Origin of the sequence: Nitrospira sp. CR1.1, from assembly GCA_014055465.1 — a bacterium.
Taxonomy (GTDB): Bacteria; Nitrospirota; Nitrospiria; order Nitrospirales; family Nitrospiraceae; genus Nitrospira_A.
This window is the reverse complement of sequence record WIAF01000001.1, coordinates 736,878-793,294: the sequence shown is the minus strand read 5'-3', so window position 1 is coordinate 793,294 and position 56,417 is coordinate 736,878. Positions and strand designations below refer to the sequence as shown.

General features: G+C 58.0%; 58 protein-coding genes, 1 tRNA gene, 1 other RNA gene and 3 pseudogenes (2 of these 63 cut by a window edge). 18 read left to right on the top strand and 45 right to left on the bottom strand.

All coding sequences use genetic code 11. The features are described 5' to 3' along the window. Together GDA65_03955 and GDA65_03950 are read right to left on the bottom strand one after the other, a co-directional pair. Positions 1-164: the 5' end (the start) of an SUMF1/EgtB/PvdO family nonheme iron enzyme gene (locus tag GDA65_03955; GenBank protein MBA5861852.1), read on the bottom strand. 799 nt of this gene lie to the left of the window's left edge; the window shows 164 of its 963 coding nt (coding positions 1-164); its start codon is at positions 162-164; its stop codon lies off the left edge, out of view. 50 nt (positions 165-214) lie between these two features. Next, complete coding sequence (locus tag GDA65_03950; GenBank protein ID MBA5861851.1) at positions 215-508, bottom strand: hypothetical protein; 294 nt, start codon at positions 506-508, stop codon at positions 215-217. A gap of 137 nt (positions 509-645) precedes the next feature. Between GDA65_03950 and GDA65_03945 the strand changes: the two genes are divergently transcribed. Continuing rightward, entirely contained in the window at positions 646-1,563 is a 918-nt protein-coding gene (locus tag GDA65_03945) for a MerR family transcriptional regulator (protein MBA5861850.1), read from the top strand. Positions 1,564-1,647: 84 nt separating this feature from the next. Beyond that, on the top strand, positions 1,648-1,890 hold the full coding sequence (locus tag GDA65_03940; GenBank protein MBA5861849.1) for a hypothetical protein: 243 nt from the start codon (positions 1,648-1,650) through the stop codon (positions 1,888-1,890). Positions 1,891-2,013: 123 nt separating this feature from the next. On the opposite strand, the gene GDA65_03935 is transcribed toward GDA65_03940, so the two are convergent. The 5 genes from GDA65_03935 to GDA65_03915 form a co-directional block, all read right to left on the bottom strand. After that, positions 2,014-3,312 carry a hypothetical protein gene (locus GDA65_03935; protein ID MBA5861848.1) on the bottom strand — a complete coding sequence of 433 codons (1,299 nt, stop codon included), beginning with the start codon at positions 3,310-3,312 and terminating at the stop codon, positions 2,014-2,016. A gap of 13 nt (positions 3,313-3,325) precedes the next feature. Next, positions 3,326-4,213 carry a glycosyltransferase gene (locus tag GDA65_03930; protein ID MBA5861847.1) on the bottom strand — a complete coding sequence of 296 codons (888 nt, stop codon included), beginning with the start codon at positions 4,211-4,213 and terminating at the stop codon, positions 3,326-3,328. A 3-nt stretch (positions 4,214-4,216) separates the two neighbouring features. Further along, positions 4,217-4,726, bottom strand: a complete 510-nt coding sequence (locus tag GDA65_03925) for a hypothetical protein (GenBank protein ID MBA5861846.1) — start codon at positions 4,724-4,726, stop codon at positions 4,217-4,219. A 120-nt stretch (positions 4,727-4,846) separates the two neighbouring features. Next, a tRNA-Leu gene (locus GDA65_03920) sits at positions 4,847-4,933 on the bottom strand. Between the two features lie 90 nt (positions 4,934-5,023). Continuing rightward, entirely contained in the window at positions 5,024-6,499 is a 1,476-nt protein-coding gene (locus GDA65_03915) for a hypothetical protein (protein MBA5861845.1), read from the bottom strand. A gap of 288 nt (positions 6,500-6,787) precedes the next feature. Here GDA65_03915 and GDA65_03910 point away from each other — a divergent pair, with 288 nt between their 5' ends. The 6 genes from GDA65_03910 (at position 6,788) to GDA65_03885 (ending at position 12,185) form a co-directional block, all read left to right on the top strand. Further along, positions 6,788-7,273, top strand: coding sequence for a 50S ribosomal protein L9 (locus GDA65_03910; protein ID MBA5861844.1), 486 nt, complete (start codon positions 6,788-6,790; stop codon positions 7,271-7,273). A gap of 73 nt (positions 7,274-7,346) precedes the next feature. Further along, positions 7,347-8,603 (top strand): aminotransferase class I/II-fold pyridoxal phosphate-dependent enzyme, encoded by a 1,257-nt coding sequence (locus GDA65_03905; protein MBA5861843.1) that lies wholly within the window; start codon positions 7,347-7,349, stop codon positions 8,601-8,603. Positions 8,604-8,618: 15 nt separating this feature from the next. Continuing rightward, the gene (nrdR, locus tag GDA65_03900; protein MBA5861842.1) at positions 8,619-9,083 is read left to right on the top strand and encodes a transcriptional repressor NrdR; all 465 of its coding nucleotides are present in this window, start codon (positions 8,619-8,621) and stop codon (positions 9,081-9,083) included. 108 nt (positions 9,084-9,191) lie between these two features. Next, entirely contained in the window at positions 9,192-10,313 is a 1,122-nt protein-coding gene (locus GDA65_03895; protein MBA5861841.1) for a hypothetical protein, read from the top strand. Further along, positions 10,300-10,971, top strand: coding sequence for a response regulator (locus GDA65_03890; protein MBA5861840.1), 672 nt, complete (start codon positions 10,300-10,302; stop codon positions 10,969-10,971). The genes GDA65_03895 and GDA65_03890 overlap by 14 nt, the downstream gene beginning before the upstream one ends. A 236-nt stretch (positions 10,972-11,207) precedes the next feature. After that, positions 11,208-12,185 (top strand): UDP-3-O-acyl-N-acetylglucosamine deacetylase, encoded by a 978-nt coding sequence (locus GDA65_03885; GenBank protein MBA5861839.1) that lies wholly within the window; start codon positions 11,208-11,210, stop codon positions 12,183-12,185. Between the two features lie 249 nt (positions 12,186-12,434). Here GDA65_03885 and GDA65_03880 read toward each other — a convergent pair whose 3' ends face one another. After that, positions 12,435-12,947, bottom strand: a complete 513-nt coding sequence (locus GDA65_03880; GenBank protein MBA5861838.1) for a hypothetical protein — start codon at positions 12,945-12,947, stop codon at positions 12,435-12,437. Positions 12,948-13,196: 249 nt separating this feature from the next. Here GDA65_03880 and GDA65_03875 point away from each other — a divergent pair, with 249 nt between their 5' ends. The 3 genes from GDA65_03875 to GDA65_03865 all read left to right on the top strand — a co-directional run bounded on the left by GDA65_03875 (position 13,197) and on the right by GDA65_03865 (position 14,844). Further along, positions 13,197-14,018 carry an inositol monophosphatase gene (locus GDA65_03875; GenBank protein MBA5861837.1) on the top strand — a complete coding sequence of 274 codons (822 nt, stop codon included), beginning with the start codon at positions 13,197-13,199 and terminating at the stop codon, positions 14,016-14,018. A 134-nt stretch (positions 14,019-14,152) separates the two neighbouring features. Next, a complete protein-coding gene (locus GDA65_03870) occupies positions 14,153-14,422 on the top strand; it encodes a hypothetical protein (GenBank protein ID MBA5861836.1) in 270 nt (89 codons plus the stop codon). 89 nt (positions 14,423-14,511) lie between these two features. Next, positions 14,512-14,844, top strand: coding sequence for a 4-carboxymuconolactone decarboxylase (locus GDA65_03865; GenBank protein ID MBA5861835.1), 333 nt, complete (start codon positions 14,512-14,514; stop codon positions 14,842-14,844). Positions 14,845-14,878: 34 nt separating this feature from the next. Here GDA65_03865 and GDA65_03860 read toward each other — a convergent pair whose 3' ends face one another. The 12 genes from GDA65_03860 to GDA65_03805 all read right to left on the bottom strand — a co-directional run bounded on the left by GDA65_03860 (position 14,879) and on the right by GDA65_03805 (position 27,342). After that, on the bottom strand, positions 14,879-16,744 hold the full coding sequence (locus GDA65_03860; GenBank protein ID MBA5861834.1) for a RiPP maturation radical SAM protein 1: 1,866 nt from the start codon (positions 16,742-16,744) through the stop codon (positions 14,879-14,881). Continuing rightward, positions 16,737-16,946 carry a hypothetical protein gene (locus tag GDA65_03855; GenBank protein MBA5861833.1) on the bottom strand — a complete coding sequence of 70 codons (210 nt, stop codon included), beginning with the start codon at positions 16,944-16,946 and terminating at the stop codon, positions 16,737-16,739. Before GDA65_03855 ends, GDA65_03860 begins: the two co-directional genes overlap by 8 nt. A 12-nt stretch (positions 16,947-16,958) precedes the next feature. Next, positions 16,959-17,306 carry a 4a-hydroxytetrahydrobiopterin dehydratase gene (locus GDA65_03850; protein MBA5861832.1) on the bottom strand — a complete coding sequence of 116 codons (348 nt, stop codon included), beginning with the start codon at positions 17,304-17,306 and terminating at the stop codon, positions 16,959-16,961. A gap of 85 nt (positions 17,307-17,391) precedes the next feature. Further along, positions 17,392-17,880, bottom strand: coding sequence for a CBS domain-containing protein (locus tag GDA65_03845; protein ID MBA5861831.1), 489 nt, complete (start codon positions 17,878-17,880; stop codon positions 17,392-17,394). A 234-nt stretch (positions 17,881-18,114) separates the two neighbouring features. After that, on the bottom strand, positions 18,115-19,794 hold the full coding sequence (locus GDA65_03840) for a hypothetical protein (GenBank protein ID MBA5861830.1): 1,680 nt from the start codon (positions 19,792-19,794) through the stop codon (positions 18,115-18,117). Positions 19,795-19,842: 48 nt separating this feature from the next. Beyond that, positions 19,843-21,180 carry an SUMF1/EgtB/PvdO family nonheme iron enzyme gene (locus tag GDA65_03835; GenBank protein ID MBA5861829.1) on the bottom strand — a complete coding sequence of 446 codons (1,338 nt, stop codon included), beginning with the start codon at positions 21,178-21,180 and terminating at the stop codon, positions 19,843-19,845. A gap of 282 nt (positions 21,181-21,462) precedes the next feature. Then, positions 21,463-21,834, bottom strand: a complete 372-nt coding sequence (locus GDA65_03830; GenBank protein MBA5861828.1) for an SUMF1/EgtB/PvdO family nonheme iron enzyme — start codon at positions 21,832-21,834, stop codon at positions 21,463-21,465. After that, entirely contained in the window at positions 21,806-22,945 is a 1,140-nt protein-coding gene (locus tag GDA65_03825) for an RNA-dependent DNA polymerase (protein ID MBA5861827.1), read from the bottom strand. Before GDA65_03825 ends, GDA65_03830 begins: the two co-directional genes overlap by 29 nt. A gap of 3 nt (positions 22,946-22,948) precedes the next feature. Continuing rightward, on the bottom strand, positions 22,949-23,302 hold the full coding sequence (gene avd / locus GDA65_03820; protein ID MBA5861826.1) for a diversity-generating retroelement protein Avd: 354 nt from the start codon (positions 23,300-23,302) through the stop codon (positions 22,949-22,951). Positions 23,303-23,392: 90 nt separating this feature from the next. Next, positions 23,393-25,123, bottom strand: a complete 1,731-nt coding sequence (locus GDA65_03815) for an SUMF1/EgtB/PvdO family nonheme iron enzyme (protein MBA5861825.1) — start codon at positions 25,121-25,123, stop codon at positions 23,393-23,395. Beyond that, positions 25,024-26,568: a TIR domain-containing protein gene (locus tag GDA65_03810; protein MBA5861824.1), complete on the bottom strand. Its 1,545-nt coding sequence runs from the start codon at positions 26,566-26,568 to the stop codon at positions 25,024-25,026. The genes GDA65_03815 and GDA65_03810 overlap by 100 nt, the downstream gene beginning before the upstream one ends. 27 nt (positions 26,569-26,595) lie before the next feature. Beyond that, on the bottom strand, positions 26,596-27,342 hold the full coding sequence (locus GDA65_03805; GenBank protein ID MBA5861823.1) for a hypothetical protein: 747 nt from the start codon (positions 27,340-27,342) through the stop codon (positions 26,596-26,598). A gap of 259 nt (positions 27,343-27,601) precedes the next feature. Here GDA65_03805 and GDA65_03800 point away from each other — a divergent pair, with 259 nt between their 5' ends. Next, positions 27,602-28,390 (top strand): glycerophosphoryl diester phosphodiesterase, encoded by a 789-nt coding sequence (locus tag GDA65_03800; protein ID MBA5861822.1) that lies wholly within the window; start codon positions 27,602-27,604, stop codon positions 28,388-28,390. A 1,250-nt stretch (positions 28,391-29,640) separates the two neighbouring features. On the opposite strand, the gene GDA65_03795 is transcribed toward GDA65_03800, so the two are convergent. The 3 genes from GDA65_03795 to GDA65_03785 form a co-directional block, all read right to left on the bottom strand. Continuing rightward, a complete protein-coding gene (locus tag GDA65_03795; GenBank protein MBA5861821.1) occupies positions 29,641-30,372 on the bottom strand; it encodes a DUF4412 domain-containing protein in 732 nt (243 codons plus the stop codon). Between the two features lie 4 nt (positions 30,373-30,376). Then, positions 30,377-31,255 (bottom strand): DUF4412 domain-containing protein, encoded by an 879-nt coding sequence (locus GDA65_03790; GenBank protein MBA5861820.1) that lies wholly within the window; start codon positions 31,253-31,255, stop codon positions 30,377-30,379. A 96-nt stretch (positions 31,256-31,351) separates the two neighbouring features. Beyond that, complete coding sequence (locus tag GDA65_03785) at positions 31,352-32,170, bottom strand: polyphosphate kinase 2 family protein (GenBank protein MBA5861819.1); 819 nt, start codon at positions 32,168-32,170, stop codon at positions 31,352-31,354. Positions 32,171-32,352: 182 nt separating this feature from the next. Between GDA65_03785 and GDA65_03780 the strand changes: the two genes are divergently transcribed. Then, entirely contained in the window at positions 32,353-32,838 is a 486-nt protein-coding gene (locus tag GDA65_03780; GenBank protein ID MBA5861818.1) for an Appr-1-p processing protein, read from the top strand. Positions 32,839-33,030: 192 nt separating this feature from the next. Here the strand turns inward: GDA65_03780 and otsB are convergent, their stop codons facing one another. Further along, positions 33,031-33,804, bottom strand: a complete 774-nt coding sequence (otsB, locus tag GDA65_03775; protein ID MBA5861817.1) for a trehalose-phosphatase — start codon at positions 33,802-33,804, stop codon at positions 33,031-33,033. A gap of 8 nt (positions 33,805-33,812) precedes the next feature. Next, the gene (locus GDA65_03770) at positions 33,813-36,044 is read right to left on the bottom strand and encodes a trehalose-6-phosphate synthase (GenBank protein MBA5861816.1); all 2,232 of its coding nucleotides are present in this window, start codon (positions 36,042-36,044) and stop codon (positions 33,813-33,815) included. A 38-nt stretch (positions 36,045-36,082) separates the two neighbouring features. Here GDA65_03770 and GDA65_03765 point away from each other — a divergent pair, with 38 nt between their 5' ends. Beyond that, positions 36,083-37,879, top strand: a complete 1,797-nt coding sequence (locus GDA65_03765; protein ID MBA5861815.1) for a glycoside hydrolase family 15 protein — start codon at positions 36,083-36,085, stop codon at positions 37,877-37,879. A gap of 141 nt (positions 37,880-38,020) precedes the next feature. Here GDA65_03765 and GDA65_03760 read toward each other — a convergent pair whose 3' ends face one another. From GDA65_03760 to tmpT, 4 genes and pseudogenes are all read right to left on the bottom strand, one after another. Continuing rightward, positions 38,021-38,431 (bottom strand): hypothetical protein, encoded by a 411-nt coding sequence (locus GDA65_03760; protein MBA5861814.1) that lies wholly within the window; start codon positions 38,429-38,431, stop codon positions 38,021-38,023. A gap of 155 nt (positions 38,432-38,586) precedes the next feature. After that, positions 38,587-39,150 (bottom strand): DUF1794 domain-containing protein, encoded by a 564-nt coding sequence (locus GDA65_03755; GenBank protein ID MBA5861813.1) that lies wholly within the window; start codon positions 39,148-39,150, stop codon positions 38,587-38,589. 138 nt (positions 39,151-39,288) lie between these two features. Beyond that, positions 39,289-39,489, bottom strand: a pseudogene (locus GDA65_03750) (MFS transporter). A 2-nt stretch (positions 39,490-39,491) separates the two neighbouring features. Then, complete coding sequence (gene tmpT, locus GDA65_03745) at positions 39,492-40,136, bottom strand: thiopurine S-methyltransferase (GenBank protein ID MBA5861812.1); 645 nt, start codon at positions 40,134-40,136, stop codon at positions 39,492-39,494. A 19-nt stretch (positions 40,137-40,155) separates the two neighbouring features. On the opposite strand from tmpT, the pseudogene GDA65_03740 reads away from it, so the two are divergent. Continuing rightward, positions 40,156-40,368: pseudogene (locus GDA65_03740) on the top strand (hypothetical protein). Between the two features lie 93 nt (positions 40,369-40,461). Here the strand turns inward: GDA65_03740 and ssrA are convergent. After that, positions 40,462-40,812: a transfer-messenger RNA gene (gene ssrA / locus GDA65_03735) on the bottom strand. Between the two features lie 341 nt (positions 40,813-41,153). Here ssrA and GDA65_03730 point away from each other — a divergent pair. Then, positions 41,154-42,188 (top strand): DUF4325 domain-containing protein, encoded by a 1,035-nt coding sequence (locus GDA65_03730; GenBank protein ID MBA5861811.1) that lies wholly within the window; start codon positions 41,154-41,156, stop codon positions 42,186-42,188. Positions 42,189-42,257: 69 nt separating this feature from the next. Here GDA65_03730 and GDA65_03725 read toward each other — a convergent pair whose 3' ends face one another. The 7 genes and pseudogenes from GDA65_03725 to GDA65_03695 all read right to left on the bottom strand — a co-directional run bounded on the left by GDA65_03725 (position 42,258) and on the right by GDA65_03695 (position 48,000). Continuing rightward, positions 42,258-42,794 (bottom strand): hypothetical protein, encoded by a 537-nt coding sequence (locus GDA65_03725; protein ID MBA5861810.1) that lies wholly within the window; start codon positions 42,792-42,794, stop codon positions 42,258-42,260. A 171-nt stretch (positions 42,795-42,965) separates the two neighbouring features. Further along, positions 42,966-43,192, bottom strand: a pseudogene (locus GDA65_03720) (sulfurtransferase). An 87-nt stretch (positions 43,193-43,279) separates the two neighbouring features. Then, positions 43,280-43,900 carry a hypothetical protein gene (locus GDA65_03715; protein MBA5861809.1) on the bottom strand — a complete coding sequence of 207 codons (621 nt, stop codon included), beginning with the start codon at positions 43,898-43,900 and terminating at the stop codon, positions 43,280-43,282. A gap of 43 nt (positions 43,901-43,943) precedes the next feature. Beyond that, positions 43,944-44,882 carry a sulfurtransferase gene (locus tag GDA65_03710; protein ID MBA5861808.1) on the bottom strand — a complete coding sequence of 313 codons (939 nt, stop codon included), beginning with the start codon at positions 44,880-44,882 and terminating at the stop codon, positions 43,944-43,946. Between the two features lie 20 nt (positions 44,883-44,902). Then, positions 44,903-46,528: a hypothetical protein gene (locus tag GDA65_03705; GenBank protein ID MBA5861807.1), complete on the bottom strand. Its 1,626-nt coding sequence runs from the start codon at positions 46,526-46,528 to the stop codon at positions 44,903-44,905. A 144-nt stretch (positions 46,529-46,672) separates the two neighbouring features. Continuing rightward, the gene (locus GDA65_03700; GenBank protein MBA5861806.1) at positions 46,673-47,749 is read right to left on the bottom strand and encodes a c-type cytochrome; all 1,077 of its coding nucleotides are present in this window, start codon (positions 47,747-47,749) and stop codon (positions 46,673-46,675) included. Positions 47,750-47,793: 44 nt separating this feature from the next. Continuing rightward, on the bottom strand, positions 47,794-48,000 hold the full coding sequence (locus GDA65_03695) for a hypothetical protein (GenBank protein ID MBA5861805.1): 207 nt from the start codon (positions 47,998-48,000) through the stop codon (positions 47,794-47,796). A gap of 126 nt (positions 48,001-48,126) precedes the next feature. Here GDA65_03695 and GDA65_03690 point away from each other — a divergent pair, with 126 nt between their 5' ends. Next, positions 48,127-49,041 carry a LysR family transcriptional regulator gene (locus GDA65_03690; GenBank protein ID MBA5861804.1) on the top strand — a complete coding sequence of 305 codons (915 nt, stop codon included), beginning with the start codon at positions 48,127-48,129 and terminating at the stop codon, positions 49,039-49,041. A gap of 9 nt (positions 49,042-49,050) precedes the next feature. On the opposite strand, the gene GDA65_03685 is transcribed toward GDA65_03690, so the two are convergent. From GDA65_03685 to GDA65_03665, 5 genes are all read right to left on the bottom strand, one after another. Continuing rightward, positions 49,051-49,920 (bottom strand): MBL fold metallo-hydrolase, encoded by an 870-nt coding sequence (locus tag GDA65_03685; GenBank protein MBA5861803.1) that lies wholly within the window; start codon positions 49,918-49,920, stop codon positions 49,051-49,053. Between the two features lie 11 nt (positions 49,921-49,931). Then, positions 49,932-50,507: a DJ-1/PfpI family protein gene (locus GDA65_03680; GenBank protein MBA5861802.1), complete on the bottom strand. Its 576-nt coding sequence runs from the start codon at positions 50,505-50,507 to the stop codon at positions 49,932-49,934. Next, entirely contained in the window at positions 50,504-51,160 is a 657-nt protein-coding gene (locus tag GDA65_03675) for a DNA-3-methyladenine glycosylase 2 family protein (GenBank protein ID MBA5861801.1), read from the bottom strand. Before GDA65_03675 ends, GDA65_03680 begins: the two co-directional genes overlap by 4 nt. Positions 51,161-51,400: 240 nt before the next feature. After that, a complete protein-coding gene (locus tag GDA65_03670) occupies positions 51,401-51,784 on the bottom strand; it encodes a RidA family protein (protein ID MBA5861800.1) in 384 nt (127 codons plus the stop codon). Between the two features lie 87 nt (positions 51,785-51,871). Further along, positions 51,872-52,603: an SDR family oxidoreductase gene (locus GDA65_03665; GenBank protein ID MBA5861799.1), complete on the bottom strand. Its 732-nt coding sequence runs from the start codon at positions 52,601-52,603 to the stop codon at positions 51,872-51,874. A 107-nt stretch (positions 52,604-52,710) separates the two neighbouring features. On the opposite strand from GDA65_03665, the gene GDA65_03660 reads away from it, so the two are divergent. Next, positions 52,711-53,394 (top strand): SAM-dependent methyltransferase, encoded by a 684-nt coding sequence (locus GDA65_03660; protein MBA5861798.1) that lies wholly within the window; start codon positions 52,711-52,713, stop codon positions 53,392-53,394. Positions 53,395-53,404: 10 nt separating this feature from the next. On the opposite strand, the gene GDA65_03655 is transcribed toward GDA65_03660, so the two are convergent. The 3 genes from GDA65_03655 to GDA65_03645 all read right to left on the bottom strand — a co-directional run. Further along, positions 53,405-54,010 (bottom strand): nitroreductase, encoded by a 606-nt coding sequence (locus GDA65_03655; protein MBA5861797.1) that lies wholly within the window; start codon positions 54,008-54,010, stop codon positions 53,405-53,407. 312 nt (positions 54,011-54,322) lie between these two features. Further along, positions 54,323-56,359: a cyclic nucleotide-binding domain-containing protein gene (locus GDA65_03650; GenBank protein MBA5861796.1), complete on the bottom strand. Its 2,037-nt coding sequence runs from the start codon at positions 56,357-56,359 to the stop codon at positions 54,323-54,325. Between the two features lie 42 nt (positions 56,360-56,401). Next, on the bottom strand, positions 56,402-56,417 hold the 3' end of the coding sequence (locus GDA65_03645) for an ROK family protein (protein ID MBA5861795.1). 740 nt of this gene lie beyond the right edge of the window; the window shows 16 of its 756 coding nt (coding positions 741-756); its start codon lies off the right edge, out of view; its stop codon occupies positions 56,402-56,404.

Below are 56,417 nucleotides of genomic sequence, written 5' to 3'. Positions count from 1 at the left end.
CGCACCTCATCGGAATGTTCATGGCTGCCCATGGTGAATTCACCCTTGGGAACCAGCACCATGTCCTTGTTCTCGGTGCTGGCATCTGCTGTAATGGCCAAAGATGTCGCTCCCGCCACGAGCAGTACTCCTATTCCCATCTGAACCCTACTATGACTCCGCATGTGAAACCTCCTTGGTTGTGAACAGTCGACTCGTATGATCATGACGGCCGCTACACACAGGGTTGTCTGTGCAATGCCTGGTTCAGCGTGTTCATCTCCCGGCCTGCGCCAGCTTGCTGCAGATGACGATTCCAGCGAATGACCGGGTCGACCACGTCACCGCATTGCACGCAGCGCCGTGTGGGACAATCGAGCCCGTCTTGGCCGCTAAGAAGATCCGTGCAGAAGTCACGAACCATCAGCCCGCCGCACCTGGTGCAATTCGACTCCTGCGAAACACTCGAACGATCGATCGGCCTCTCGTTTTGCTCTGCCTGTCGTTGCAATGCGTTCGTGCTTGCCATGGTCACTCCTGCTTATTTATGTCCAATGTTTGCATCTACTATGTCTAATGTTTAAACCTTTTTGTCCAATGTGTCAATAGTTATTATTGATAATATTTGACAAACATTAGACATTGAACATATACTTACCTTCAGCAATGAATACTCATAGAATTCATAGAGTTGCGAAGCTTACCGGCCTGAGCCGTGACGTGATTCGGGTGTGGGAACGACGATTTGATCTCTTAAAACCAACCCGAGGCGCGAACCGATATCGCAACTATTCCGACGACGATGTCGCGTTGTTGCGGTATGTGAAGCAGCAACTGGATGCCGGAGCCTCGATTGGCGATCTCGCGCGGTTGGGTCGGGAAGAATTGATCACCCGCCTGCGAGCCGCCGCGCCACGTACTGCCGTCGTGGACAACACCTTCGATCGGCTGTTGCGGGAATTATTGTTGGCGCTGGAACCACTCGATCGCGTGATGTTTGAGAAAAGACTGAACGGCGCCGTGGCCGTGGTGCCATTCGAGGAGGCGCTCCATGGAATTCTACTTCCGCTTCAGGAACGAGTGGGACACCTCTGGCATAGCGGGCGCATCAGCGTCGCCGTCGAGCATTACGTCACCGGCCAAATCAAACAAAAACTCTATGCAGCCATGAACCAGCTGCCGGTCGCTGAATACGGAACCACTGTGGTCATCGCGTGTCCTCCGGGAGAAGAACATGACCTCGCCGCGCTGGCGGTGGCGTATCGCTGCCGGGTTCGGGGCTGCCGGGTGTATTATCTTGGGGCGAATGTGCCGGTACTCTCGCTGAGTAGACTCTGTCGCGAAGTGGCGCCGGACCTGACCATCCTCTCCATCACCATCGCTCTTTCGGATTCTCTGGCGACCGATCTGGTTCAGGCGCTGATTCAAGACGTGGCGCCGGTCTCAAAAATTCTGGCCGGTGGCCGGGGAGCGCTGGCTATGCGTCAGCACTTCACAGACTCAGGCGTTGCTCTCCTGGAGACCTTCGGCGAGTTGGATGAGACGTTGGAGCGCGTCACCCGAGGATTTCCTATTCCCGGGTAATGAAGGCAATCCTGCTCTGTTCGGGACCTGCTCACCCCTTCATAGGACGGAGCCAGCCCTTTATGCTCCCGCGAGACGGCCTTCGTGAACCGACTCGACCGGAAACGGCGGCTCCGCATATGTGATTTTTCCTCCCTCGACTATCATGTGGCCGCCAGCGGCATTCCTGTGTCAGAGCTCAGCGCAGTCCTTCACGCGCAGTGGAAAGACGGGAGGATGATCAGTGGCGTCGAAGTATTCCGCGCCATCCGGCAGGTTGTCGATCCGGAATTTCTTGCTCGAATGAGCCGGCGGCCCGTGATCGATCCGTTCGCGGTAAAGGCGTAGCCCGGCTTGCGAGTAACCGTCAGTGGCTCAGATCGGTGCCTGAACACATCTGCCCGCACTCACTCTGATGGCCACCCCTTGGACCAGGGACGTTACGCGCGACCGTGCATGACTCCGATACACTCACCACAGGCCAGATCCGGCCTTCTTCCAGATTTCCTGCTCCACGAACGAGGCCACGGCTCGATGTCCCCGATCGTTGAGATGCGTGTCATCACGCCACCACAACAATTCGCGGGAGGTGGAAAACAGCCGCTTGGCTTCCTCGACTAAATAGGGCTTACTGTCCCAGCAGCGGAGGGAAATCTGCTGGCAGGCCGCGATCACGGCTTGCGCGAAACCGGAGGATCGCGAGCCGTCGTCGGGAGAGCGGGGAGCCAGCACCCACCGATAGACCTCACCCTTGGTCGGCAGAATCACGATCGTTGTGCGGAGCCCCATCCGGTCAGTCGCTTCCTTCATCGCTTGCAAGGTCCGACGGAGCTTGGGAAAGTTGGGGTGCTGCTCCACCTCAACCGGGGTCCGCTCGCCCCACACTTCGTGAGGATTATAAAAGAGCATGGGACGGCCATCGGGCAAGGATCCCACGGTCACCTGCCTCGCGCCTCCACTCCACCGGCTCTGCAAGGCCTCCCACAACTGTCTCAACGGAGAACGATTGCGAAAGGTCCGGTATTCCACCAATGCGGCCGACACACCGTTTCGCCATGGCAGCGCCGCAAGATCCCACGTCTCCCCTCCCGCATCATCCAAATCGTTTCCCGTGAACAACGTCCAAATAAGCTCCGCTCCCGGAGCCACGAGCAACTTGGGCGTTTCGATGGAAAAATTCACATATTGATCATAGGGCCCTCCGGGATAGGCCAAATTATAGACGGACAACCCATGGCGAACCGCCAAGGCATGGGCGAACGTGCCATGTTGCGTGATACCCGCGCCTGCCGCGAAAGAATCACCCAGGACAAGCGCCTCCACGGGAGTCGGTATCGCATCGTTGCGGAATCCCTGAGCATCGGTGCGAAATTCGATCGTGCGGGGCTCACGGAACGCCGGATCTCCGATCATCGCCGCCAAGTCGCCGTAGATCGAGCCTGAAAAATCGACCATTGCATCCCATCGACCCAGAATCGGTAAAACCGGCAAGCGGCACTGGTGGCGATTCATCGGCGAATAATGAAGGCGAGAACCGATCAGCGGCCGCAGGACCAGGTCGCAGACCGTCAGGGAAAGGGAGAGGCTGACCAGCAGGAGCAGTGCCCGGTCTGCATACGCGCGCGTGCGCGAGGCCCCAAGAAACCAGATGACCGGCATTAGTAGCGGAATGGCGAGCAATCCGTTCTTGAGCAGACCTTCCGCGAACGGCAACAACATCACCGCCGCCGCAAGAATTCCCAGTACGATTCGCGTTTGGGAAAAGATCATCGACCTCGCACGTTCAGATCGATCGCACCAACCGCATGAGACAACGCCACGCAGCCTTCGCACTCTTTCCTTCGCCAAGACTCAACAGGAATCCATGCAGCAGGAGGATCCGCCCTTCACGAGCCCGCCCGTCCTTGATGAGATGTTTTCCCTGGTCTGCCAGGTAGAAGGCGCGTTCACGTTGAAGGTAGCGGCGCTTCTCGGTATCTGCCCCAACTCGTCTCATCAATTTCTCAATCAGGAGGGGCCGGTGACCGAGGGCAATGCCGGGGGGCTTGATGTCGCGATTGCGGTGATAGGTCAGGGGCTCGGGAATCCCGGCGATGGTGGTCGCGGCGGCGATCCTGGTCCACAATTCATGATCGTCCATACCGGCGGAGTTGAACTGTTCGTCGAATCCGCCCACGCTCTCGAGCACGGCCTTGCGAATGAGCGTGGCCGACGGTGTCGGGACAAAGCCCTGCACGAAGAGTCGCGCGAATTCATGCTGCGGCTGAGAGGCCGGCCCGATTTCATGCATCGGGCGCCCAGCTCGATCCAGATGGGCCACGTCCGTCACCACCATGCCGATCGCCGGCTGGGCGTCCAATATCGTCACTTGCTTCGCGAGCTTCTCAGGATCCCACAAGTCATCATGGTCCAGCAACGCGATGTACCGCCCGCGCGCGGCGGCGATGCCGTGATTTCTCGCCTGGGCCACGCCACCGTTGGGCTGCGGGAGATAGCGAACGCGATCCCCGAATTGGACCACAAGATCTCCCGACCCGTCCGTCGAGCCGTCGTCGATGATGATGATCTCGTACTCCCGATAGGTCTGCGCCAAGGCGCTCCGGATCGTCTCCTGAATGACATCCCGCGCATTATAGAGCGGGATCACGATGCTCACGACGGGCTCAGCCATCTGCTACGGTTTGACCGCCTCCAGAATCACCGTCATCTCCTCGCACACATTCCAGAAGTACCGTCGACAGCGTTTTTGGACATAGGCCGGCAGATACTTGAACGGCTTTCGCATTCCAAACTCCATCGCAACTGTCCGAAAGTTGGTCGGCAACCCATAATAATTGGGCGACTTAAAATATTCGAAACTTTCTTCCGTCATAAACCGCACATGCGTCGGGTCGATGAACGCTTTGCGTGAAGTGTAGTAGGGGGTCTTGATATACACGCGCGCTCTGGGGGCGCATACGCGATAGAGTTCCACCATAAAGGTGATCAAATCGCGCATATGCTCCACGGAATGAATCGAATACGCCGCTCTCACACTATCCGTCTTGAACGGCAGCCCCCGCTCGAAATCACAGACGACATCAACGCCGGGCAAGGCTCGTTGATCGACGCCGACCGTCCCGAGTTGCTTGAGTGAGCCGCAACCAATGTCCAGGACAATGCCCGCCCCAAGCGCCTCAGTCACTTCGGGGGGAACCGGGCGATCGAGCCAGAATCGTTCAGAGGCGCTAGGAGTCACGCGGTGGAGAGAGGCAGTCGCAACCATTGAATAGGACAGCGCGGGTTCCTACTGTCATAGGGGGTATGGTGCCGAAGCCGGGAGTTGAACCCGGATACCCTTACGGGCGCTGGTACCTGAAACCAGTGCGTCTGCCAGTTCCGCCACTTCGGCATGGAGAATAGAGGGGGGGATTATCGCTGATCGTTTCCAACCCGTCAAGGTGAGCCCACGGAAAATCTCTACGGGACCGACTGTTATGAGTCATCCCCATCGCGAGCGGCCGCCTTCAAGATTCCAGGCGCCGTGCGGGGTCACGTCGCGCAGGTCGCCGCTGAGCACAATGCGTTCTCGTACCAGTCCCGCCGCCGCCAAGAGAAAGGGGCTTGGGATACGAGGAGCCTCCTCCGCAATCAACACATCGAACCGAACCTTGCGAAACAATGGATCCGCCGCCACTCGCGCCGCGGTCGTGATGATTACCCGCCGGTTCTGCACGAACGCCTGGCGGTTCGTATTTTCTTCCGCCGCCAGGAGCTCCCGGATTTTTTTCGTGCCGCCCAAATGAATGACGTCCTCTTTGAGCTCGGCAAATTCCGGCTTGAGCTCTTTGGGAACCGTCGCTTCGGGTATCAGCTCCTCGATCCGCTGCTTGGCGATATCGACCTCCTTGCGAAGGCCGGCGCTATACCGCTCGTAAATCACTTTGTATTCGCGCAACGAATCGACGTTTTTTCCCATCGCCTGCATGGACAGACGTGTCCAAATCGGCAGTTGCTCATATTGCGCCAGCGTGGCGTCAATGTCTTTGATCTTCGCCTGATAGTCGCTCAACTGGGTCACCAGGCGCCATTCCAGGAGGCGCACCTCGTCTAAATCTTTTTGTTTTTGGGCCTTGTAGGCGAGGATCGGCGTGAGCTCTCGAAACCGATCATATTTCTTGCGGAGCGCCGCCTTGTCGGACCGGGACTTGGCATAGAACTGATGCATCTGAGCCTCAAATCCCAAATCCGGAAGGGGAATGCCCGCGCTCTCCTTGCTCGTCGCCACTTCGTACCGGCTCAGCCAGCTCTTGAAGGTCAGCCCGGCTGCCTTCATGGCTCGCGCCACGACAAGGGTGATGATATCGGCGCTCTGGTGATCAGGAGTGACGAGGAGAAGACGCTTGTTGGCTCGAATCAACTCCACGACCAACGTCGCCACCTTCTGCCGGCGCGCTGTCGCCTCCTCCTGCCAAAGAGGCGTCAACACCGAAGTCGGGGTCACGGCCTCTAATGCGGCGCGGTCCCCGGATTGTCCTGCTTCGAGAATGGGAAGCAGGCGTTCCGCCGGACCCAGCGTATAAGAGGTACCCGCCTTGCTCATCTCGGCCAATCGACGACTGATCGTAAGGCTCAATCCGCTGGAATCCGGCACCAGCGTGGCGTGCGGGACCACCTCGCCGATCGCATCGAACAACTGGAGCACCAGACGCTCGCCCTCCTGGAACAACACCAGGCCCTCGGTTGGCTCCGCCTCCTCGCCCAGCAACAGGGTTGCCGCGAGATCGGCGCCCATGCGCACATCAGGCGGAAGGAAGAACTCATACAGATGCAGGTTCCCGATCGTCTGGAGCAACCGCCCGCGTACGAGCGCAATCGCCTGATCCCGCCCCTGGTCCGCACTCTGCGCGGCGTCACGTTCGAGCGTGGCAGCCAGTTGATCGAGCAGATCCGGCAGCGTACCAGGTATGGCGGTCATGATGGGTCTTGCTCCTGCATTTTGTCGGGGCACATCCGCGACAGGTCGGGCCGTGAAACAGGGAGCGTATCTTAAAGAGTCGGGAAAGACCCTGTCCAGCAGGGTGCCGAGAGTCCGAGTGCCGCGCACCACCGCACCAGCGGCCGCAGAGCGGAAATCCATCGGAAGCGGATGCTTGCTCCTCGCTTTCAAGGCCGTGAAGAAAACCCCGGCGGAGGCTCCGGATCAATTGACTTTTGCCCAGCCCGCCAGTATGCTTTTTCCCTTTCCAACAGAAGGAGTTGCAGTATGAAGGTGATTCTCCAAGAAACACTCGAAGGCGTGGGCGACCTCGGCGACCTGTTAGACGTCTCCAGTGGATTTGCCCGGAACTATCTCTTGCCCCGCAAGAAGGCCGTCGAAGCCAATAGCCGGAACATCAAAGAATTCGAACATGCCAAGCGCGCCGCAGCGGAAAAGGCCAAGAAAGAAAAGCAGGACATCGAAGCGCACGGCAAGAAGATCTCCGCGGTCTCGCTGACCCTTCCCGCGCAAGTCGGCAAGGATGACAAAATGTTCGGATCTGTGACCGCCAAGGATATCGCGGAAGGTCTGGCCGAACAGGGATTCACCGTAGATCGTCGCAAGATCCAGCTGGCCCAGCCGATCAAGGAACTGGGCACCTTCGCGATTGCCATCAAGCTGCCGCGCGAGGTGACCGCCACGATTGCGGTCCATGTGGTCAAGAAACAGGAAGAGACGGAAGCAGCCGAGGAAGCCGCTCCCACGGCCTAGCTCAAGCGATCTGCGTGGTCGCCACAGGCCAGAGACCACGCCCGGAGGAAGCATGCAGGACTTGATCGGTTCGTTGGATGCGTTGAAATCGACCGACCCCGAAACGTATGAGGCCATCGTCGCCGAAGAACAGCGGCAGCGCGACAAGCTGCTGCTGATCGCATCGGAGAATTTTGCCAGTCCCGCTGTCCTGGCCGCCCAGGGAAGCGTGATGACCAACAAATACGCCGAAGGATACCCCGGCAAACGCTATTATGGCGGGTGCCAGCATGTCGATACGGTCGAAAGCCTCGCCATCGAGCGCGCCAAACAGATCTTCGGGGCCGAACATGTCAACGTGCAGCCGCATTCGGGATCGCAGGCCAACATGGCGGCGTATCTCGCGGTGCTCAAGCCCGGTGACACGATCCTCGGATTGGATCTCGCTCAGGGGGGGCACCTCACGCACGGCAGCAAAGTGAACTTCTCCGGCATCATTTTCCGCGCCTTTTCATACGGCGTCGATCGTCAGACCGAAACGATCGACTACGCAGCGGTCCGCAAGCTCGCCGAAGAATGCCGCCCGCGCATGGTGGTCGTCGGCGCCAGCGCCTACGCCCGTACGCTCGACTTCGCCACGTTCCAAGACATCGCCAAGTCGGTCGGCGCCTATCTGTTGGTCGATATCGCGCACATCGCCGGATTGATCGCGGCCGGATTGCATCCCAATCCCGTCCCCTATGCCGACTTTGTGACGACAACGACCCATAAAACGCTGCGCGGCCCTCGCGGCGGCGTGACGATGTGTAGAGCCGAACATGCCAAAGCCGTCGATAAGATCATCTTCCCGGGCCTGCAAGGAGGCCCGCTCATGCATGTGATTGCCGCTAAAGCCGTCGCCTTCAAGGAGGCGATGTCTCCGGCCTTCAAGCGCTACCAACAACAAGTGCTGGCCAATGCCCGCACGTTGGCGCAAGGACTGGTCGACCGTGGCTACAAGATCGTGTCAGGAGGGACTGATACGCATTTGATGTTAGTGAACCTGACCAACAAAGGCATTACGGGCAAAGAAGCCGACGCCGCCCTGGACGCCGCCGGGATCATCGTCAACAAAAACGCCATCCCCTACGACGAGAAGCCGCCGGCCGTCGCCAGCGGCATCCGCATCGGCAGCCCCATTGTTTCCACGCGCGGTATGCGCGAGGCGGAGATGCGCGAAATTGTGGCGTTGATCGATCGCGTGTTGCAGCATCCCCAGGACAGCCAGGTGCAGGCCGAGGTACGGGCGCAGGCCAAAACATTGTGCAACCGTTTCCCTATCTTTCATGCCTACGATTCGTCTCCCGCTTAGGCAGGACGGCCGCCCGTGAAATGTCCTTTCTGCGACGATGTCGAAGACAAAGTCGTTGATTCGCGGATGGCCAAAGAAGGCGAGGTCATCCGCCGCCGGCGTGAATGCCTCTCGTGCAAACGCCGGTACACTACCTACGAACGTGTTGAAGAGACCATGCCCGCCGTCGTGAAAAAAGACGGACGCCGGGAACCGTTCGATCGGAGCAAAATCGTATCCGGCCTCAAAAAGGCCTGTGAAAAGCGGCCGATCAGCACCGCGACCATCGAAACCGTCACCGATCGCATCGAAAAACGCATCCAGGATATGGGCGAAACCGAAATCGTCAGCACCGCCGTCGGCGAAGAGGTCATGAAAGAACTTTCTCAACTCGATCAGGTGGCCTACGTTCGATTCGCCTCGGTGTACCGAGAGTTTAAAGACATCGATCAGTTCATGGATGAAATCAAATCCCTGGCCCAGCAGCGCCGGGAGCGTTAGGCCCTCCCCTTCTCCTCGCTGTTCCGGATCAGAGTCCGCTTGCTATAGGCCCGGACAGGATGGGCGCGAACAGAGGAGAAGCGCCGCCCTTCGGCATTGCTGACAGACATGGCAACCCGCACAACATCGCGAGAACGACGAACAACGCTACGCCCCGCCAAACGGCGAGCGCCGGGGGCGACGCACGTCGTCATCATCGGCGCAGGCCGCGGGGGCACGGCTTTGATGGAGATTTTCGCCAACGACCCGTTGGTGCGGATCGTCGGCGTCGCCGATACCAGCCCGGAAGCACCGGGCCTCGGGCTTGCCAAACGCCTGCATATCCGCGTGACGCGCAATTACCGGCAACTGCTGAAAATGGGGCCTGTCGACCTGGTGATCGATGTGTCGGGCAATCCCGAAGTCGGCGAATACCTCCAAGACATACGCCGCATGGGCGTCTCGGTGATCGGAGGCGCCAGCGCCAAATTCATGTGGCAGCTGATCGAAGCTCGCATCCGAGCCACGGCCGACATTGAAAAAGCGTTGAACAAATACCAGTCGTTGTACCGCTTGTACGTCAAGGAGACCGGCGCAGCCGTAACAGAAGAGCGAACACGCATCGCCTGCGAAATTCACGACGGCCTGGTGCAGAGCCTCGCCGGCGTCAATTTCAAACTGGAACTCTCGCAAGAGCTGCTGCGCAAGAATCCTCAAGCCAGCCTGGCCACCATCCGGGAGTCCAAAGCGCAACTGAAGCTGGCCATTCAAGAAGCCCGGCAGGTGATTTTCAATCTACGGCCACTCCAGTACGACAAAATGGAGCTCATTCCGGCACTGACTAACTATCTGAAGTCATACGAAACTCAGTACCATATCAAGACCGCGTTTTCCGTGACCGGAGACGAGACGATCCTCTTTCCGCGCACGAAGATTTTTTTATTCCGGATCGTCCAAGAAGCGTTGAGCAACGTGCAGAAGCACGCCAAAGCCCGTCGAGTGTCGGTTCAACTCGACATTCGGCTGGACTTGTTGCAAGTGACTATTTCTGATAACGGGATCGGGTTCGACATGGACGCCGTGCTCCGCGATCCTGAAAAGTGGGATCACTTCGGCATTCGTGGCATCCTGGAACGAGCACGACTGGTGGGCGGAGAGGCCACGATCGATTCAAAGAAGGGGCGCGGCACGCGAATCGTGCTGCGGATCCCGCTAGCCGACAAGGAGACGATTCGCCATGGAAAAGATTAAGGTCCTGATCGCTGATGACCACCGCGTAGTTCGTGAAGGCCTGGCAGCCATCTTGAAGACCAAGGACGACATCAATGTCGTTGGCGAAGCGCAGGACGGCGTGGAAGCGGTGGAAAAAACCAAGACCCTGATGCCGGACGTGATCCTCATGGATGTCAGCATGCCGCGCATGGGCGGCATTGAAGCGACCAGGCAAATCAAACGCGAATTCCCTCACATGGGGATCGTCGCGCTGACCATGTATGAGGAGCAGCAATATATCTTCGATCTCGTACGGGCCGGGGCAACGGGATACTTGCTCAAAGACTCCGAGTCTTCTCAGATTGTGGCGGCCATCCGGGCCATTTATCGAGGGGAATCGCTCATTCATCCTTCAGTCGCCAGCAAGATCCTGGCCGAGTTCTCCCTGATGTCTCAGAAAAAGGGAAAAAAGCCGGCTTGGGTTGAACACGACCTGACCGAACGGGAAATCACCGTCCTGCGTTTGGTCGCAGACGGAAAGACCAATAAGGAAATCGCGAACAGCCTGGACCTCAGCGAAAAGACCGTGAAGAACCACGTCCGGAATATTTTTCATAAACTTCAGGTGTATGACCGCACGCAAGCGGCGATTTTGGCGATTCGGAAAGGGCTCATTGAATTAGAGCCAAGACCGTAACCGGAGCGCTTATCCAGCAAAACAGGCCTGATCTCCCAGGAGGTATCCTGGCCTCCTTTGCTGGCTTTGTCGTGCATCGTTCCATAGACCGCGACTAGTAACTCATTGAAAATCCTTTACTTTCGTGGTTTCCCCCTTTCAGCAAAAGATACAATTGTGCTTTTTTAGCAACAGCTCTTACTGAGAAAAATACCTGCACATCATTTTAATTTCAACGACTTACATGCACTTAATGGATTGGCACAAGCATTGCTTTGTTTAGCCATGAATTTTACGAAGGAGGCACCGTGCGGTTTCAGCAAACGATCGGCTCACCAGTTTCATGCTCAGGCGTCGGGCTCCATTCCGGCCAGCCGGTCACACTGACTCTTCGCCCGGCTCCTCCGAACACCGGCATCGCCTTCATTTATCGGCGCGGATCGGAAGAAACACTCATCTCTGCCTCGATCACCAATAAGGTTCCGACGGAACTCTGCACAGCCATCAGCGTCAACGGCCATCAGGTCAAGACGATCGAACACCTTCTCGCCGCTCTGGTCGGCATGGAAGTCGACAACGTCTACGCAGAGGTGAATGCGGGGGAAGTGCCCGTGCTCGATGGAAGTTCAAGCCCGTTCGTCCGCTTAATCCGTGCGGCCGGCGTCATTCCCCAAACCCGGCGGCAATCCTATGTCAAGATTATGCAGCCCATCGAAGTGGTGGACGGATCGAAACGGGTGAGGATCGAGCCCTCGTCAACGCCGAAAATTACGTATTCTATCCATTACGATCACCCTCTGATCCAAACCCAGTCCTACACCTACACCTGCTCCGCGCAGGCGTTTGAGCAGGACATCGCGCAGGCGCGCACGTTTGGCTTTCTCCACGAAGTCGAAGCGCTGTGGTCCAGGGGACTTGGAAAAGGCGGCACTTTGGATAATACCATCGTGCTGTCCAAGGAGGGCGTCGTGAATGAATCCGGCCTGCGCTTCTCGAACGAATTTGTCCGGCATAAAGTGCTGGACTTGATCGGTGACATCGCCCTGCTCGGCTTCCCGTTCATCGGCCACATTGTGGCTGAACGTTCAGGCCATGCCATGCATACGAAGCTCGTCGAAAAAATCCTCCTTCAGCGCGACAAGTGGGCGCTGATCACCGGGGAACATGCGGTTGCTGTGCCAGAATCGCGCTCCTCCCTCGGACTGCTTCGCCCCGCGCCTTCTCTCGCGATTTAAACTGCTCCGCCCAGCTCATGCTCGCGCATCGCTTGCAACCCGCCAGGTACAGGCGGTGAATGCGGCGTTTTCATTTTCGGGCATAAAAAAACGCCGGGGGCAAGTGGCCTTACCCCCGGCGTGTAAATCCTGGTAGGGACTTACTTCTTCTTCGCTGCCTTCTTCGCTGGTTTCTTCGCTGCCTTCTTCGTTGCCAAGAGTCTCACCTCCCTTCACACATTAAAGTTGATATGAACTTCTTCGGCCCACTCACACTACCGCTGTTAATTCCTGCTGGGTCGTCACCGCAAACGTATTAGGTCCGACTTTTTGGAAACGCTTATCTCGCTTCAATGACGTCGCCACGGAGGTCAGCGGCGTCTTCCCCTTAATCTGCAATCCGCCCTCCAAGAGACGTTGCAAGAGCTCCTTCGCATGCATCGGACGGCTGGCTTCTTTGAGAATCTGATAGGCCGCTTCCGGCACACTCTTGCCGACATACTTGCTTTTGCCGAGCAAGATCTCACGCGACTGATCCGTGACATCCGTCACAGGAAGCGGCCGAATGCCTTTTTCGTCGGTAATAATTTGGCTGGAGAGGCTGGCCAACTTGGCCTTGTCTGCTTCCACACGATACAGCGTTTCGGCGAGTTCCAAGTATTTCTTGATCATCGCGATTTCATCGTCGAGCCGACGCCGCTTTTTCTCAAGTTCCTGATAGCGATTCCGGTAGGCGCTGATCCGTTGTTCCAGACCCACCAGGATGTCGGTCAATTCTTCCACAAGCAAGTCCTCAATAAAGCATACTTGCTTTATAGCAAGTGAATTAAAATCTGTCAAGTAACTGATAGCAACTATTTGTTCGCGCTTCTCGCCTATGCAAGCAGAATGCACTCAATGCCTAGCCAAGCCTTGTTCTGCAAGAACAAGCTTTTTCACTTTCGTTGTTTTTCAATATCTTACAGTGCTACTCAATAAACGACCCAGGCTTTTTAACTCGCTTCCCATGACTCATGCTAAGATACGGCGCAGATGCATACTCCGCTTGTCCTCTCATCTGAAGAGTGCGCCCGTTATCTCGCCACGGCCGTTCACGCTGCTGAAGCAGCCGGTGCCGTACTGCTTGACCACGCCCGATCGGGCTTCAGGATCGATCACAAGGCGGCGATCAATCTCGTCACCGATGCGGATCGGCAGGCCGAGGAGAGTATCGTCCGCACGATTCTTTCGGCCCATCCCACCCACCGGATTCTAGCCGAGGAACGCGGGCGGGACGGGGCCACCGAGTCGCCGTACCAATGGATCATTGATCCGCTCGACGGCACGACTAACTTCGCGCATGGCTTCCCGTTTTATTCGGTCTCGATCGGGCTGGAATATCATGGCGACTGTATCGTGGGGGTCGTCCTGGACCCGACGCGCAGGGAGCTGTTCACGGGGGTGGCCGGAGAAGGGGCCTACGTCAACGGTGCACGCCTTCGCGTGTCCAGCAGTGAGTCACTCGATCATTCCTTGCTTGTCACCGGATTTGCGTATGACATCCGCGAAACGACGAACAATAATCTGGACCATTTCTCCCGCATTTCACTGCGCGCCCAGGGCGTGCGCCGCACCGGCTCAGCCGCATTGGATCTCTGTTACGTCGCGTCGGGGCGCTTTGACGGATATTGGGAAGTGAAACTCAGCCCCTGGGATATGGCGGCAGGAATCGTCATCGTGCGTGAGGCGGGCGGACTGGTATCCGGCTTTGAGAAAGACACCTTCTCACTCTACGGGCAGGAACTCGTCGCCACCAACGGCCGCATTCACAATCAGCTGCTCGACGTGATTCATCAACGCTCCGACAAGCCGTAACCTCCTCACTCCACGCAGATTGGTCTCACCGCAGCCAGTGCGGATCAGCGTTCCCGTCGGCCGTGCCATGTACAGTGCGATATTTGATGCGGTATTATGCCCTTCATATGTACGGTCAAAGGAGTGCACGCAGCATGGCAAGCCAAATCCCTCCGCAGAAACCAACCGTCCCTTCCGCGAACACCCAAGATGTGTGGGATGTCGAGCTCCTGCACGTGCATGTCTCGCGCAAGGGACAACTCGTCAACGCCGAATGGGCGCTTCATCCTCAGATCAAAGCCGATCTCAGCGCGGATGAATGGAAGGAACTCGGCGAGCTCATGAACAAGGTCACCACCATCGTGGGGCATCGCTTCTCCCAGGCCCTCAATGAGGCCGAACCGACACCGCCAGGAAACGCGTAACCACCATTCGCCAGCACCTATCGTTCGGAAATCTGCCCCTCGGTTCACGCGCGAGCATTGATCAGACCACTCAACCAGCGAGGTGATCCATGGATTGCTATTACCATTCGAAGGATCTCGGGAAATTCGGAGAGATGGGCAAAGGGAACCCGGTCTTGTGGGAAAAGTTCATGAGTTATTACAGCGCCGTTTTTGCCGACGGGGCACTCACGGAACGCGAGAAGGCGCTGATTGCGCTTGGTGTGGCCCAAGCCGTGCAATGCCCTTACTGCATCGATGCCTATACTCAAGCCTGCCTGGAAAAGGGATCGAACATCGAAGAAATGACGGAAGCCGTCCACGTGGCCTGCGCCATCCGCGGCGGCGCCTCGCTGGTGCACGGCGTCCAGATGCGCAACGTCGCAGAGAAGTTATCGATGTAGGGGAGGGGAGAACGATGGAGGCGGATGCGCCCGCTCAGTAGTAGGGATGCTCGGGGATCGCCAGCGTGAAATACTTCCCGCGCTCTTCGTACAGAATGCGACGGCTCGTCAGGACGGTCAGCGCCTCAGTCAGCTCGTCCTCTGAATAAGCAATGTCCCGCTTCGCATCACTCAATGCCGCGCGAATCTGGTCGCGACCCTTCGCGGCCTCATTGCATGCCTCGATAATACCCGCCGCAGGCCAGTCGTATCGTCGTCTCGTCGGCATCTGCGGATCACGCCCGTCATAGATCGTGACGTAGTCCATGGCCTTGGAGAAATACAAGAACGGCCGGTCGTTGCTGCGCGCCCGCCGCTGCCACTCCTCCACCAAGCCAACCAATTCCTGATAGACTTGCGGATCCACCGGCCAGTTGTCGAGCTCATACTCGAAATCGTAGGCGATTTTCTCCAAATCAACGCGCGCCGCACCATACACATACTCATAGGCTGTCCCCGGACCGGTGATGCGCACTCCGTACTCATGCGGTCGCGTAAAGTAGGGACTGAACCGTTGCAGCCAGAATTTCCCGGTCGCCTCCGGCGCGTGCAAATGGAACAGGGACGGCAGGAGGTCGATCTGCCGGCGATAGTCTTCATTCGTTTCACCCGGAAAGCCGAGCAGAATATTCCAGGAGACCGCGACCCGGTAATAACAACTCCATTTGAGGCAGATAATGTTCTGCATGGGCGTCACGCCCTTATCCATCGCTTTGAGCTGCGAGAGGCTGAGGCTTTCCAGGCCGGGCTGCATGCACTTCACGCCCCCAACGGCCAGCGTCCGGATTTGGCTCTTCTGCAAATTGCTTTTGGTCTCGATAAACACATCCAGATCGCAATGCTCGGCAGCAAACCGGCCGAACAGATTATCGACATATTTCATGTCGATGATGTTATCCACTAGCCGGAAGCGGGTCGTATCGTAGCGGCTCGAGAGATACCCCATCTCCTGCGCGACCTGTTCCGGCGATTTCGCCCGGAACTTCATGCTCTGCGCATTCAGCCCGCAAAAGGTGCAATGGTGCTTCTCGCCCCACCAGCAGCCGCGGGATCCTTCGTACAACAGAATGCGGTCCAGCCCGCGCGACGCCTCGGTCCCGAGTTCGGCCAACAAATGGTAATAGTCGTCGTAGTCAGGCGGGCCGGTTTCCGAAAATCCGGTGAAGAGAGCCGTATTCGGCTCGAGCCGGACCTCACCGTTTGCCCGGTAGATGACGCCTTTCGGGCAGGACCCCATTGAGCCACGCAATACGTAGTCGACCAAGGCCGGAACAGTGACTTCTCCTTCGCCGACGACGACATAGTCGATGAACGGAAATGCCCGAAAATATTCCAACCCCATCTCACCGTCGAAATTGGCGCCGCCGAACACGATCTTCACGTCCGGGTACAGGTCCTTGATCAACTTGGCCATCGTGAGGCTGGCGACATTTTGATCGAAGGTGGACGTGAACCCGACGAGTTTGTATTGGCCCCAATCAATACCCGTCATCGCGGCGGTCAGGAATTGCGGCGCCGTGCGCGCGGCCATGTCCTCGAAAAACGACACCGGCTGACCGCTTTCCTGGGCAATCTGCTCGAACACCGGCTTAAACACGCGCGGATACTCCGCCCGCTTGGGATTGTCTCGAAAGAGCAGGTAGGAGAACAGCCATTCGCCGAACAACGCCCGTTTTTCACAAATCGATTCGTAGAGAGGGATTCCGATCTTGTGGGCAAACCGCACATTGAGGTGGTGGCAATCGACCGCGACGCCTTTGGCTTTCAATAACGCCGAGAGCGTGCCTAATTGAATGGACGGGTACTTCGAAAAACTGAAGGGCATGTTGACGAGCGCGACCTGCGCCTGTGAGTTACTCATACGATCCCCAATCCAGCCGGCACAAGGCGGGGGTCAAACCCGGATAAGTCATGGACATCGTCACGAGACAGTCGAGACCGAAGCTCGCCGCGGGCGCCCGCAGAGAGGACGACGCAGGCGTATTCACCGCAATCCGTCGAGGAGGCCGAGCGAGAACGCCCCCGCCGAGCGAGAGGATCGGCTGTCGCAGTAGATGCGCCATGACTTCTCCGGGTTAGGCCCCCGCCCGAAATGGTTCAAACTCACGATCGGCCTTGGCGGCGAGATAAAAATCGCTCTCGGTGAGGCCGTTAATCTTGTGCGTCCAGATCTCCACCTTGCACTTGCCCCAGGCCACATACAGATCCGGATGATGCCCTTCAGCTTCAGCCACCGCGCCAACTTTATTGGCAAAGGCCAGGGATTGCGCAAAATCTTTGAAGGTATAGAGCCGCTCAAGATGCCCTTCCTTACTCAAGGTCCACCCTCGGCCGAGCTCCGGCAACAGGGCTTGTATACGATCGGCCGGGAGGGGAGGAACCCCGCCCCGGCAGGGAATACATGTATTGTCGGCTAAACTCATAGCAGCTCCTTTGCAGACGAATCTCACCATCCGCCCTTGTAAGAAAAGCCATTCTACGGGCCGCCCGTTGTATCCCGCAACCGCCTTACCGTCCGGATGGTTGCGCAACCCGGTACTGGCTCATCACCGCATGTCCTCGCTCGAAAAACAGACCGCGATTGATATCACCCACGCTGACCATTCCCACCAATGCCCCTTTGTCGACGACCGGAATCCGGCGAAAATTCTTGACACCCATGTAAGACGCGGCCTCCAACACCGGAGTGCGCGGGGATACTGTCAGCGGATTCAAGCTCATCACCTCTTCGACGCGCTGCGAGAGGACATCGGCATAACCATCCTCCATCTCCACAAAATCACGGCTGTGCACGTTGTCATGAATATACTCTCCGTAGTTCGGATAGAGCGGAATCAACACATCGCGCAGCGTCACCATGCCGATCAACACGTCGCCATCCTCCACCACCGGGATGGCGCCGCAATGGCGGCTGAGCATCTTGGTCACCACGGAACGGACTGATTCATTGCGCCTAGCCGTCACCACACCGGTGGACATCACTTCTTGAACAAGCATGGCAGCCTCCTTTCGGTGAGCGGAATCTACATCCTCAAGGCAGATCGATATTATAGAGCTGAGGCATAGAACGAAACCAGCGTGGGTTGACGAACCTCCGAGACCAGACCAACTACCGGCCGGTGCCTCGGGGCACGCAATGCTTGTTAGATATGTGCATTATTCGCAAACCGCTAAACGAAAAAGTCCTTCCGGGGAGGATTCACCCATCAATGAGCCATAAACTGTCGTTGGTCACCAGTTCTGCCCCCGCTCCCGCAAGAATTGCTGCGCATGGGATTCGCCCTGACGAGCTGCCGCTTGCATCCACTTGAGAGACTCACCGGAATTCTGGGCCACCCCTTTGCCGGAAAAAAATATCATGCCGATAAGGTACTGTCCTACCTGGTTACCTTGCTCAGCTGCTTCCCTAGCCAGCTTGTAGGCCTTGGAGAAATCCTGCGGCACGCCCTTACCAATAAAATGCAGCATACCGAGGTAGGCCTTTGCTGCAGAATCACCCTGCGCGAGTCCCTTCCGAAACCATTTGGCAGCTTCCGCAGGATCTTGGACGACACCAAGACCTTCCATATACAAGTACCCAAGCATCCAAAAGCTTATGTCTACACCTTTTTCGGCCGCTTCTCGCAGACGCCGCGCCGCCTCATGGAAATCTTGCTTGACGCCTGTGCCCTCAAAATAAAATTGTCCAAGGATCGCTTGTGCGGCTGGCATTTTTGTGGAAGCGAGCTGAAACATTCTGGCGGCTTGTGAGAGATCCTTTTGGACGCCGACGCCGGTAAGCAGCATTGTGCCAAGTATCAACTGTGCCTTCTCGTCATTTCCCTGCTCAGCACCCCTGCGAAACCAGTTGACCGCATCCTTAAGGTCAGCCTGATTGCCAATCTGAATTTTTTCTGGATGGGAAATAAGGCTAGTAATCTCTTCAGATTTTGACTCATCGGACGCAAAGTGGACTGCACTTTCATCATCGCGAGCAAAACCGGCGGCTTTGATCAGCGAAATGGAGCCCATCCCAATATGTGCGTCGGGATATCCAGCATCCGCACTCCGCCGTAACCATTTTGCGGCCTCGCTGAAGTTTTCCGGCACCACTTTGCCATCGGCATACATCTCTGCGAGTTTGTACATCGCCCTGGAATCACCTCGTTCAGCCGCTTTTTTGGCTTGCTCGAAGTTTGAGTAATCGATCGATCCGGTTAGAGCGTCAGTTGCTCGCTGAAGATCCCCGCTAGCGGGCTTGGCAGGTTCTGACTCCAGCGCGATTCCCCATCCCTCCAGCATCCCGACAACCACGGAGGTAGGCATTGCCCGCGCAAATTTTCCCTGAACACCTTGCACCACTCCAATCACTTGACTGCCCTTAATCAACGGTCCCCCGGAGCTCCCCTCATCAATCGCTCCTCCTGAGAGAATGAGGTCTGCGCCCTCCCGTCCGGCGAGATCTGCGTGGCTTATCGACCAACCACCGCCTCCTTGTGGAAAGCCAATCGTTAGCACTTCATCACCTAATTTGGCGATGGCAGCCCTTTCTAGTTTCAGCACGAGAAGTTGCTGGGTCAGTTCGGCCTTGACCAGAGCGAGATCGTAGCGGAGGTCCTGTTTGAGAACCGCGGCGCCGACGATTGTGTTCTGCCTGGTGAAAAACTCAATCTTCGGCATGGGATCACCCTCGACAACGTGCGCGGCAGTGACGATAAAAACACTCGTCCCATCTGTTTTCACGATGAAGCCGGTGCCTGTTCGATGCTTGCCTTCAAACGTTGATACGATCTTCACGACACCAGCACGTAGGTCCGGCTCATTTTCGGCCGCAACCGGTCTTGCCGTCATTCCAAGGAGTAATGTCATTGTCACAATCAAATAGCGCCGCATAGCGAAGCCCCCGTTCGGCTGCCGATAGCAAAAGAGCATCCCAGTCTCTTTCGCATCATGAACTCATCCAATCTCCCATATTCAGACTCAGTGGACCGATGCCGTATCCCCGACGCAGCGGAAACCGGCACCAGCTTCAGCATTGTCCGCCATAGCATGCATCCGAATCTGGTAGTCAATATGGGATCCTTCTTTCACTTTGAGATTGAACGCACTCAGCCCCCCCCGGATGGTTCTCTGGCGCTGATTGTTCGGCTCGCTGGGAGAAAATCTCGATTCGTTGTAAGCGCTGGATGTCCATTCGGCCACCGTGGGATCAAGGATGCGTCCCTTTGTGTCATGCGCCGCCTTTTCCCATTCGTCTTCGGACGGCAATCGTTTGCGTGCCCACGTGCAGTAGGCAACGGCATCGTGCCAGGACACCATGTCAATTGCTTGGTTTTGATCGGCTGGCCAGTCACGCTGTTCCCAATATAGTCCTCTGAGACGATGACCGGTGGTTTCCAGAAATTGCCTGAAACGCGTTATTGTCACGAGCTGTCGATCAATATAGAACTCATCCGCTACATACAGACTGAAGAGCGGAGCATCAACCTCTTCGACGGTCCCATTGCCGTAGAAGGTCACGATTTTCGTGGGAAGACGCCCCGCGTGAATCAATACCATCGGCGCACCGTCCTGGCCGGTGATCTCCTTGGTTACCGTGCCTTCAGGCCTGATCTGCCATCCCCTCAATGCCACATCGAGGATCGATGATGGAACTGCATAGCCCATTCGCTCCCTGGCGTCGGTCACAACCCCGACGACCTTGCCGTTGAGCAGGAGAGGAGCACCAGAATGACCTTCCTCGACAAGCGCCTGAAATGTGAGGGCTAGTCCCTTGAGACCGCTGAGGCTTCCTGTCGAGACAGCCCAGGGGGCCAGCATCCGCGGGAAGCCAATCAACATCACCGGTTCTCCCCCGATGATCGGGTTCGTCTGATCAAGCGTCAGTGCCACCAGACCTTCTGGGATCGCTCCGGAAACTCGCAACGATGCAAGTCCGTTAGGGTTCTTACTTTCGATCCCAATAATTTGGGCAGTGAATGGCTGCTGAGGTTGCGGAAAGAAGGTGATTTGGGGTTTTGGATCACCTTGAATGACATGGGATGCCGTCACGATGTAGGCGGCGTCTTTTTCCAAACGTATGATGATGCCGGTGCCGACCTTGGGTTGCTGCCCCTCGGCCTGAGCCGTGATCTTCACGACACCCTTCTTGACCTGCGTGATGTCCTGGGCCGACAGCGAACCGGGAGACAGGATTGCCGACGGCAGCAACAACAGAAGGAAGAAGACGGCAATCCACAACCAAGGTGGATCGAGAAAGAGCAAGGACTGTTTCTTCCCAAGAGCCTTCATGGGGATAGTTCCCAGCTCATCAGCCATCGACCGTCATGGGTAGAGAGCTCCAATCAAAAGCCCGATCGATCTTTCTTCGCGTGCCCTCTTGATGTGACAGAAGCCGGTTTCATGCTACGCTTGGCTCCATAGGTGGAGCAAGTCATGGTGTCGCAGCAACAAAACGAACAAGCCGTCCGAAGCCGAACTCAGAAAATGGAGCCATTTGCCCGGCCATATGCTGTACTGGGCATTGAAAGAAGGCAAAGCGTTGCATGAATCAACCGCGTGACCTTGCCCTCCGTCTTCTTGCCCTCGCCGATGGCGACATCAAAACTTACCAATGGAAGCTCCACATGGCTTTTCCAGGTGAGCTATAACCGTTGCCGCTCCATGACAAGAAGCTATCCGCCCGACCTCGGACCGGCCCTGGACCAGTGATCGGATCACTTGGCCGGCCCGAGAGACAGGTGGTGCGTTCTTCGGCTGGCCAGCAGTTGATCTAACCAGCCCAGGATCGGTCTGGACGCCCAACGGCGCGCTCCGAACCTTCCCCATGAAGATTCGGACTCCGACCGTCGGGTGGGCGTCTTGGGCACACCGAAACCCGATATTGTCGTTTCGGTTCGTCGGTGTATTCCTGTTCCGGTTCGCGGATCGTACGTTGATTGGTTCATTGTTCCAAGACCCGCCACGGATCACCTTTGTTGACCAACCCCGTCGGCGGAGTCTTCACACTCCGCCAATTCGCGACGCTTCTGAGAAATGTCGCTCCTATGGACTCGTCCATCAGAATCTTCCGCCGCAGCATGGCCGTGTCTGCATGTTCGGCATGGGCGATCCAGCTCCGCACGCAGTCACAGGCTTTAGCGAACGCCATCTGACCAGTCTGAACGGCGATACGGTACCGACGCAACCGTCTTTTGAAACGTCGGACATTGGCCGCGTCCACTCGGCGATGAGTGGGGAAGAGCCGATACCCTAAGAAGGTGAAGCCGCACGAGACCGGCGTCACAAAGCACTTATGTGGATGAAGCCGCAGCCTCAGGTCCTCGCAATAAGTCCTGATGGCGGTCAGCATTTCATGGAGTACAGGCTTCTCGTTGTGAAAGACCAGCAAATCATCCACGTATCGCACATAGCCGGGCATACGCAGGGTCTCCTTCACATAATGATCGAGACCGTCGAGATACACGTTGGCAAAAAATTGACTCGTTTGATTCCCGATTGGGATTCCTCGCCGTCGCTCATAGGGTGTAAAGAGATCGTCGCCCGAAAAATAATGAGTCACCTGCGGCTGGGGATTGCTCCCGTCAAGAATCGCGCGAACCAGCCACAAGACGTCTTCGTCCCAGATCCGCTTCCGAACCAAATCCCGCAAAATGGCATGGTCAATGCTCGGGAAATACTTCTCCACATCGCATTTGAGCACATAGCGGAACCGTCGTGCATAACACGACGCCCTTTCAACGGCCGCGTGTGCGCCTTTTCCTTTGCGGCAGGCATAGGAATCGTAGAGGAAGCCGCGTTCAAAGAGCGGCTCGATCACGCTGCAGAGGGCATGATGCACGACACGGTCCCGGAAGGGCGCGGCGCTGATCAGGCGAGGTTTCTTCTCATACACGAAGAAGGTTCGATAGGCACCAGGCCGATAGGTCCGAGCGATCAGCTCTTGCTGCAAGGTATGAAGCTCTTCTTCCAAGTTCAACGCAAAGGCTGAGACGTTTGGACGAAAGCGCTTTCCCCGGCTCGCCAGCCGGGCTGCCTCCAGCAGATTCGAGAAGGTTGTGATCCGCGCATACAACGCGCCCATGACTCACCCCGGCTGCGCCTTCGTCCAACCCCCGATCTGCCGCCCCAGCTCGACCAGCTCGCGGGAGATGAACTCATACTGCTTCTCGCTCGTAAATCCGAGATCCTTGCCGAGCCGGACGAGCAGGCGCAAGATTTGAAGGTCCGCGTTGGCCTGCTCAAGGTACCCGCGTTTTTCACGGGCATAGGCAGCCCGAACCAGAAACTCGAGAATCGACAACATACGCGTTTCGATCCGCTCACCGAGCACAAACCGGTGAGAGCGCGGAAACTTGCCCACATGCCCGATCAGCCACAGGAGGATGTCATACGCCTTCGTGACAGCTGCCGGAACAGGGCCGGGCGGTTCATTGCTCATCGAGATGCGTGAACGATTTCCTTACCATGCCTTGTCCATGAAGAAGGGACACGGAAAAGAGAAAAGGTAACAGGGACAGAGGGTAAAGGGTTAGTTCAGAACGTCCTGGGCACACCGAAACCCGATACCGCCGTCCCGGTACGCCGGAGTAAGCCAGTTCCGGCCAGCGGAGCGTACGAGGAGTGGTGCAAAGTACCAAGACCCGCCACGGATCACGCGATACTGGCCGCTTGAGGGCCCTTTTGGATTCCGCTCCGAGCTCTTGGCGTAATAGTCGTCCGCATACCAATCAGCTGTCCATTCTGCCACGTTTCCGCTCATATCATGCAGGCCCCACAGATTTGCCTCGTACGACCCGACTGGGGCGGTGCGCACAGAACCATCGTCGTAGCCGATCATGATCGCCTTCAGCAAATTCTTGGCAGCTTCGTCCGCGATATTCTCCACCCGTCGCGAGCCCGGACTGCCGTTCCCCCACCAGTAGCGTGTCGTGGTCCCTGCTCGCATGGCATATTCGAACTCTGCCTCCGTGGGCAGACGTTTCTTCGCCCATCGGCAGTAGGCGTCCCCATCCTCCCACGAGACGGACACAACGGGGTGTTCCTCACGGTTGGACACAAACACCGTCTGCCCTCCCTCCGGCTGACGCCAGTTCGCTCCCTTCACCTCCTGCCAACCCTTGCCTTCGAGGAACGCTTGCGCACTCCCTTCCTGTTCAGCCGTCGTCCGATAGCCCGTTTTTTGGACGAACTGTTGAAAGAGCCGATTGGTCACCTCGTGCTTATCGAGATAGAATGCATCCACCTGGACCTTATGCCGGGGCAGTTCGGGGTTGTACCAACCTTCGCAAGTCTTCTCATCCTTCTCGAGTTCCTTGACGCACTCACGAATCGCGCGATCCACCTCGTCCTTCGTGTTGCCCATCATGAAGCTTCCGGCCTGGATCAGCACCATCGGCGCACCATCCTTGCTGATGATCTCGCGATCTGGACCCATTTGACGCGGTTCCAGTTTGGCTGTTGTGGTTGGCGGGGGCGAGGGTTCGACACCTGCCGATGCTGTGCCTGTGCCTTCTTGCGCCGTGATGCCAAATCCCTCGATATAATCCTGGGCGCTCCTTACCGTAATCCCGCGACCAACCGACTGGCTCCCGGCGCCGACCACGGCGACCACTTTGCCGCCTTGAAAGACCGGCCCTCCTGAATGGCCTGAATCAACAGAGGGAGAAAAGTAGATATCGCGTCCTTGCCGCGAGGAGATATTGCCCTTGATCAAGGCCCAGGGGCCAGCATTGCGAGGGAATCCGATCACGAGGATGTCTTCTCCTCCCGAGAGGCGCGCGGCTCCTGCAAGAGCCAGTGCTGTGACACCAGTCGGCAAATTTTCAGCTCCTCTCACCACCAGCAGGGCCAAGCCCCTCACCTCATCGTCGCCTTCCAACCCCAGCACCTCCGCCGTCACAGGCATGTTTCGCTTAGTGAAGAACTCCACTTTGGGCTGTGCGTCTCCGGCGACCACATGGGCCGCTGTGACGATATAGGCAACATTGGTTTCCAACCGAACGATAAACCCGGTGCCGATGTTCGCCGTTCCGCTCGGTGGCTTGGCGGTGATCTTGACCACGCCGGATTGCAGCTGCGCGATGTTCTGAGCACCGACGAGGTCACCTTGGGTCACCCCAAGGAGCACAATCAGGTAGGCCACGAACCTGATTCGCACCGTCACCTTTTGAACTCCTTCCAGAGTCGATAGGCGCCCAGGCTGGTCGTGAAGACCGCAGCCACGATCGTGAAGAATACCGCCAGTCTCGCGTTGTGCCACAGGGCGTCGAACGCGGTGAGGCGGTGCCGCTGAATCGGAAGCTGGCCCGTTTTCGTGCGGATCTGCTTGGCCATGCCATAGCCGACCACTGCCATTCCGTTGCCTTCAGGAGGCAGGGTGACGCGCTCGATCGTGAATTTGTCCAGCCGCTCCAAGCCGATGGCTTCATCTACTTTGAGTGGGACGCTCCCGAGATGCGGATAATCCGGAAACGTAATCGTGCCTTGCCCGGTCAGCGCACTGACCCGCTCACCGGATGAATCCTGTCTGGTGAAGTCCAACGTCCTGACCGGGATCGTCTTGAAGATCGGCGTCGCGGATTGACCGGAGGCGAGGGTCGGCGAAAGAACCAGACCATCCGGTTGCACAACGATCTCGATCCAGGGGGCCCGTTCCGGCAAGGTGACTCGATAGGTGAGTTCGTCATTCCTCTGAAAGAGGGGATCGGCAACGCCTCGCAGCTCCACATGGTCCGCGATCACCTTGAATGGCTCGTGCAATGACAGGTTGATGTTCTCCTGCCCCGCAACTTTCACCGTCAGCCCCTCGTTCTTGCCACCGCGTGTTTCCAACGTGACGCGCGTTCCATCCGCCACGACCATGGAGTCGAGGTGGATGGTCCCCTGACCATCGCCGTTCTGTCCTTCCACCGTCATCCTCGGATGTCGCGTCTGGTCCTTGGCAGCCAGTATGACTTTCGAACTCGCGACGCTGAGGGTCTTCCAGGCTGCGGCAGGAAAGTCATCGGTCTTGACCTGATATTGCGACGGATCGGCCACTTCGACGGATTCCGGCTCAAAAGTAAGAGTGGCAAATTTCTCGATTGCGATCGAGCGGACATCAAGTTCGCCCAAGGTCGTCTTGCCTTGCTCCATCGCCCCAACCTCAAACTCCACCCGCTCCGTCGTCAACTCCACCTGGACCCGCGCGGCAATGGGCCAGAACATGAGCCCGATCACAATCACTCCCGCCAGCACAGGCGGCAGGCTCACCAGCCAGAGGGGAGAGACCCGCTGCCACCAGTACTTGGAGCCAATTGCAATTCTCTGTGGCGAACTCTTAACCAGCCGTTCAATGTCTTTGAGGAGTTGTGCAAATCCTGGGTGATCGACACCCTCCTGCCAATCCACAAGCGATTGAAACGTCCGCTGGGTAAAGCCAAGCGGGATTTCACTCTCATCGATCCTGACGGGGAGGTACTTGTCCTGTTTCTTGGCCTCATCGGCTTCCGCTTGGACCCACTCAGAATCGACAGAATGTTTGGACCACACGACAATCGCGCACTTGGCCGCTCTGAGTTCCTGTCTGATCACTGCGTTAAACGACCCCCCGGTGGGAATGTTGCGATCCCACCACACGGACCAGCCGTACGATCCCAGCGTTTTGGCGAACTGTTCGACCCAAGGACGGTCTTTGCTCGAATAGCTGATGAAGATGTCGCTCATGGGCGGTAATCAAGCGTCCATCGCCCGCTATCGGACCGCAGACCTGTGAAAGAACCGCACGGTCTGCTGCAGGGGCTGGCTCGTGTCGAGAAAATAGCCGTTACAGACCAGGCGATAGTACCCTTCCTGCGCGCCTCCCGCATCCCATCGGACAGTGAACGGGCGGCCGCCGGGATTTCGGCGAAAGGTTTGCGCCATGAGTTCGGCCGGTTCTCCTTCCCGATAGACCTTGCAGGAAAGCCGCGCATCTCCGTTGGTCTTCATGGTGAAGAGATAGCCGCCGACCTTCTCGGGCGGCCGCGCATGGTAAAGGATGGCCGGCGCAATGTCCTCGACCGAGGCAGGCGTGTCCTTTCGAAGGCGAATCAGCACGCCCAACTCGTACAGGTTGAGTTTCTGATCCAACTGCCGCAACACCGCACCGGTCGGCCATGTAAACTCATTGACCGACTTGGCCTGCCAGTCCTTCGCCGGTTTCACCCTGTCGAGCCAATAGTACAGCCGGTAATCCTGTTCCCGGACAGTCAGATGAACGGGAGCCTGACCTTGGAGGTAGAATGCGACCCGAAGCTGGTCGGGCAGTTGCTCAGCCGGCTCGTGATAATCCACCAGGGCGGAGATGACTTCGATATCGTAGCCGGAGACCGGCCTTGGCCTGACGCCTTCGAAACGATCTCCACGATTTTGATAATCCAGGTCCGATGCGGCCCATAGAGACAGGGGCACCAGGAGCAACAGGAGCGCAAAGAGTTTCTGCGTGAGCTTAGCGGTCATCGCAAACGCTTCGGAGTATGGCCACGAATCGAAGGAGGTGTACGGAACCCGACGACAGTGTAACCGAGGCGATTAAGTAAATCTAGGAAGAGGGGGGAGGATCAATATGAAGGCTCAATAAATACTGGTAATAGAGCGCTCGTCACGGCGCCTCCCTCACGGCCTCCCAATCTTGTTGGATAATCCGGATTGAACTGAGTCGGCATCCGTCTTCCTCCCTCGCCAACGCCACACAACAACCAGGCTACTTGACAACTCTTTGCAGAGATACGCGAAATATGGTAGGGAAGTGCGGCTCGAAAAGAAAGCCCCTCCCCGAGCCCAGTGGGGTACAGCGGGGAGATCGCTTCAGACCTTCTCACGCGAGGTCGCTATCCCTTCCGTCCTTCGCATCGGTCATCGCGGAGCCGCCGGCCACGCTCCTGAAAATACTCTGGCCGCCATTTGGAAAGCTCGATCATTTCACGCAGATTTCGTTGAGATCGACCTGCGCGAAACCAGCGACGGCCATCTCGTCTTGCTGCACGATGAGACGATCGATCGCACCACCAACAAATCCGGCAGTCTCGCCGAGATGTCGCTGGAGCAGGTTCAACGGCTGGACGCGGGCAATTGGCAGCGTATTCCCACGCTAGAAGAAGCGCTGGATATCTCCGGACGGGCCATCGGAGTCATTCTCGAATTGAAAGTAGAGGGTATCGGCAACGAGGCCTGCGCGATTGTGAAACGCGTCGGCTTTTCCAATTCGCTCATCTATGCCTCGTTTCTGATTGCGGAACTCCATCGCGTGCGACAGGCTGATCCGGCAGCACAGATCATGGTGCTGCACCATCGCCATCTCCCACAGGACCCCGTTGCCGAGGTGGTTGCCCTTCATGCCTCTCACGTCGGACTGCACTATTCGACGATCACACCCGCACTGCTCCAGACTTATCACGACCTCGGTCGGCAGGTCTTTGCCTATACCGTCAACGATCCGAAGGATATCCGGCGCATGTGTGACTTGGGCGTAGACGGAATTGTGTCAGACTTTCCGGACCGCATCTGACCACACCATCGACCGACAGTGACAAACCGGGCGCAGCCGTTCGTTGACCACCGGCAGACCGCCGACATGGCGCGTTGTCCTCCGTCAAGCGACCACCATCCGGAAGAACGCGTCGGACGCCACCCGGATGAAGGGGACACATCTAGGCTATCTCCGCGGCACCATGAAAACTCGATGTAGATGGGTCGGTGTGTAGGCCGAGGGAAGGGATGCCAGACCAACAAACACGATCAGGGATGAAAATGCCACGGGCGACCCTACACTACGGTGGGAGGTCGCCCGTGGTCGGCGCTTGGGACGCCTACAGTCACAATAGGTTGTTTGGACTCACAAGACCCGTTTGAGAGGATAGGATACAGGATGTTCGTCGGGGGAAGTTTTTTCCCAGGATTCTGGTGTGCCTCGTGTTTGCCCTCAATCCTTCTTTTCGAAATGGCTATTATCCTTTGATCGGATAGTGTCAAGAGACACAAGCCAGTGAAGGATCGGTCAACACGACCGACGATCAGCCCGCCTTCAACTCTGCGGGCCGTTGTAGTCCGGCGGCGTAAGTTCTTCCATGCGTGAACCTCCCCGGTTGAGGAGTGGCGAGGTCCCCCGAACAGGCGCGCACTGTTCATCGCCTCGTCACGGTTAACACAGCCCTCGAAACTTACGATTTCCCTCTTACGCTCCTTAGAAAACTCTGTCAACAGAAAAATTGGCCCTAGTCATGTTTCCTCATTCCACCTGTCCATTTCGCCCGATACAACACGGGCCCCCGTGTCTAACGGGAGCCCGCGTGCGGCGCTTAGGACGCCGACCACCCTGTGTATGTCGCGGCCCTTCCGAGACCAGCCGAGTTGATCAACGGCGGAAGCATCTCGCCGGCGGACTAGCCGACACACCGACCTGTGACGCTTCACAATGGTCAACCACGTTCTCCACTCGGAGGCATGAAGCCTGGACGCGCGTTTTGCGCATCGTGGAATGCCGTGTGGCATATGTGATGGAGAACCGGTTGGCAAACCGACGAGACTTACGCCTTCAGCTCGACAGGCCGTACAGGCCAGGTGGCGTAATATCGGTCATCGTCCACCCTCCTCTCTGGTTAGGGAATGTGTGGAAGATCTAGATGACAGCCGCGCGGTCTGTCCGGTCTTCCACTCGGGACAATGGAAATTCGGGCCGCAAATCCTATCTACGCTCCTCGAAAAATCTTGTCAACAGGGGGAATGCCTAGCCCCATCCTTCATCGGATCGCGCGCCGCCTACCGTCCTCTCATGGAGGGACCCGGTTTCGGGTCACTGGCAGACTCCGGCGTGATGACGGTCATATCCTGTTTGTGATAGCCGGCGGGCGGGACAAACAATTTGTCCTCGAGGTGTTTCTTTTCGATAGTCACGGCTTCCCAGCGCGCTTCTTCCTTTCCCTGGCCATTGCGGTCCACGCCCTTGATCGGGAACCCTCCATCCTTAAACATCTCCTGCATCCAGACCGGGAGCAGCGAAGCACCCCCCGCCTGCGCGCTCATCATTCCGGACAGGGCGGCGTTGCTGATCCCTCTCGCCATGCAGACCTCGCCGGTACTGCCATCGGACTTGTCGTTGGTTCGATAGATCTCGCACGTATATCCAGCCGCTTTGTCGCTAGCGCCGGTCTTCATGACCACGATGTCATCAATAGCCTCCGGCGCGCCCTTCGAACTTTCTGCGGTGGAAATCTCCAGATACATCCGCTCGTCGTGCAGAAGGCTGTACATCACTTTCTTCTTGGCGTCGAAAATCATGGCGTTGTTCTCCGCATCCGGGCCGGTTTCTTCAAAGCGCAGCCTGTCGCCCTTCAGGAACCATCGCCGCTGAACGGTCGTCCCTTCGCTCGTTTCGCTCAAGACAATGATGCCCTCGAAATCGCCCGCCGTGGCGATGCCGGCCAGCAGCAGGCCTCCCAACAGGCCCGCCATGACAGCACGCACGTTCCGCCCTTTTCGACACAGACGCATCGGACTATTGTCCGCCCTGCGATGGCGGCTGCTGTTTCTTCATTGCCTCGCCCAACTGCTTCATCAGCTCTTTCAGATCCGGCGGCGGCTCGTCGCCTCCGGGAGCCTCGGCGCTCTTGCCTCGCGCAGCTTTGCGCGTCTTCATGTCCTCGATCATCTTCGAGACATCCGCCCCGCCTTCCCTCTTCCGCTCTCGCATGGCCTTCAGCCGCTCCTGCATACCCGACAGGTCTTGCTTCGCCCAGTCGGCGGGAAAGGCGAACAGGCTCGAGTCCAGATTTTTCTTGTCGATGCCCGTCACTTCCATGCGAATGGATTCCTTACCCGCCGCATCATAGTGGATGCTCCGAAGACCGAAGCCGCCTTCTTCAACCAGCTGCTTGACCCAACCGGGCTGGGAGGATCGCCGCGCTACCTTCGGATCGATCCAGAACGTGGCGGCCTTCCCGAATCCTTTTGCCACGCAGAGATCGCTCTTCACGCGATGCTGCTCCTTGTCAGTGATCCGCCATACCTCACAGCGATACCCCGCAATGCTGTCGGTCTTGCCGGTGCGTTCAACGCGTTGCCCTTCAAGGGCTTCCTTGAGGGGCTCACCGCGCTCTCCCTCGAGACTGATTTCCATATACGATTTCTGTCCCGGCATCGCCATCTGCATGGTCCTGGTCTTGCCGTCAAATAGCATGACCTGCATCTGGCCATCCGTCCGCGACATTTCCACACGCCCCCTGTCGCCTTTGAGATACCAATCCATGGTGCTTGAGGCACCGGTCTCCACATGGCTGGTTTTCATATGGAGCACGCCTTCAAAATCTCCTGCGCGAGCGGGAAGGGACGTCAGGCTCAGGACCAGACCAACGAAAAGAGCCGGTTTCATTCGCATACTCAACGCTCCTGGTTAAGGGCACCCCACGACTCAGGCGTTTCAGTGTAGCCGAGGTCTACCGGCGATGCCAGATGACTTCTGGGCATACCGGCATCAGTCAATAGTCAGTTCATCAAAATTCACCCCTCTGGGAGCCGGAGGAGTCGACAGATTCATCGCACTGAGCGCCTGCACCACGAGCTCCGCGACAACCAGATTCCGATACCATTTGCGATTCGCAGGCACAATGTACCAGGGAGCCCGCTCAGTGCTGGTCGCAGCCATGACATCTTCGAACGCCGTCATGTAGCCGTCCCAGAGTTTCCGCTCTTCCAGATCACCCTCGCTGAATTTCCAGCGCTTCTCGGGGTCACAGATGCGTTCAGTGAGACGCTCCTTTTGCTCGTCTTTGGAAATGTGCAGGAACAATTTGATAATCGCCGTGCCGTCTTCGACCAAGAGCTCTTCGAATTCATTGATCTGATTGAATCGCCGGGTGACGACGCTCTTCGAGACCAGACCGTGCACCCGCGTGATCAACACGTCTTCATACTGAGACCGGTTGAAAATTCCGATGTACCCCTTGGGCGGCACTTCCTGGTGGATCCGCCACAGAAAATCCTGCTCAAGTTCCTTTTCGGTCGGCGCCTTAAAGGAGGCCACGCGGCATCCCTGCGGGTTCACGCCGGACATGACATGCTTGATCGTGCCGTCCTTTCCGCTCGTGTCCATGCCTTGCAGGATGATCAGCAATGCCCGCGTACGGTTGGCGTAGAGGCGTTCCTGCAACTGATCGAGCTTCGCGATGAGGCCGGCCGTCGCAGATTTGGCGTTAGCTTTCCCGGCCTCATTCTTTTTGTAGGACCCGGTGTCGTCGGGATCGAACCGTTTGAGGGCCGGACGGCAACGTGGCTTGATGCGATACCTATTCATGTCGTACCTCCCGCAAAAATTCTCCCGCAACAGCCGGAACCGCTGACCAGGCAATTCAATCGGCGATCAAACACGTCGCATTCCCCGGCACGCAAAAATTTCTTTCTGCCGCTCCATTGATTGAGGAGGGCGCAGCCTTATGTGATACACAGTGCTTTTACTCTATCAAGGAGGCAGCGGTCATGCTCAAGGAAGTAAGCGGAGACATTCTGTTATCCACTGCCGGCGCGATCGCGCACGGTGTTGCTCCACATGACAATTTCAAGCAGGGCTTGGCCTTGTCGCTTCGCGAGCAGTGGCCGGGCATGTACAAAGATTTTCGCCATTACTGCCAGACCTACAATCCCAAACCAGGCGGCGCCTGGTCGTGGAAAGGCCCGAACTCTCCCGTCATTATCAATCTCTTTACGCAGGAGCCGCCGGCCAGTGACCACGACCGTCCCGGCAAGGCCACCCTGCCCAACGTCAATCATGCGCTGCAGGCGCTGAAAAAGGAACTGCAGGCACATCAGGTGAAGAGCCTGGCGCTGCCTCGTCTGGCCACGGGAGTGGGCGGGCTGGAATGGGAGCACGTGTATCCCTTGCTCCAACAGGCCCTGACAGAGCTTCATATTCCCGTCTACGTGTATGGACTGTACAAGAAAGGGGTCGCGGCGCAAGAAGCCTAGCAGGCTGTTGAAAAACAATTTCGACAGCTACGCAGCCGTGCTTGAGATCGCGAGACCACGAGAAGCGCTTGCAGGTGGTCAAAAAGGCCGTCCAGCAAGGCCGCAGCGAGCGAAGAGGGAAGCGTACTCTGATCGTAGGTTGAGCCTCTGAACGATGCGAGAACGCAGCTGGCGGACTTTTTCAACACCCGGTTAGGCCGATACCGCCCGGGCGCGCGCCTCAGTGATATACCGCAGCAACTGCCCGATCTGCGACTGCCGCGTGAGGTACCATTGCGCGGCGGTCGCCGCCTTTTTCCCCACACGCACCGACACGATCCGCTCGTCCGGCAGTGAAAAGACATCCTCATCCGTATCGTCATCTCCGACATAGAGGGCTGCGGATGTCCGGAGTTGATGCATCAGCTCCAGCATGGCCGTCCCCTTGTGCAGATTGCCGGAGGGAATGGCATTCACCACGGCTTTTCCCATGACCAGGCGGGGCGCCGGGAGCAGCGTAGACACGGCATGAAAAATCGCCTCCCGCGCGGCCGCCGGCGAACAGACCTGCCGATAGTGAAAGGTCAGGGAATACACCTTATCTTCCACCACCACGCCGGCCCGCGTCAGGTCTCGATCATCTGTGGTCACGGCCTTCAACCACGCGCGACAACAGTCCTGCGCCTGCTGCATCACGCGTTCCGACGCGTGCAAGCCTTCCAGACCATGATTGCCAATGAGATGGGCAGACACTCCCTTCACGCGGGGACTGAGGTCTGCAAGGGAACGTCCGGAAATGATCGCTGTCGGCGCGACGACGGCCAAGGCATGCAGCGCCTGGCGCGCGGATTCCGTCAGACCGGCAATATGCCGATCCTGAACGATGCGCGCCAGCGTGCCGTCAAAATCGAAGGCGAACAGGGAGCCCCCCTGGCTAGCCAGCCGGTCAAGAAGACGCTTCCCTGTAGCGTTGAGGATGTCTTGCATCGGCGTGACTACCGCCCCTGTCCCGAGGCTTGCCCCACTTGCTTCATCACGCGAATGCGACGGCGCATCCTGGCCGCATCCATAAGCATGCGTCCCGCCCACCGGTACACATTAAATTCCTGGATCAATCCACGCATGCTCCGCATGCGCGCGCGCTGTTCCTTCGGCGTCATCGACAACGCCATGTGCAACGCCGCCGCACACTGGTCGATATCGTACGGATTGACCACCAGCGCCTCGGGCAATTCCTGCGCGGCTCCCGTGAACTGGCTCAGGATCAGCACTCCCTGCTCGTCGTCACGCGCCGCGATGAACTCTTTCGCCACCAGGTTCATGCCGTCATGCAAGCTGGTCACAAAACAGAGCTCGGACGCCCGGTAGTACTCATAGACATCCGGCGGCTCGTGATGTTTCACTTTCAACACGATCGGTTCATATCCCTCACGGCCAAAGCGCTTATTGATGCGCTCAGCCAGTGCATAGACCTGATCGTGAAAATGTTGGTACTGATCGATGATGGTCCGGCTCGGCGCCGCGATCTGGACGAAGGAAAACTTGCCGACCCATTCCGGCTGCAGCTCAAACAATCGTTCGACGGCAAGAAACCGCTCCATGATGCCCTTCGTGTAGTCCAATCGATCGACACCGATTCCTACCAGCCGGTCAGGCCCCATCGCATGACGCTCGCGAATATGCACCCGGCAGTCCGGCACCGGCCGTTGATTCTCCAACCAACGCGACGGCCACTCGATGGAAATCGGGTAGGGCTTCACGGCCGTGAGCCGGCCTCCATACGACACCGTGGAGCTGTCGCGATCAATACGCGCCTCAAGATTGCGATCGATACAGGCCAGGAAATGGTTGCCATGTTCACGGGTATGGAATCCGACAATGCTGCTGCCGAGCAATCCCTCCAGAATTTCCTGACGCCAGGGGCAAATGCCGTAGCTCTCCGAATTGGGCCAGGGAATATGCCAGAACATGATGATCGTGGCGTTCGGCAATTTCTCCCGGACCATCTTCGGCAGCAGCGCGAAATGGTAGTCCTGCACAAGGATGACCGGATCATCGGTCTTGGCCTCTTCGACCACCGCCGCGGCGAACCGCTCGTTGACCGCGACATATTGCTCCCAGTCTGAGGTTCGAAACGTGGGGCGCACATGCGCATTGTGGCACAGTGGCCAGAGCCCTTCGTTGGAGAAGCCATAGTAAAACCCGGATTCCTCATCCGGCGACAGCCAAATCCGGCGAATATCGTACGACGGATGGTCGGGCGGCACCCGAACATGATCCCGGCTGTCCACCACCTCCTTGTCGGCAGATCCGTTCCCGTGAGCGATCCACACGCCCGAGCAGGCTCGCATCACCGGCTCAAGGGCTGAGACCAACCCACTGGCAGGCACCTGCACCTCGACTTTTTGTCCCCGCCGGTTGTGGATGTAGGGTTGTCGATTCGACACGATGAGAATCTCATCGCCCGACAAATGTTCATGGAGAATCGTCTTCAGGCTGGCAGGACTCCAGGTGATCTGGCTTTCATCGCGCATCCGGCGGTCGGCTTCTAATTCCCGCACCAGGGCATGGAGATCCTGCGCCACCGGATGCAGTTCCGGCGAATGGGCATGATGGGCTTCGACCGGCAACCCGGTGTTGGTCAGTATGGCCCTGACACCGGCCACCCATCCTCGCCAACTGAGTTGCGCCACAAGCACGGTAACGGCCGAAATCACTCCGGCCAGGCCGACGAACAAATAGAAGATATACCACTTGGTGTCGGTGCTGCGCTGGTGCGCAAAACTCATATCGTGAATCAGCATCAAACGGCCCTGAACCTTGCCGGCCGACTGTATCGTCGCCACCACCACGTGCAGAGGGCCCTGCGCGAAATCCACCACTTCCGAGGAACCGGGCGCCAGGTGAGCCAGGCTTTCGCAGGACAATTGATCCGGGTAGGTCAGCGTCTGGTAGAGGAGGCGCTGCTGCGTATCGCAGAAACCCAGCGCATACAACCGTTCATCCTGAATCACTTTATGGAAGTAGGCAAAAATCTTCGTGCGCGAGCGGGAAGCCACGAGATCGGCCAGCGGCACTTCCATCGTGCTGGCCAGCAACTTAGACCGGCTTTCCAGGTCGCGCGTGAACCACTTCAGCGTGAGGGAATCCACTAATGGCACCACGCTGTAGGCCACGACGCCAAGGACCAGCAACAGGGGCAGGATAAACCGGAGGGATAGTCTCATTTTTTCTCCCGCAGTTTACTTTGAAATCAAAATCTCTTATGGTCTGGGGCATGTACCCCTACGGACTGATCGGCAACTGCCACGTCTCCGCGCACATCCATGAAAGCGGGTCAGTGGACTGGCTCTGCCTGCCCAGACCGGACAGTGATCCGGTCTTCGGACGAATGCTGGATCCAGAAGGTGGGCATTTCTCCATATCAAGCCCTACCAGCTCCGCTCAAGTCAAGACAACGCAGCGCTACCTGCCCAATACGAACATCCTGGTGACGGAGGTCTCCACGGCCAACAGCGACACCTTCAGAATCACGGATTTCTGTCCCCGATTCGAACAGTACGGCCGTCTCTACCGCCCCGCAGCGCTCTTTCGCATCGTGGAACCGCTGGCGGGCACGCCCTCCATCCGCGTCAGCTGTCGACCGATCGCGGGGTGGGGGAAAGAGTATGCGCGCGGCATGCGCGGCAACAGCCATGTCCGATACGACATCCGCGGGGAATACCTCAGACTCCTGACCAACATGCCCCTGACATATCTTTACGAAGAGCGCCCCTTCGCCTTGACCGAGAAGACCTATTTCGCCCTGACCTGGGGCCTGGGCATCGAGGACGACCTCGCCAAAGTCAGCCATGAATTCCTGGACCAGACGACCCGCTACTGGCGCATGTGGGTGAAGCATTGTTCGATTCCGGTGCTGCACCAGGAAGAAGTCATCCGATCCGCCCTGGCCCTGAAACTTCACTGCTATGAAGACACCGGCGCCATCCTCGCGGCCTTGACCACCAGCCTCCCCGAGGAGCCGGGCGGTCCGCGGAACTGGGACTATCGCTATTGCTGGCTGCGCGACGCCTATTTCTCTCTGACCGCCTTCCACAATCTCGGGCACTTCGAAGAGATGGAAGGGTTTCTCAAATTTCTCCTCAATATCGCCTACACCCATGAACATTCTCGGGAACGGCTGGCGCCGGTCTATACGCTCAGCCAGGATCTCCCGCTGCCGGAAACCGAACACCGGAACTGGGCCGGCTTCTGCGGCAGCGCGCCGGTGCGCAACCATAATCAGGCCGCCGAACATATCCAAAACGATGTCTACGGCGAACTGGTCCTCGCGCTGACCCCGATCTTCTCCGATAATCGTTTCTACGATCTGCGGACCAAAGACCAGGAACAACTCGTGGCCAACCTGGCCCGACTCTGCGATCGCACCATTGCCCAACCGGACGCAGGGCTGTGGGAGATTCGCAACGGGTGGCAGGAACATTCGTTTTCGAACCTGATGTGCTGGGCGGGGCTCGACCGGGCGCACCGCATGCACAAGGCGGGATTTTTGCCGTCGTTGACGCTCGATTTGGATGCCGCCAGGGCGCGCGCCGCGCAGGCGTTGCTGAACGCGACCAAAGACGGCTCGCTCCGCAACGGCCCCAAAGACGACACCTACGATGCCTCCCTGGCGCAAGCGGCGATCCTCGGGTTTCCCAATCGGGATGTGTGCGAATCGACGATGCAGAGCATCGCACGCGCATTAGCCGTGCAGAACGGCGGCAAAGAAACCGGGTTTTATTTTCGCTATCTTCGGACTGATGATTTCGGACGGCCGCAATCCAGCTTCGTCATTTGCTCATTCTGGGTCGTGCAAGGCCTGGCACGGCTCGGGCGGATGGCAGAGGCGCAACAGATCATGGCGCAGGTTCTCACCGGCGCGAACCATCTCGGGCTCTTCTCCGAACATTTCGTTCCGGAGACTCGCACCCAGCTCGGCAATTTTCCCCAAGCCTATTCCCATGTCGGCCTGATCAATGCCGCCTTCGCCGTCAGTCCTTCCTGGACGACAGTCCTCTGACACCCATGCCTGTGCAACCTGATGGGCGCCTCGGCCCGGCACAATCGAAATCTTTGGTCTGAGGATCTCGCACCCCGGAGCCGTGCGACAAGCCCCGGGGCGAAGAGGAGCGTAACTCGGCGTCAGCCGTGTAAGCGCAGACTATTGGGCAGGGCCGACGACCCGGATGGTGCCCGGCTCGATCTTCATACCGCCCGGATCGGCCGATCGCATGCGCGCGTTGTAGCTAATGACAATCGGCTTGCTAAAGCACAAGCTTGCGCTTTTGCTCGGCTCTAATTCTTTCAACTCATTCACCCCTCCCATCGTGCCCGAGAAACCCCGATCGCAGGACAACATCTCTGCATTCAGGCCGGGGATATCAATGAGCACAGGGAGCGTCCGGTGGTTCACCCAACGGATTTCGTCACCGACGTGCACGGTCAGATCCGCCGGCGTCAGACTGTTTTCAAATTTGACTTCATGAATGAGCGCCGTTCTTGAGGTTTGCGGCAACCCTGCGCAACCCGTGACCAACATCAATCCCACCACCGCCACCCACGTTCTTCGCATATCGCGCCTCCTTCCTGAAAACGATTGTACTTCAGACTCTCAGAATCTGAGCGGTCTGCTCTTACTCTTTCGAATCTCCCCAGTTACTCTACCACGTTCCCCGAGCTCACTTACAAGCTTGGGACTCAGTATTTTCGCGTGGAAGCCTATCTGCGTTATTTGACTCGTGTGACCCGATTGGCGTCGGTGTGGTGGAACAGGTCGTTCCGCCCCATCATCTTCAGTTGCGTGTCTTCGTGGTAGCTGAAACTGTCCGGGCCGTGCACGGTCACCGCGAGTTCATACCGGACGGTCTTGAACTCCCGATCCAGAAACTTATTTGAACAGATGCCATACGTATCCGATCCGGCCTCCGCCGAAATCTGAAACGACGTGGCGTCCGGCTCCACGGTTCCACCGGCGAGCACCGTGACACCTCGCGGAACAATGAAACAACGCAACACCTGCTTCGCCGCCGCATCCCAGAGCCAGTAACCGGTCTCTTCGTGAAACGGCGCGTCCTCGCCCAAGCGCCAGGCCACGGTCGCATAACGAAGCCCGTAGAGCTGCTGTTCATGATTATTGACGGGGCCGAACGGTTCGAACGTCATCCGCTCACGGAACTTGTTGCATTCCGTGCCGCGATCATCCGACGGCGCCACATCGTCGCCCTTATCGCCCTCCCACACACCGGCCAATGCCGCCAACGGACCAAGATACTGAAGCAAATCGTCACCCATTTCTCCGATCCTCCTGGTTTAGCCTATTACCGCTCAGGCTGTGGCCCAGCGGCTCTGGCGGGTGCTCTTGTAGCAGAGCGGCGGTAGCCTTTCAAATGGGAAGAGGTGAACCCGAGGGATACACCAGAGCCGGAAGCACAGCAGCCGCCGACGCCCCGTGATGTCGCCGAGCCGTCCGACACTGACCACCAGCGTCGTAATGGCCAGGAGATACGCCTGCGCCAAGGTCGGCAAGCTCACGTTCGCAATGCTCGTCCCATTCGAGATCGAGGATAGCAGCGCGGACAACAAGAGGGCCGAGAGGATCCAACGAACTGACAGGATCCGCTTCTGTTCCACAGCTAACGCCTTCCTTTCGCCAGCACGTACACCCGTTCCGTGGCCGGGCAACGTCCTTTGAGGCCGCCTGGAACATCGAGGCTGGTTAGCAGGGTGATGTCATACCGCTCTCCATAGTGCTGTCGGACTTCCGCTTCACTGACCGAGAAGGGCGGACCTTCCATCGCTTGTTGGTCGTACTCAAAGGAGATGAGCAGTTGTGGCGCCTGCCCAGTCAACGTCATGAGATGCTCGGCGTATCGAACACGCATCGCCTCGGGCAGGGCGACCAAGGCCGCCCGGTCATAGATGGCATCGACCAGACCCAGCAGCTCAGGCGTGACCTTGAAGATGTCGCCCACGAAGATATCGAGCTGCCGAGCACGGTAATGATCGAGTGCGCCGACCTTCGTGATGGTCGGCATCACGCCGAGTTCCGCGAACAATTGCTTCATAGCCACCGCGCTCAATTCCGCCCCGGCCACTCGGTAGCCACAGGACAACAACCACCCAATATCGAGCGTCTTGCCGCAGAGCGGCAGGAATATACGGCTGCCTTTCGCAAGAGACAGCTCGTCGAGATATTTCACCAACAACGGGTTCGCTTCACTCTTGTGAAAGCCGATTTCATTGCTGGCCCACCGGTCATGCCAAAACTTTGCTTCCATGCTTTGCGCCCTTTCTGATACCGGCATCTTGCGGATCGAGATGGTGAGTTTTGCCCTTTCGGTTTCGACGCCGGAGTGTACGGTGTCCCTGCTCTGGCATCCGCGGTTGGACGGCGATCGCGCGCATCGCTGGTTACGCGGCTGCGTTCGAGAGGTCTGCACGCGGCACCGCGTCCGCCTTGCGCGCCCGAGAAATACAAAAGGGCTCGGAGAGTCTCCGAGCCCTTCATGAATGATCCGCCAGCGCATCGAAAACAAACCACTGGGGGAGTATCTCCCGTCGCCCGGAACCATTGAAGTGGCTCCGGGACGAGCGAGCGGTGTTTGGTGGAGGCGAGGGGAGTTGAACCCCTGTCCGAAGATCGTCGGCACATCGCGTCTACATGTGTAGCCGATTCTTTAAGCTTCGCAGCGACCCACGCCTATCGGCCGGCTTAGAATCGCCGCTAGCCCAGTATTGTCTCGCCCCCCGCCGCTGAGCACCGGCGTGGGACCAGCCCGCTGCATCGCGCCATTCCACCCCCGCGGGCCTCAGATGGAACGACGTCTCAGCCTAAATTAGGCTGCGAGTGCCAGTTCTTGGTTGGCAGTTGCGTTTTTCCCGGAATTTTACGAGTTCCCGAGATCTCGACATGCGACGATGGCGTCAATATCCCCGTCGAAACCGGTCGCCCCCTTTCGATCGGATGTTGAAAAAGGTCTTCTGACTGCGTTCTCACTCACTCCGCTCCTCGACGTACGGGACATGTACGCCTCGGACCTTCGCATCGCTGCGGCCTTGCCAGAAGACCTTTTTGAACATCCTCAAGGTCTCCCTGACTCGGCCGTTGGCTATACGCCATCTGCTCTTGTCCTAGATGCTCATCATACCGCACGGGTCAAGGGGATGCCAGCTGATTGGATTTCGTCCCGGTCCCCGGTCGCACGATGACCCGACATCAGTTCCCGCACAACACAGATTGACAATTTCATAAACCGTACGTTGACAATACATTGACAATGTGACACCGTCCCCCAGTGAACACCAAGCAAAAGATTCTGGTGTTTCTCTCACGAAGATCCTCGGCCACGGGAGGAGAACTCCGCGAATACCTCAGCCTCAGTCGACAGGCCATGAGTCTGCATCTTCGAAGCCTGCTCGAAACGCATCAGATCGTCCGATCAGGAACCACACGGGGAGCCCGCTATAGCGTATCCGGAAAGGCCGAGAAGCCGATCACGATCACGCGCCAGCTTCCCATTCAGGACTGCGACGAGGATCGAGTATGGAGGCAACTTACGGCTCAACTGAGTCTTGAGCGAGTGCTGAGACCGAATGTGGTGGCCATTGCTCGGTATGCGTTCACGGAAATGCTGAACAATGCGATCGATCACTCACAAGCGGAACGTTGCTCCATACGTTTTACACTGACACCGAGCTTGGTCGGCTTCGACATCCGCGACGCCGGTGTCGGCGTGTTTCATTCAATCGCGAGCAAGCACCATCTGCCGGACGAAGAAACGGCCCTGGTCGAACTCCTCAAAGGGAAAACCACCACCATGCCCGAGGCCCATGCGGGGGAGGGAATCTTTTTTACCTCCCGCGCCGGTGATGACTTTACCATACGCTCTCATCGCATTCAGATCGAGTGGAAGCGCGCCAAGCAGGATGTCTTCGTGTCCCAGCAACGATATGTGACCGGAACGACCATCCACTTCACAGTACACCGCAGTGCCAAGCATAAACTGGAGGAGGTGTTCGGCGAATTTGCCCCTGCGGAATACGACTTCCAGTTCGAGAAAACAAGGGTGTTCGTGAAACTACTCCGGCGTGATTATGTCTCTCGGTCGGAGGCGAAACGTTTGCTGGCCAATCTGGAGAAGTTCAGAGAAATCCGCCTTGATTTTCGTGACGTACGATCCGTGGGACAAGGTTTTGCCGATGAAGTATTCCGTGTGTTTGCTGATCGCCACCCCGGCATCGTCATCCACCCCGAGCACGCGAGCCCCGCCGTCCTGGCCATGATCAATCATGTCCGCCCCACTACTCCTCGCGAAAATTCGTCGCACTGACGGTGCAAAAAATACCGCACAGGTCAAGGGGATGCCAGGCAGTTGTGTCCTACATCGTTCTGATTCAACCTAGGCACCCAGATACTTAAGCGTTAGCCCCATTTTCTCGATAAACCGGCTCAAATCCTTGACAGCCGTCTTATAGCCCTTGTGAGCCTCCATAAAGTACCCACCACATTTGATTGGTTCACGGAAACCATTGCCCTTCTGGTGAACGGGACGATCAGCAATGAGATAACGAACGCCACTCGTGCTATACGGTACGAGGTCCTTAATGCGCTTGGAGTATCCCTTGTCTAGCAAATACTTCAGCGTCTCCTGATACATCTCTTTAACTGAAACCGCCCGAATCACATGACCATCAATCTCAATCGTCACCCCTCTTTCACGAGGAATCCGTCCCGCAATTTTGGCTTCTCGAACTAACGAACTTGGTTTGCTACCAGTGGATGCACCGACTCTCTCATCGACTTTTGATATTTCTGATCCCGTCTTCTCGTAATGGCTAACAAGTCTTTCAATGATATCGGCTGGCTTATCAACAAGCGGCACCGCTAGTTTTTGCAAACGAACAAACAAGTCTTCAGGAAGCGCTACTTCATGCATACTTACCTCCATATTAACTGCTGTATATAGTGGTTTATTTTATAAATGAGTTTAGTGGTAAACGTCAAGGCGGTAGTAGTAGAATCTCAACCGGGCTACTCTCTTGCTCAGCATTTCGCCGGGTCACGAATCCTGGTTGGCATGCTAATGGTCCGAACTGGCTGATTTTCTTTACATTCCTTTACTTGCCCAGCGCTCCACCGAATACTGCCGTTCTCCCCAGGCATCGAGCCCGCCTTCGAGCGGGCGCACACGATGGATGCCCGTCTTATTCAACAGAAACGCCGTCCTGGCGCTAGAGACTTCATTCGGGCAGGTGCAGTAGAGCACAATGTCGCGATCGCGAGGAATCTCCTGATGGCCATATTCACCTGTTCCATTGTGAAGTCAATCGAACCAAAATGGTCCCAGAAGCGCGTTCCACAGCAAGTAGCTACCAGATGAGACACGATGTGGACGAGCAGCCTAGGCTTTCCCCTCGAAACTCACGGAATCGGCGTAAAGGTCCAGGTCCATCCCTGGTCCTGTTGCGTAAAGACCTGCCCCTTCGATAACTGACCCGCGAGGAACTCCGGCGGGAGTGTCACCAGTACCTGCTCCTCGCGAACCTGCCCCTGAACGGGACGTGTGCCCTTGCAGCCGCCTCCGCCGGCATATTCATCCATGTCCGGGGTTCTCCGCTCTCCGATCAAACCGAACATCGTTCCGATCACCGTAATGCTCTTGAGATCGAAGTGTTCATAAGTACCCTTAAGCACCGGCGCCGGGCAGACCGCCGAACCATCACGAAGGTTGTCCACTTTCGTCGGAATATTCGGCAGCACCTTGGGCTGCGCCCCTTCTTCCAGCGGCCAGAAAAATTCGAATTCTACCTGCTCGGTGACATCGGCCACGGCAGAGCCGCCGATAAACTGTTTCTCCCGCTGAAACACACCGACGACCTTGTACTTCACGCCTGCAGTCTTCTGACGCGACGCACTTTTCACCTGCCGGATACCGGTTACATCTGCGCCTGTCTTCCAGTCTCTCCATGCGCCTGCTTCCACCCAGCCACAGAGCAGCACTCCTGCGGCGATCACTGAAATCATCGGCCTTGCCATAGGCATCGCCCTTTCCTCGCCGGAACAGTCCACGAACTCACTCACCCGATCAGGTATGCATCCTTCGCTCCACGGGGAAGTTGCGTTCCCGCCAGGCATTCAGCCCTCCTTCCAGCGGCCGCACCCGGTGAATGCCCTTTTTCTTGAGCAAAAATGCCGTTCTGGCGCTGGAGACTTCGTTCGGACAGGCGCAGTACAGCACGATATCGCGGTCGCGCGGGATTTCGTGATGTCGATGCTCGATCTCTTCCAAGGTAAAGTTGATGGATCCCGGGATGCTCTCGGAATCACGGTCGAGTGACAGCGGATGCCGGACATCAACCACACTGATGGCCTCCCCGGCGTCCATACGCCGCTTGAGCTCATCCACGGAAATTTTCGCCATGCGCAGATGTCGCAAAAACCTCTGCCGGTGATAGAACTTGTAGGCGAGAAATCCGGCGAAACCCAGGAGAAGGATGACGAGCATCAGGCCGCCGGCCTGGTCGAACAGCCCGGCGAGCTGTTCCAACTGATCGCTGAACAACGCGCCAACTCCGGCGCTGACCGCCGCCCAGATCAAGGTGCCGGCGATATCGTACACGACAAACATCGCCGCAGGCATGCCGACAATACCAGCCAGCGGCGGCGCCACGGTGCTCAAACCCGGGATGAATTTGGCCAGCAGCAATCCGCGAGGCCCGTTCCGGTGAAACACAGTCTCCGTATCCCGCACGCAGGAATCCGGTTCCAGCGACAGGCGGCAGAGAAACCCCAGCACTTTTCCGCCCTTGCGACGACCCAGGTAATACCAGGCGAGGTCCGGTGGAAGAGAGGCGGTAACCGGTACCAACAAGGCCGTGGCAAGGCTCATTTTTCCAGCCCCAACCAGAGCGCCAGCGGCAACAAGGAGCGGAATGGCGGGAAGGGGGAAGCCAATCTGCTCGACGAAGATCACCCAGAACAGCACCGACGAACCATGCTCGGCCAAGAAGTCAAACGGATTCATAGCCGATGATGTCCTCCCGCTCAGGCACTCCGGAAACGCGAGAACCGCGCAAAGAGAATGGCCGCGAAGGGGAGCGCCAGACCTAACACCGCTTGCACGATCAGCAACATTCCCAACTGACCGTAATCGTCGGGCGTCTGAATCGCGTTGGTGACCGGATCCCGTACCTCCCGAGTCACCACAAACAGCTCGTTCAGATATTTCGTCCCGAGCTGGCTGAGCGACAACGCAAGATTGGTAAAGGAGGCCATCACGGCAAAATAGGTGGCCTTGAGATTAGCCGGCGCAGAGTTCGCAATCCAGGCCAACATGGGAATCATGGAGATTTGTCCCAGCGGCGATTCCAGCGCGGTATTGATCAATGCGATGAAGCGCGCATCCACCACGCCGCCGGTCAGCGCCGCGGTCCATTCGTGAAGTCCGTAATACATGCTGACAATGGGAAGCCCGAGGAGAAAGGCTGCCACCGTCAAAAACCCGACGACATAGGCAATAGACCGTTCCGCCATAAACCGGCGAAAGAGAAACATGCCCGCGAGCGTCAACGCGCTGCCGATGAGCGACAACACCGACAGAAACTGCTGATCGAATTTCAGCTTGTCGATCATCCACCAGGTCGCGCCTTCGCCGGGCCCCGGCACCGCACGAAACACGAACACCACCAACGCCGTGCCGACGAGCACATGCCTGGCGTCGGGAGCCAGTTCGCGAGTCAGGCGGACCATCAAGACCGACACGATGGCCATCGATCCCGCGAAGACGATTTCTTCATTGAACGGAAAATCCGCCATTCCCACGGTCAGGGTAAACAAGACGAACAGCAGGCTGCCTCCGAGAATCCACCAATTAGGCTGGGTCGGTTCTGCTGGCCTATCCAGCAACGCGGCAACCTGGGCGGAGGTCATGCCCTGGCTGAGAAACCGCCGTTTGGCTCGCAGGCGGAGAATCGACGCGGTAATCACGCCGAGCACCGATACGGCCGGTATGGTCAGGGCCAGGAGATAGACTTGCTGATAAATTTCCGCGACTTGTTCCTTCGGCAGATTCTCGACACCCATGAACAGGTACAGATTGATGAGCGCCACCACAATCCCACCGCTGATGATGGCCACACGTCCCAGCGTCTGCATGGTCGTGTGCATCAGCTTCAGCCTGGCTTCGTCGATAGGGAGGCCTCGCTCATCGACCCTCGGAACAGCCTCAACCGTCATGGCATCGGCGACCGTGTCCTGAATCACATACCCGATCGGGGCCAGAAGCGCGCTCAGCACGTACCAGACTTCAGCCGGCATGACGGCGATCATGGCCTCGCGATGACCGATCAAACCGACCATGATCAACAGACTGGCGGTAATCACTCCCGCGCCGGCATACACGAGCAGGCTCTTCCATCGCCACAGCAGATCAACCAGATGTCCGAACGGCATTTTGAGCGCCCAGGGAATGCCGGCCCAAAATCCCAATGCCGCAAGAAAGGCGGCGGACAAGCCCAGATAATCTTTCACAAAGAATGTGCCGACGATGCCGGTGAGCCCGGAAATACCCGCAGCCATGTAGACCATGAGCGGGGGCAAATAGGACAGTTGGAAGTCGCGGGCGAGTTCCAGGATATTGCGGTCGATCCAGCGGGAAACGGCAGTCATCATCACAAGGGTACCGGCAACGGCACAGAGTTCATGATCATCCTCTCTGTTACCCGTACCGGATAGGCATTTGCAAGCAGGCTCAGTCGTCCGACGAGAAGGACCGGGGTCTGAAGACCGGGGCCCTTCTCATCCCGGACGCCTCCGTTACTGGGGGAACTGGATAGGCGCCGTCACCTGCTGCCAGCCTTCGCCGTTCAGGGATCGCAAGAAGGCCGCCACCTCCTGCTGTTCCGATTCAGTGAGTTCAAGCGGAATGATCGTATTGTCCTGATGTGGATTAGGAATTCCTCCCCGGTTATAGAAGGCCACCACCTCCTCCAGCGTTCCGAATCGTCCGTCGTGCATGTACGGCGCGGTGCGCGAAATTTCCCGCAAGGTCGGCGTCTTGAAGGCTCCGATGTCTTCGGGATTCTTGGTCACCATGTAGCGCCCCAAGTCCACGCTGTTGGTATCCCAGCCGATGCCGAGATTGTGAAATTTCTCGTCTGAGAAGTTGAAGCCGGAGTGGCAACGCGTGCAGCGGGCTTTGCCGCGGAACAATTCGAGGCCTCGCTTGGCCGAATCGCTCAAAGCTTGCTCATCGCCGCCGACGTCAAACCGGTCGGCAGGACTATTGCCAGAGACCAGCGTCCGCTGGAAACTCGCGATCGCCTTGCCGATGTTCGGCTCCGTAATCTCGTCGTGAAACACTTCCTGGAACAGCTTGCGATAGCCGCTCAACTTTTTCAGCTTCGCCGTCATTTCATCATAGTCGAGAAAGCCATGTTCCACCGGATTGATAAACGGCCCCGTCGATTGTTCTTCCAGAGTCTGGGCGCGCCCATCCCAAAATTGCACCTTGCTATAGACGCGGTTGATGGCTGTGGGGGCGCTGCGACCACCCTGCAGTCGATTGATTCCCATAGAGACGGCCTGTCCGTCGGTGAACGCTAATCCAGGCATGTGGCAGTTCGCGCAGGCCACGGTGTTGGTCTTGGACAGCCGCTTATCAAAAAACAGAATTCGCCCCAGCTCGATCTTCTTGGCTGTCTGCGGATTATCGGCAGGAATGTAGGCCGCAGGATCCTCCAATCCCAGCGGCACCGTCTGCGTGATCACGATAGAACCTCCAGGGGGCGGCGCAGACGAATCACCCATGACTTTCGTGGCCGCCAGGCCCATCGCCCCGACCATGACACTTGCCGCCATCCCCGCGACCCATCTCATCCTTCTCGTTCCCATGGCTCCTCCTTCTCCTTTCCCTTTCGATGCGAGTCACACAGTGATCATCGAAACATCAACGTCGTACCGGGCCGGTCCTGTCGATCTAGGTGTTGTCCGACCTTCTTGGCGAATGCGTCATCTGGCAGAGCCCTGCCTTGGTCTTCCGCAAAAGTCACCGTCTCATGACCGGCGTGTTTTGCCGGCGCAGCACATCCCTGCAACGGGACCATGAAACACCCGATCCCTATGAGGGCTACGACCTGTCGCATACGTCGCCTCCTTGTTGCATGGTTACGATCTGATTGACGGCACGATACCGGTTGCGGAATCATCAGTCCAATTGATAGTGTATTACCAGACGATTAGATAAGCTTATCATTGAGGCTTTCCGGTCCATGACGCTCACCGAGCTGCAATACATTGTCGCCCTTGCGCAGGAACGGCATTTTGGCCGGGCGGCCGAGCGAACTTTCGTGACGCAACCGGCATTGAGTCTGGCCATCAAGAAGTTGGAGGGTGAATTGGGCGTGGCGATCTTTGAGCGGCGCAGAAATCAGGCGGTGCTCACGCCACTGGGAGAACAGATCGTGCACCAGGCTCAGCGGGTGCTTGAGGAAGTGGATCACATCAAACTGCTCGCGGCCCAGGGCAAGAATCAGCTGGTAGGAGCGTTGCGGCTCGGCGCCATTGCGACGGTAGGCCCGTATCTGCTACCCGACCTCGTACCCCTGCTCCACAAGCGGGCGCCGGAGATGCCGCTGGAGATCGAGGAGAATTTAACGGTGAATCTGACGGCCATGTTGAAGAGCGGAAAACTGGACGTCATCATGATCGCCCTGCCGTTTGAGGAGCCGGGCATCCTGGTGCAGCCCCTGTATGATGAACCGTTCAAGGCCGTCGTACCCGCGGATCATCGGCTGGCAAAAAAGGGGACAATCGATCCCTCGGCCATGACCAGTGAACGCGTCCTGCTGCCCCATGCAGGTCATTGTTTCAGGCACCAAGTGCTGGAGGCCTGTCCGGAACTAAGCCGATCGGATTCGGAAGGGTTGCAGGGGAATTCGCTGGAGACGATTCGGCAGATGGTCGCGTCAGGGCTCGGCATTACTGTGATGCCCTGCAGCGCCGTCACCAGCCGACATCTGAACAAGAGGCTGGCCGTGTTGAAGTTCACGAAACCGGTGCCCGAGCGGCGCATCGCCCTGGCTTGGCGCAAAGGATTTGCGAGGCCGGCCGTCATGACGGCGATTCAGGATGCGGTGGGGATGGTAAAGATCCCGGGACTGGAGCCGATCTCCGCAACGGCCTGAGCGTCAGCGTCAAACTCGTTGTCTGCGAAGGAGCAAATCGTCGAGCGCTGCACGCATCGCGTGTTGAGACAAGTGTATCCGCCCTCCATGACCGGCCAGCACCCATTCGAACGGGTAGGCTGCCAGGGTTTCAATGGATCGACGCAACGCCTCCGAGTCCCAGACCAATTGCCGCGGAGAGGCCAACTCGTTGGTCTCCGGCTCCCACCAGAGGTGATCCCCCGTAAACAAGAACCGGTTCCGGTACAGTAGACAGAGGCTGCCTGCGGTATGGCCGGGGACGGGAATGATGTGAAACAGGTCGCCATAGGATTGGGCATGCCCACCATCGATGATCACTTCTGCATCGGGCATCGCATGCGCATCTTCGCGATGAATGATTCGTTTCGCTCCGAATCGCTGCGCGTATCGAGCAGCATCAGCCACGTCGTCTTCATGCGTCAGGAAGATCTGCGCAACGCCTCCCATCCGGTCGAAGGCCTCGACCAGCGATTTGAGATACCGCGGCGAATCGATCAACCAGTTCCCCTCCGGATGCTGTACAAAGAAGCTGTTCGCGCCAAAGGACGTTTCTGAATTGAACCCGCAATAGTACACATCACCTTCGACTGGTAGCGGGAAGTCGGCCTTGGCCGCCTGTAGCAGGATGTTGTCGCTCTGTTCAGTTCCGATCGAACCGGTCGGGCAGGCGAGGAGGGCGCGGTAGGCCTCCCTGGTCTCCTGGTCGCTGACCGGTTGATGCAGGACGGCAGAGTAGTCTCCGACCTCCTCGAAGCTGGAAGGGGCCAGCTGGCGGCAGGCATCGCAATTGATGCAGGTGGCATCGACATAGAAATTGCCCGCGACGTTTACATCCAATCGTTTGCTCTTATTGGCCATGGGAGCCTCGATCACATGCACGGATGCCACTGATAGGGATAATCCATCTGCCTTGTAATGCGATTCCGTGCCTCCGAACCAGCCAACCGTTCGACAACATACAATCCAGCATCGATGGACGCCGAGACTCCGCCTGCCGTGATGACATCGCCCTCATCGACGATTCTTGCCGCTTCCACCGCTGCACAATAAGGTTCTAATTCTTTGAGGGAGGTCGGGTGAGTCGTCGCACGTTTTCCTTTGAGATACCCGGCTGCGCCGAGCAGCAGCGATCCCGTGCACACCGAGACTTTCAATCTGGTCGCATCGAATGTCTGCAGCCACTCGATAAAGTCGGGTTCTTGCTGCAACGTCCGCGTTCCGATACCTCCCGGCACGAACAGAAGATCGTAGCTGGCCAGCGGCTCTTTCTGCGCATCGGCTCCGACGCGCAATCCGCGATCGTCCGTCACGGATTCCTGTAAGGCGCAAATGTTCCATTCGAAATCCGACCGAATCCGCATGGACTTGAGCCTGGTGAGCGGATCGTAGAAACCGACGAAATCCAGGCTGGTCATGTTGTCGAACACGATCAGGGCCGCTCTCATGCTGGCACCTCTTGTAATCTCCCGCTCCTTCGTTTCTTTCCACGTTCCGCCGCTCGCCAGAGGTACCAGGCAGCGGCGGTGCGATACGGCCGCCAGCGTTCTCCATATCGTAACAGTTCTTGAGGCGTCGGCATCGCCCGTTGGTTGTAGGCGATCCGGAATCCGTTCCGCACGCCAAAGTCATCGACCGGCAAGACATCAGGACGGCCCAGTTGAAAGATCAGCAACATTTCGGCGGTCCACCGGCCGATACCCCGCACCGCCACCAGCCGTTCGACAATGGCGTCATCATCGAGCCGGCGAATGACGGCCGCGGTCGGCAGTGTGCCGTCGACCGTCTTCGCAGCCAAATCCTGCAGCGCGGCAATCTTCGCGCGGGAGAACCCCGCTCCTCGAATGCTCTCCGGCGCTAACGCCAGCACATCCGCCGGCTGCGGAAACCGACGGCCAGGACACAAGGCGATGAAACGTGCGAGGATACGCTCCGCGGCCTTCGCATGCAGTTGTTGGTAGGCGATGGCGCGGACCAGCGACTCGAACGGGGAGCGTCTTGCGGGAGGCGGCAGGGCGTAGGCGCCGACCTCTCTGATCAAGCGCTTCATCACCGGATCGATCCTGCGCAGATGGGCAATGTCCGGCGACACTCTGCTCATCCACCCCTCCATGCGCCATCCACCTGCGCTGTCGGCGTCAGCATGGCCAACCGGATGCGCAACACGGCGGTCCAGCAAGGCCGCAGCGAGGTCCACGGCGCGAAACTGAATGAGCACCGCGTTTGTGAACACCGTCGGGACGGGGAGCCGGCCATGTCCCGAAGGTGACGCATCCTTGCCCGATCCGTAGAACGTTCATGCCATGCGAGCACGCCGCTGGCGGAGCATATCCGCACCAGGTCAGGCAACGATGGCGTCGGCCTCGATTTCAACCAGCATGTCCGGATCAATCAGGCGCTTCACCTCCACCATGGTGGTCGCAGGCCTGATCGCCCCGAAGATTTCGCCATGCGCGCGGCCGACTTCCTGCCATTGATCGATATTGGCCATATAAATGCGCGTTCGCACCACATCCGCGATCGATGCGCCGGCCTGCACGAGCGCCGCTTCAATCGTCTTCAAGGCCTGAATGGTCTGCGCATAGGGATCATCCTTTCCCACGAGTCCCGATCCCGTCATCGCAGTCGTGCCGGAGACCTGCACGGATTGGCCGACGCGCACCGCGCGCGAATAGCCGATTTTGCCTTCCCAGGGTCCCCCGGTCGAAACGTTCTGCCTCGCCATGTTTCCTCCTTCCCCCATGCTAAAAATTCCGGTTACACCACGGATCTCATTCAACTGATGGAGCAGTATCGACAGATGCGCGTCCTGTTACATGACGAGGCCGCCGCCAGCCTGGATCACCTGTCCGGTCAACCACCGCGCCTGCTCGCTCACCAGAAAGGCCACCACATCGGCGATATCAGAGGGCTGTCCAAGCCGCTGCGCAGGCGACATCTGCGCCCCCATCAGACGATAGGGCTCCGTCAAGACTCCAGTGTCCGTAAAACCAGGGAGCACGGTGTTGACCGTGATCCCTCGCGAAGCCAATTCTTGCGCGAGACCTTTGCCGTACTGTTCCAGCGCCGCTTTGCTCCCCAAGTGAGCGGTGGCACCGGGGAATTTCAGGTGGGTGAGCGCCGACGAAATATTCACGATGCGGCCGCCGTCACTGAGGACCCTCGCCGCTTCCTGCATCGCGAAGTATGGTCCCTTCGCATTCAGGGCAAGAATGGCGTCGAACTCCTCCTCGGTCGTCTCCAATAATGGCCGGGGAAGAAACCGGCCGGCATTGTTCACCAGAATGTCCAGACGGCTCAACTCCCTGACCGTCTCCCGCACCAAGCGCTGCGCATCGGCCACCCGGCTCATGTCGGCCTGCCGCACCAGGGCTCTCCCCCCGCTGGCCTGAATCCCCCCCGCGACCTGTTCGGCCTTGTCGGCATGCACATGATAGTGGACCACGATGGTCGCGCCATCCCGGGCCAATCGTTCGGCGATCGCCCGGCCGATGCCGCTCGACGATCCGGTCACAATGGCCACTTTGCCCGTCAACGACCCCATGCCCGCGCCTCCACTTGTCTCCGACGACACACCAACGACGGCTCATCCACAGATCGCTCTTCGCAGGCTGATGGTCTCGTCTACACCACGTCTGATACAGTGCGCCCATGAGCATCCGCCTGGAGCAGACCGTACCGTTCGGACGATCCCTACATGAATATGCGTCGATGTTTTCGCTCGACGCCGCGGACCACCGGCGGCACATTCTGGACTGCGCCGCTGGGCCGTCCAGCTTCAACGCGGAACTCACGGCCGCCGGCGGTCGCGTCTGCTCGATCGACCCACTGTATCAATTCACCGGAGCGGAGATCCAACGGCAATTCTGCTCCACCCTCGATCACGTCATCGAGCAGGTACGGGCAACGCCGCAGAATTGGGTCTGGGGTCACCATCGCGACCCTGAGGATCTGCGACGGAACCGAATCACCGTGATGGAAACATTCGTGGCCGACTACAGCAGGAAAGGAAACCCAAGACGGTATGTCTGCGGCCTCTTGCCGGCACTCCCGTTCAAGACAGATTGCTTCGACCTCGCGCTCTCATCACACTTTCTCTTCTTGTACTCGGACCATTTCGATGCCGCGTTTCATCTCAATGCCATACGAGCCATGTTGCGGGTCGCGCCGGAAGTGAGGATCTTTCCATTGCTCGCGCTCCGGGCGGAGCGGTCGCAGCACGTGGAGCCGGTGTGTGAGCAACTCCGTCGAGACGGCCACCATCTTTCGATCGAACGGGTCAGCTACGAGCTTCAGCGCGGCGGGAACGAAATGTTGCGCCTCCGGCGCGGGTGACCTGACACCATCATCTGATAGGCCACTCGGGCGGACGATTCCACGCCCCAAAGGAAACGAATTCCGTCACCGGCTTCCGTTCCCGCGGTTTCACTTCTCGTTCACGCAGATCATCCGGCAGTGCGGCCGCATCGCCGGGATACCCGATCGCAATCATCGCCACCGGCGCATACCCGGCGGGGATTCCGAGATCGGTGCGCGCCTTCTCGATGTCGAAGCCCGCCATCTGGTGTGCGATCAATCCCAGCGACGTGGCCTGCAAACATACGCTGAGCGCGGCCATTCCCGTATCATGCCAGGCGTGCCGGTTCGGCGTGCCTTCATCTTCAAAGTTCAGCCGCGCCACAGAAAGCATCAGCACCGGAGCCCGAAACGCCCATTTCTTGTTTCCATCCTTGAGACAGGCAAACAGCCGGTCATACGCAGACGGATCGGCCTTCGTCCCGACAATGAAATGCCATGGCTGTTCGTTATTCGAAGAGGGCGCCCAGCGTGCCGCTTCAAATAGACTCTTCAATGTCTCCGTTTCCACCATCCGTTCCGAATAGGCCCGCGGGCTCCAGCGACGCCGCAGCACGTCATGAATGGGATATTGCGTCTCAGCCGGTTTTTCCATGAACGATCCTTCTGTCCAGGTTGTTGGCACCAATGTGCGCACCATTCGAGCACGATTACCAGCCATGACACAACCGGGCGAGAACCTGCTTCACATGACTGAGACTCCGTTTTCAGTGCGAGGGGGGGGTGACTCAACACGTGGTATTGGCAGCTCAGGTCGGGAAGTCTGGCCTCGCCTTGGCGACACATTCCCATGCCACCGCAGACAAGTTTTCGAGATCGCCGCCGCTGGCGCAGGAAAACAGGCCTGCGGACTCAGCGACCGGCAGTCGGAATGGCACACGGCCCTCACACAAACACGCCTGGGGCATCACAGAACAGCAGGGCCACTTCGAGCCTGTTGCATCAGGTAACACAGCAGCTTTTCGGACCGCACGACACCGATGAGCCGGCGACCTTCCTTAGTCTCTATCACCGGCAACCAGTCGAGGTCATGCTTATTCATCAGATCACCGGCTGTCAGACACGTCTGGTCAGGAGTGACCGCGATGGGTTGGGCTCGCATAAAATCACGAACCTGGGTTGCCGGTGACTTCCCCTGCGCAAAGGTTTCGAACAACTCGTTTCTGGTCACAATGCCTTGCAAGCATCCATTGTTATCCAGCACGCAAAGGAACTCGACCGCCTGCTGATCAAAGGTGCGAACGGCGACCTCAAATGTGTCGTCGGGGGAGAGGCGCTGCGCCGGAACCGCATCGATCAATACCGAGAGCGGTTGCTGTTCCAGAACCGTCCAGGCCTGGCTGAGGCGGGGATTCGATCTCGGCCGTCTCCATCTCAGGGCTTGGGCCACGAGATTGTGAAACGGAGCGAGCGCCCCGGAAATGTCCGAAAAGACCTCCTTCCCCATCACCAGCACCTCAACCGCCGTGCGTGCTCGAACGCTCGCGATACGCGGACTGTTGTCGATCAAGGCCATTTCACCGAAAAACTCGCCTGGTCCCAACACCGCCATGATCCGAGTCGGCTCTCCGCGTGGTTCGCGCAGGATTTCGACCTCCCCCCGTTCGACCACGTAAAAATTCAAGCCCGGCTCACCCTCGACCATGATGTAATCCCCCGGACGGTACGTTGCCCTCCCGATCCGTTCGGTCCGGCCGGCCCTGGGGTAGGCCAGATCTCGCGGGAAGAACAGCTCCCAGGTCCAATCGAACGCGATCTTAATCCGGCGCGACCAGGAGGGAGATTTCAACAGATACACGGTCCGCCAGAGCCACCAGGCAGGAAACCCCGACAGACGCACGCCCAAAATTTCCGCCACTGCGTTCCGCTCCCCGAGGCCGCACAATTGTCCCAACGGTTTGAAAGAAAACGGTTTGGTCTGCTGGCCGTGCAGGACACCCACGATGTTGTGAGCCGCCTGGCTCCCTTGGCGCTCGGCGAATTGGCCCGTCGGGGGAGCCACGCCGTGATCGTAGGCGTTCACGATGTGGGCACAGTCACCGATCGCCCAGACGTTCGAGATGCCGCGAAGGCGCATGTCAACATCGGTGAGCAATTTGCCGCGTTCCTTCGGCACATCGAGCCGCTGCACCAACTGCGGCATGGTCGTGCCGATCGTACAGACAATGGTCCCACCCCGGATCATCCGCCCGTCTTCCAACTCCACGCCCTCAGCGGTGGCCAGGGTAGCGTGCGCGTTCAGCACCATGTGGATCCCGGCCTGCTCCATCTTCGTCCTGGCAAATTCCCGGAGCGTGAGGCTCACCTCGGGCAGAATGTGATCCCGGCTATGCACCAGCGTCACAGTGAGGTCGCGTGCCGTGAAGTTTTTATAAAACTTGGCACTGGCCCGCACCAGATCGTTGATTTCGCCCGCCGCTTCGACTCCGGTAAACCCGCCGCCGACCACCACGAACGACAAATACCAGCGTCGGCGCTCCGGATCGGCGCAGACCTCGGCCTTCTCAAGTTGGTCGGTCACATGGAATCGTAAGGCCATCGCGTCGCCCACCGACTTCAGCGGAAACGCATGGTCGGCCATCCCCGGAACCATCGTGAGATTGACCGACGCTCCGCAGGCAATCACTGTATGGTCAAAGGACATGCGATTCACACGGCCATCGTATCCTTCGTACTCCACCTCGGAAGCAGCCACGTCGATCTGCCTTACCTCTTCCGTTCGGCACCGAACCCCCGACAACATTTGGCGCAGCGGCACCGTCACAGCTCCGGGGTTGATCGTGGCTCCTGCCACCTGAGCCAGCAACGGATAAAAGACCATGCTGTTTTCCCGGCTGAACAACACGATCTCGAAGGACTCCGGCGTCAGTTTCCTGCGCAGGATCTTCGCGCACTGGACTCCGCCAAATCCGCCGCCGATGATGATGATTCGTCGAGGGTTCATCGCTGACCTCTTCACCCGTAACCGGGACTCCACTCGGCAGGCTCAAGCCCGTTGTGTG

What these genes read in the sequence shown, in the direction of transcription:
- GDA65_03785 (MBA5861819.1), bottom strand. Translation starts at nt 32,170, where the DNA reads ATGAATAGGTATCGCATCAAGCCACGTTGCCGTCCGGCCCTCAAACGG.
- GDA65_03780 (MBA5861818.1), top strand. Translation starts at nt 32,353, where the DNA reads ATGCTCAAGGAAGTAAGCGGAGACATTCTGTTATCCACTGCCGGCGCG.
- GDA65_03845 (MBA5861831.1), bottom strand. Translation starts at nt 17,880, where the DNA reads ATGCTTGTTCAAGAAGTGATGTCCACCGGTGTGGTGACGGCTAGGCGC.
- GDA65_03855 (MBA5861833.1), bottom strand. Translation starts at nt 16,946, where the DNA reads ATGGCGCATCTACTGCGACAGCCGATCCTCTCGCTCGGCGGGGGCGTT.
- GDA65_03840 (MBA5861830.1), bottom strand. Translation starts at nt 19,794, where the DNA reads ATGCTCTTTTGCTATCGGCAGCCGAACGGGGGCTTCGCTATGCGGCGC.
- GDA65_03805 (MBA5861823.1), bottom strand. Translation starts at nt 27,342, where the DNA reads ATGACCGCTAAGCTCACGCAGAAACTCTTTGCGCTCCTGTTGCTCCTG.
- GDA65_03870 (MBA5861836.1), top strand. Translation starts at nt 14,153, where the DNA reads ATGGCAAGCCAAATCCCTCCGCAGAAACCAACCGTCCCTTCCGCGAAC.
- GDA65_03695 (MBA5861805.1), bottom strand. Translation starts at nt 48,000, where the DNA reads ATGCGACAGGTCGTAGCCCTCATAGGGATCGGGTGTTTCATGGTCCCG.
- GDA65_03680 (MBA5861802.1), bottom strand. Translation starts at nt 50,507, where the DNA reads ATGAGAGCGGCCCTGATCGTGTTCGACAACATGACCAGCCTGGATTTC.
- GDA65_03795 (MBA5861821.1), bottom strand. Translation starts at nt 30,372, where the DNA reads ATGCGTCTGTGTCGAAAAGGGCGGAACGTGCGTGCTGTCATGGCGGGC.
- GDA65_03770 (MBA5861816.1), bottom strand. Translation starts at nt 36,044, where the DNA reads ATGAGACTATCCCTCCGGTTTATCCTGCCCCTGTTGCTGGTCCTTGGC.
- avd (MBA5861826.1), bottom strand. Translation starts at nt 23,302, where the DNA reads ATGAGCAATGAACCGCCCGGCCCTGTTCCGGCAGCTGTCACGAAGGCG.
- GDA65_03660 (MBA5861798.1), top strand. Translation starts at nt 52,711, where the DNA reads ATGAGCATCCGCCTGGAGCAGACCGTACCGTTCGGACGATCCCTACAT.
- GDA65_03895 (MBA5861841.1), top strand. Translation starts at nt 9,192, where the DNA reads ATGGCAACCCGCACAACATCGCGAGAACGACGAACAACGCTACGCCCC.
- GDA65_03655 (MBA5861797.1), bottom strand. Translation starts at nt 54,010, where the DNA reads ATGGAAAAACCGGCTGAGACGCAATATCCCATTCATGACGTGCTGCGG.
- otsB (MBA5861817.1), bottom strand. Translation starts at nt 33,804, where the DNA reads ATGCAAGACATCCTCAACGCTACAGGGAAGCGTCTTCTTGACCGGCTG.
- GDA65_03950 (MBA5861851.1), bottom strand. Translation starts at nt 508, where the DNA reads ATGGCAAGCACGAACGCATTGCAACGACAGGCAGAGCAAAACGAGAGG.
- GDA65_03850 (MBA5861832.1), bottom strand. Translation starts at nt 17,306, where the DNA reads ATGAGTTTAGCCGACAATACATGTATTCCCTGCCGGGGCGGGGTTCCT.
- GDA65_03825 (MBA5861827.1), bottom strand. Translation starts at nt 22,945, where the DNA reads ATGGGCGCGTTGTATGCGCGGATCACAACCTTCTCGAATCTGCTGGAG.
- GDA65_03700 (MBA5861806.1), bottom strand. Translation starts at nt 47,749, where the DNA reads ATGGGAACGAGAAGGATGAGATGGGTCGCGGGGATGGCGGCAAGTGTC.
- GDA65_03930 (MBA5861847.1), bottom strand. Translation starts at nt 4,213, where the DNA reads ATGGCTGAGCCCGTCGTGAGCATCGTGATCCCGCTCTATAATGCGCGG.
- GDA65_03765 (MBA5861815.1), top strand. Translation starts at nt 36,083, where the DNA reads ATGGTCTGGGGCATGTACCCCTACGGACTGATCGGCAACTGCCACGTC.
- GDA65_03725 (MBA5861810.1), bottom strand. Translation starts at nt 42,794, where the DNA reads ATGCATGAAGTAGCGCTTCCTGAAGACTTGTTTGTTCGTTTGCAAAAA.
- GDA65_03715 (MBA5861809.1), bottom strand. Translation starts at nt 43,900, where the DNA reads ATGCCTATGGCAAGGCCGATGATTTCAGTGATCGCCGCAGGAGTGCTG.
- GDA65_03875 (MBA5861837.1), top strand. Translation starts at nt 13,197, where the DNA reads ATGCATACTCCGCTTGTCCTCTCATCTGAAGAGTGCGCCCGTTATCTC.
- GDA65_03675 (MBA5861801.1), bottom strand. Translation starts at nt 51,160, where the DNA reads ATGAGCAGAGTGTCGCCGGACATTGCCCATCTGCGCAGGATCGATCCG.
- GDA65_03670 (MBA5861800.1), bottom strand. Translation starts at nt 51,784, where the DNA reads ATGGCGAGGCAGAACGTTTCGACCGGGGGACCCTGGGAAGGCAAAATC.
- tmpT (MBA5861812.1), bottom strand. Translation starts at nt 40,136, where the DNA reads ATGGAAGCAAAGTTTTGGCATGACCGGTGGGCCAGCAATGAAATCGGC.
- GDA65_03890 (MBA5861840.1), top strand. Translation starts at nt 10,300, where the DNA reads ATGGAAAAGATTAAGGTCCTGATCGCTGATGACCACCGCGTAGTTCGT.
- GDA65_03910 (MBA5861844.1), top strand. Translation starts at nt 6,788, where the DNA reads ATGAAGGTGATTCTCCAAGAAACACTCGAAGGCGTGGGCGACCTCGGC.
- GDA65_03685 (MBA5861803.1), bottom strand. Translation starts at nt 49,920, where the DNA reads ATGGCCAATAAGAGCAAACGATTGGATGTAAACGTCGCGGGCAATTTC.
- GDA65_03810 (MBA5861824.1), bottom strand. Translation starts at nt 26,568, where the DNA reads ATGAGCGACATCTTCATCAGCTATTCGAGCAAAGACCGTCCTTGGGTC.
- GDA65_03865 (MBA5861835.1), top strand. Translation starts at nt 14,512, where the DNA reads ATGGATTGCTATTACCATTCGAAGGATCTCGGGAAATTCGGAGAGATG.
- GDA65_03860 (MBA5861834.1), bottom strand. Translation starts at nt 16,744, where the DNA reads ATGAGTAACTCACAGGCGCAGGTCGCGCTCGTCAACATGCCCTTCAGT.
- GDA65_03915 (MBA5861845.1), bottom strand. Translation starts at nt 6,499, where the DNA reads ATGACCGCCATACCTGGTACGCTGCCGGATCTGCTCGATCAACTGGCT.
- GDA65_03705 (MBA5861807.1), bottom strand. Translation starts at nt 46,528, where the DNA reads ATGATGACTGCCGTTTCCCGCTGGATCGACCGCAATATCCTGGAACTC.
- GDA65_03790 (MBA5861820.1), bottom strand. Translation starts at nt 31,255, where the DNA reads ATGCGAATGAAACCGGCTCTTTTCGTTGGTCTGGTCCTGAGCCTGACG.
- GDA65_03935 (MBA5861848.1), bottom strand. Translation starts at nt 3,312, where the DNA reads ATGATCTTTTCCCAAACGCGAATCGTACTGGGAATTCTTGCGGCGGCG.
- GDA65_03760 (MBA5861814.1), bottom strand. Translation starts at nt 38,431, where the DNA reads ATGCGAAGAACGTGGGTGGCGGTGGTGGGATTGATGTTGGTCACGGGT.
- GDA65_03710 (MBA5861808.1), bottom strand. Translation starts at nt 44,882, where the DNA reads ATGAATCCGTTTGACTTCTTGGCCGAGCATGGTTCGTCGGTGCTGTTC.
- GDA65_03945 (MBA5861850.1), top strand. Translation starts at nt 646, where the DNA reads ATGAATACTCATAGAATTCATAGAGTTGCGAAGCTTACCGGCCTGAGC.
- GDA65_03650 (MBA5861796.1), bottom strand. Translation starts at nt 56,359, where the DNA reads ATGAACCCTCGACGAATCATCATCATCGGCGGCGGATTTGGCGGAGTC.
- GDA65_03690 (MBA5861804.1), top strand. Translation starts at nt 48,127, where the DNA reads ATGACGCTCACCGAGCTGCAATACATTGTCGCCCTTGCGCAGGAACGG.
- GDA65_03755 (MBA5861813.1), bottom strand. Translation starts at nt 39,150, where the DNA reads ATGGGTGACGATTTGCTTCAGTATCTTGGTCCGTTGGCGGCATTGGCC.
- GDA65_03665 (MBA5861799.1), bottom strand. Translation starts at nt 52,603, where the DNA reads ATGGGGTCGTTGACGGGCAAAGTGGCCATTGTGACCGGATCGTCGAGC.
- GDA65_03835 (MBA5861829.1), bottom strand. Translation starts at nt 21,180, where the DNA reads ATGGCTGATGAGCTGGGAACTATCCCCATGAAGGCTCTTGGGAAGAAA.